This is a genomic window from Pirellulales bacterium, assembly GCA_035939775.1.
Classification (GTDB): domain Bacteria; phylum Planctomycetota; class Planctomycetia; order Pirellulales; family DATAWG01; genus DASZFO01.
Genome location: DASZFO010000292.1, coordinates 1 through 43,800 on the forward strand (window position 1 = coordinate 1; position 43,800 = coordinate 43,800).

At 61.4% G+C, this 43,800-nt stretch carries 47 protein-coding genes and 2 tRNA genes; 31 read left to right on the forward strand and 18 right to left on the reverse strand.

What is annotated here, in order from left to right:
- From VGY55_17990 to VGY55_18005, 4 genes are all read right to left on the reverse strand, one after another.
- Positions 1-568 (reverse strand): DUF6680 family protein (locus VGY55_17990; GenBank protein HEV2971871.1); only part of this gene is annotated, 568 nt, incomplete at its 3' end.
- Positions 569-858: 290 nt separating this feature from the next.
- Entirely contained in the window at positions 859-1,416 is a 558-nt protein-coding gene (locus VGY55_17995; GenBank protein HEV2971872.1) for a hypothetical protein, read from the reverse strand.
- A 131-nt stretch (positions 1,417-1,547) separates the two neighbouring features.
- Complete coding sequence (locus VGY55_18000; protein HEV2971873.1) at positions 1,548-2,021, reverse strand: flavin reductase family protein; 474 nt, start codon at positions 2,019-2,021, stop codon at positions 1,548-1,550.
- Complete coding sequence (locus VGY55_18005; protein HEV2971874.1) at positions 2,018-2,344, reverse strand: MTH1187 family thiamine-binding protein; 327 nt, start codon at positions 2,342-2,344, stop codon at positions 2,018-2,020. Before VGY55_18005 ends, VGY55_18000 begins: the two co-directional genes overlap by 4 nt.
- Before the next feature lie 108 nt (positions 2,345-2,452).
- Between VGY55_18005 and VGY55_18010 the strand changes: the two genes are divergently transcribed.
- From VGY55_18010 to tsaD, 3 genes are all read left to right on the forward strand, one after another.
- Positions 2,453-3,106: a methyltransferase domain-containing protein gene (locus VGY55_18010; protein HEV2971875.1), complete on the forward strand. Its 654-nt coding sequence runs from the start codon at positions 2,453-2,455 to the stop codon at positions 3,104-3,106.
- A gap of 270 nt (positions 3,107-3,376) precedes the next feature.
- The gene (locus VGY55_18015; protein ID HEV2971876.1) at positions 3,377-4,780 is read left to right on the forward strand and encodes a S41 family peptidase; all 1,404 of its coding nucleotides are present in this window, start codon (positions 3,377-3,379) and stop codon (positions 4,778-4,780) included.
- Positions 4,777-5,799: a tRNA (adenosine(37)-N6)-threonylcarbamoyltransferase complex transferase subunit TsaD gene (gene tsaD / locus VGY55_18020; GenBank protein HEV2971877.1), complete on the forward strand. Its 1,023-nt coding sequence runs from the start codon at positions 4,777-4,779 to the stop codon at positions 5,797-5,799. The genes VGY55_18015 and tsaD overlap by 4 nt, the downstream gene beginning before the upstream one ends.
- A 124-nt stretch (positions 5,800-5,923) precedes the next feature.
- Here the strand turns inward: tsaD and VGY55_18025 are convergent, their stop codons facing one another.
- Positions 5,924-10,324: a hypothetical protein gene (locus VGY55_18025; GenBank protein HEV2971878.1), complete on the reverse strand. Its 4,401-nt coding sequence runs from the start codon at positions 10,322-10,324 to the stop codon at positions 5,924-5,926.
- A 421-nt stretch (positions 10,325-10,745) separates the two neighbouring features.
- On the opposite strand from VGY55_18025, the gene VGY55_18030 reads away from it, so the two are divergent.
- Both VGY55_18030 and VGY55_18035 read left to right on the forward strand, forming a co-directional pair.
- Complete coding sequence (locus VGY55_18030; GenBank protein ID HEV2971879.1) at positions 10,746-11,942, forward strand: trypsin-like peptidase domain-containing protein; 1,197 nt, start codon at positions 10,746-10,748, stop codon at positions 11,940-11,942.
- A gap of 8 nt (positions 11,943-11,950) precedes the next feature.
- Complete coding sequence (locus VGY55_18035) at positions 11,951-13,129, forward strand: acetyl-CoA C-acetyltransferase (GenBank protein HEV2971880.1); 1,179 nt, start codon at positions 11,951-11,953, stop codon at positions 13,127-13,129.
- 55 nt (positions 13,130-13,184) lie between these two features.
- Here VGY55_18035 and VGY55_18040 read toward each other — a convergent pair whose 3' ends face one another.
- From VGY55_18040 to VGY55_18050, 3 genes are read right to left on the reverse strand one after another with little or no spacing between them, the layout of a single operon-like run.
- On the reverse strand, positions 13,185-14,330 hold the full coding sequence (locus tag VGY55_18040; protein ID HEV2971881.1) for a ferrochelatase: 1,146 nt from the start codon (positions 14,328-14,330) through the stop codon (positions 13,185-13,187).
- Positions 14,317-15,474, reverse strand: coding sequence for a sulfotransferase (locus VGY55_18045; protein ID HEV2971882.1), 1,158 nt, complete (start codon positions 15,472-15,474; stop codon positions 14,317-14,319). The genes VGY55_18040 and VGY55_18045 overlap by 14 nt, the downstream gene beginning before the upstream one ends.
- Positions 15,475-15,495: 21 nt before the next feature.
- The gene (locus tag VGY55_18050) at positions 15,496-17,178 is read right to left on the reverse strand and encodes an alkyl sulfatase dimerization domain-containing protein (protein HEV2971883.1); all 1,683 of its coding nucleotides are present in this window, start codon (positions 17,176-17,178) and stop codon (positions 15,496-15,498) included.
- 177 nt (positions 17,179-17,355) lie between these two features.
- Here VGY55_18050 and VGY55_18055 point away from each other — a divergent pair, with 177 nt between their 5' ends.
- Together VGY55_18055 and VGY55_18060 are read left to right on the forward strand one after the other, a co-directional pair.
- Positions 17,356-17,622: a UPF0175 family protein gene (locus tag VGY55_18055; protein HEV2971884.1), complete on the forward strand. Its 267-nt coding sequence runs from the start codon at positions 17,356-17,358 to the stop codon at positions 17,620-17,622.
- Positions 17,619-18,107, forward strand: a complete 489-nt coding sequence (locus VGY55_18060) for a hypothetical protein (GenBank protein ID HEV2971885.1) — start codon at positions 17,619-17,621, stop codon at positions 18,105-18,107. Before VGY55_18055 ends, VGY55_18060 begins: the two co-directional genes overlap by 4 nt.
- Before the next feature lie 574 nt (positions 18,108-18,681).
- On the opposite strand, the gene VGY55_18065 is transcribed toward VGY55_18060, so the two are convergent.
- The gene (locus VGY55_18065; GenBank protein HEV2971886.1) at positions 18,682-19,206 is read right to left on the reverse strand and encodes a hypothetical protein; all 525 of its coding nucleotides are present in this window, start codon (positions 19,204-19,206) and stop codon (positions 18,682-18,684) included.
- 272 nt (positions 19,207-19,478) lie between these two features.
- On the opposite strand from VGY55_18065, the gene VGY55_18070 reads away from it, so the two are divergent.
- The 3 genes from VGY55_18070 (at position 19,479) to VGY55_18080 (ending at position 21,066) form a co-directional block, all read left to right on the forward strand.
- The gene (locus VGY55_18070) at positions 19,479-20,279 is read left to right on the forward strand and encodes a hypothetical protein (protein ID HEV2971887.1); all 801 of its coding nucleotides are present in this window, start codon (positions 19,479-19,481) and stop codon (positions 20,277-20,279) included.
- A 157-nt stretch (positions 20,280-20,436) separates the two neighbouring features.
- The gene (locus tag VGY55_18075; GenBank protein HEV2971888.1) at positions 20,437-20,691 is read left to right on the forward strand and encodes a type II toxin-antitoxin system RelE/ParE family toxin; all 255 of its coding nucleotides are present in this window, start codon (positions 20,437-20,439) and stop codon (positions 20,689-20,691) included.
- Positions 20,692-20,694: 3 nt separating this feature from the next.
- Positions 20,695-21,066, forward strand: coding sequence for a helix-turn-helix transcriptional regulator (locus VGY55_18080; protein ID HEV2971889.1), 372 nt, complete (start codon positions 20,695-20,697; stop codon positions 21,064-21,066).
- A gap of 163 nt (positions 21,067-21,229) precedes the next feature.
- Here VGY55_18080 and VGY55_18085 read toward each other — a convergent pair.
- Positions 21,230-21,302: transfer RNA gene (locus VGY55_18085), tRNA-Glu, on the reverse strand.
- A 439-nt stretch (positions 21,303-21,741) separates the two neighbouring features.
- A complete protein-coding gene (gene csrA / locus VGY55_18090; protein ID HEV2971890.1) occupies positions 21,742-21,987 on the reverse strand; it encodes a carbon storage regulator CsrA in 246 nt (81 codons plus the stop codon).
- A gap of 658 nt (positions 21,988-22,645) precedes the next feature.
- Here csrA and VGY55_18095 point away from each other — a divergent pair.
- From VGY55_18095 to VGY55_18120, 6 genes are all read left to right on the forward strand, one after another.
- On the forward strand, positions 22,646-23,173 hold the full coding sequence (locus VGY55_18095; GenBank protein ID HEV2971891.1) for an NADH-quinone oxidoreductase subunit I: 528 nt from the start codon (positions 22,646-22,648) through the stop codon (positions 23,171-23,173).
- Positions 23,174-23,278: 105 nt separating this feature from the next.
- The gene (locus VGY55_18100) at positions 23,279-23,713 is read left to right on the forward strand and encodes a DUF2203 domain-containing protein (GenBank protein ID HEV2971892.1); all 435 of its coding nucleotides are present in this window, start codon (positions 23,279-23,281) and stop codon (positions 23,711-23,713) included.
- A 159-nt stretch (positions 23,714-23,872) separates the two neighbouring features.
- Entirely contained in the window at positions 23,873-24,199 is a 327-nt protein-coding gene (locus VGY55_18105; GenBank protein ID HEV2971893.1) for a hypothetical protein, read from the forward strand.
- A 127-nt stretch (positions 24,200-24,326) separates the two neighbouring features.
- Positions 24,327-27,029 carry a type VI secretion system ATPase TssH gene (gene tssH / locus VGY55_18110; protein ID HEV2971894.1) on the forward strand — a complete coding sequence of 901 codons (2,703 nt, stop codon included), beginning with the start codon at positions 24,327-24,329 and terminating at the stop codon, positions 27,027-27,029.
- A 132-nt stretch (positions 27,030-27,161) separates the two neighbouring features.
- Complete coding sequence (locus tag VGY55_18115) at positions 27,162-27,641, forward strand: type VI secretion system tube protein Hcp (protein HEV2971895.1); 480 nt, start codon at positions 27,162-27,164, stop codon at positions 27,639-27,641.
- Between the two features lie 4 nt (positions 27,642-27,645).
- The gene (locus VGY55_18120; protein ID HEV2971896.1) at positions 27,646-28,137 is read left to right on the forward strand and encodes a hypothetical protein; all 492 of its coding nucleotides are present in this window, start codon (positions 27,646-27,648) and stop codon (positions 28,135-28,137) included.
- Between the two features lie 145 nt (positions 28,138-28,282).
- Here VGY55_18120 and bioD read toward each other — a convergent pair whose 3' ends face one another.
- Positions 28,283-28,969: a dethiobiotin synthase gene (gene bioD / locus VGY55_18125; protein ID HEV2971897.1), complete on the reverse strand. Its 687-nt coding sequence runs from the start codon at positions 28,967-28,969 to the stop codon at positions 28,283-28,285.
- A 221-nt stretch (positions 28,970-29,190) separates the two neighbouring features.
- On the opposite strand from bioD, the gene VGY55_18130 reads away from it, so the two are divergent.
- Positions 29,191-29,562 (forward strand): VOC family protein, encoded by a 372-nt coding sequence (locus tag VGY55_18130; protein HEV2971898.1) that lies wholly within the window; start codon positions 29,191-29,193, stop codon positions 29,560-29,562.
- 12 nt (positions 29,563-29,574) lie between these two features.
- Here VGY55_18130 and VGY55_18135 read toward each other — a convergent pair whose 3' ends face one another.
- A complete protein-coding gene (locus VGY55_18135; protein HEV2971899.1) occupies positions 29,575-29,823 on the reverse strand; it encodes a hypothetical protein in 249 nt (82 codons plus the stop codon).
- A 160-nt stretch (positions 29,824-29,983) separates the two neighbouring features.
- On the opposite strand from VGY55_18135, the gene VGY55_18140 reads away from it, so the two are divergent.
- Both VGY55_18140 and VGY55_18145 read left to right on the forward strand, forming a co-directional pair.
- Entirely contained in the window at positions 29,984-31,315 is a 1,332-nt protein-coding gene (locus VGY55_18140) for an MFS transporter (protein ID HEV2971900.1), read from the forward strand.
- A 15-nt stretch (positions 31,316-31,330) separates the two neighbouring features.
- Positions 31,331-31,564: a hypothetical protein gene (locus tag VGY55_18145; protein HEV2971901.1), complete on the forward strand. Its 234-nt coding sequence runs from the start codon at positions 31,331-31,333 to the stop codon at positions 31,562-31,564.
- A gap of 298 nt (positions 31,565-31,862) precedes the next feature.
- Here VGY55_18145 and VGY55_18150 read toward each other — a convergent pair whose 3' ends face one another.
- Complete coding sequence (locus VGY55_18150; protein ID HEV2971902.1) at positions 31,863-32,291, reverse strand: restriction endonuclease; 429 nt, start codon at positions 32,289-32,291, stop codon at positions 31,863-31,865.
- Positions 32,292-33,002: 711 nt separating this feature from the next.
- Here VGY55_18150 and VGY55_18155 point away from each other — a divergent pair.
- The 3 genes from VGY55_18155 to VGY55_18165 are packed head-to-tail and all read left to right on the forward strand — an operon-like array spanning position 33,003 to position 34,419.
- Positions 33,003-33,389: a helix-turn-helix transcriptional regulator gene (locus VGY55_18155; GenBank protein ID HEV2971903.1), complete on the forward strand. Its 387-nt coding sequence runs from the start codon at positions 33,003-33,005 to the stop codon at positions 33,387-33,389.
- 18 nt (positions 33,390-33,407) lie between these two features.
- Positions 33,408-34,007 carry a helix-turn-helix domain-containing protein gene (locus tag VGY55_18160; GenBank protein HEV2971904.1) on the forward strand — a complete coding sequence of 200 codons (600 nt, stop codon included), beginning with the start codon at positions 33,408-33,410 and terminating at the stop codon, positions 34,005-34,007.
- Positions 33,982-34,419, forward strand: coding sequence for a hypothetical protein (locus tag VGY55_18165; protein HEV2971905.1), 438 nt, complete (start codon positions 33,982-33,984; stop codon positions 34,417-34,419). Before VGY55_18160 ends, VGY55_18165 begins: the two co-directional genes overlap by 26 nt.
- 38 nt (positions 34,420-34,457) lie before the next feature.
- Here VGY55_18165 and VGY55_18170 read toward each other — a convergent pair.
- Positions 34,458-34,531: transfer RNA gene (locus VGY55_18170), tRNA-Met, on the reverse strand.
- 423 nt (positions 34,532-34,954) lie between these two features.
- Here VGY55_18170 and VGY55_18175 point away from each other — a divergent pair.
- The 5 genes from VGY55_18175 to VGY55_18195 all read left to right on the forward strand — a co-directional run bounded on the left by VGY55_18175 (position 34,955) and on the right by VGY55_18195 (position 38,647).
- Positions 34,955-36,028 (forward strand): YCF48-related protein, encoded by a 1,074-nt coding sequence (locus tag VGY55_18175; protein HEV2971906.1) that lies wholly within the window; start codon positions 34,955-34,957, stop codon positions 36,026-36,028.
- 8 nt (positions 36,029-36,036) lie between these two features.
- Positions 36,037-36,855, forward strand: coding sequence for a CPBP family intramembrane glutamic endopeptidase (locus VGY55_18180; GenBank protein ID HEV2971907.1), 819 nt, complete (start codon positions 36,037-36,039; stop codon positions 36,853-36,855).
- Between the two features lie 235 nt (positions 36,856-37,090).
- Positions 37,091-37,906: a pyrroline-5-carboxylate reductase gene (gene proC / locus VGY55_18185; GenBank protein ID HEV2971908.1), complete on the forward strand. Its 816-nt coding sequence runs from the start codon at positions 37,091-37,093 to the stop codon at positions 37,904-37,906.
- Positions 37,907-37,915: 9 nt separating this feature from the next.
- A complete protein-coding gene (locus VGY55_18190) occupies positions 37,916-38,155 on the forward strand; it encodes a hypothetical protein (GenBank protein ID HEV2971909.1) in 240 nt (79 codons plus the stop codon).
- Positions 38,156-38,158: 3 nt separating this feature from the next.
- Entirely contained in the window at positions 38,159-38,647 is a 489-nt protein-coding gene (locus tag VGY55_18195; protein ID HEV2971910.1) for a hypothetical protein, read from the forward strand.
- Between the two features lie 31 nt (positions 38,648-38,678).
- Here VGY55_18195 and VGY55_18200 read toward each other — a convergent pair whose 3' ends face one another.
- Complete coding sequence (locus tag VGY55_18200) at positions 38,679-38,897, reverse strand: hypothetical protein (protein ID HEV2971911.1); 219 nt, start codon at positions 38,895-38,897, stop codon at positions 38,679-38,681.
- A gap of 114 nt (positions 38,898-39,011) precedes the next feature.
- Positions 39,012-39,272, reverse strand: coding sequence for a hypothetical protein (locus VGY55_18205; protein ID HEV2971912.1), 261 nt, complete (start codon positions 39,270-39,272; stop codon positions 39,012-39,014).
- 260 nt (positions 39,273-39,532) lie between these two features.
- Between VGY55_18205 and VGY55_18210 the strand changes: the two genes are divergently transcribed.
- From VGY55_18210 to VGY55_18225, 4 genes are all read left to right on the forward strand, one after another.
- The gene (locus VGY55_18210; GenBank protein ID HEV2971913.1) at positions 39,533-40,378 is read left to right on the forward strand and encodes an ATP-binding protein; all 846 of its coding nucleotides are present in this window, start codon (positions 39,533-39,535) and stop codon (positions 40,376-40,378) included.
- A gap of 140 nt (positions 40,379-40,518) precedes the next feature.
- Positions 40,519-41,016 (forward strand): DinB family protein, encoded by a 498-nt coding sequence (locus VGY55_18215; GenBank protein HEV2971914.1) that lies wholly within the window; start codon positions 40,519-40,521, stop codon positions 41,014-41,016.
- 215 nt (positions 41,017-41,231) lie between these two features.
- The gene (locus tag VGY55_18220) at positions 41,232-42,644 is read left to right on the forward strand and encodes a magnesium chelatase (protein ID HEV2971915.1); all 1,413 of its coding nucleotides are present in this window, start codon (positions 41,232-41,234) and stop codon (positions 42,642-42,644) included.
- 172 nt (positions 42,645-42,816) lie between these two features.
- Positions 42,817-43,152 carry a hypothetical protein gene (locus VGY55_18225; protein ID HEV2971916.1) on the forward strand — a complete coding sequence of 112 codons (336 nt, stop codon included), beginning with the start codon at positions 42,817-42,819 and terminating at the stop codon, positions 43,150-43,152.
- On the opposite strand, the gene VGY55_18230 is transcribed toward VGY55_18225, so the two are convergent.
- The coding region (locus tag VGY55_18230) for an NAD(P)H-hydrate dehydratase (protein ID HEV2971917.1) at positions 43,143-43,800 on the reverse strand (658 nt) is incomplete at its 5' end. The genes VGY55_18225 and VGY55_18230 overlap by 10 nt on opposite strands.

Here is a 43,800-nt window from a genome sequence, read left to right on the forward strand (position 1 = left end):
ACGAACCGTCGTCGCTGATTCCGGGCATGGCCGCCGGGTTGGTAAGTCGCGACGATTCTTGAGGTTTGTTCGCCGCTTCCGGTTTCGGGGCGACCAAAATATGACCCGTGTTTTGCAGCACGCGCAGCAATTCTATTTGAATTTGGGCTTGAAAGTTTGTGATATTGCCGAGCAGCTTTGGCGAATAAAAGCGGTCAAGGTCGCCCGGTTTTATCTTCGAGTAGCTAAGATGCTGCGCCATTTCGTGAAGTAGGTCCAGCATCTTGGTATAGGGATTTGTTGCAAGTAAATGTTCATCGGAAGTGACGCAAAGTGCGTCGTGGTATGTTCGCCACGCTTGAACGACCGGCGGAACGTCATAGAAAACCACGTCAATCTGATTGAGGGCGGAAAGCCAATCCGGTGCCGGCGGCCAGGATTTCCTATAGGCCATCAACGTGAAAAACAGCCATCGCTTGGCGGCGAGCTTCTGTTTTCGGTTTTCATGCCATAGCGTCACGCTGACCGCCAGAATCGGGCCGACGATGATTGCCGCGACAGTGATTACGGGCATCAACCAATCTGGCATTTGAAGGCCCCATGTTTGGCCATCGGACTAATTCGTCAAGAACCGAAGCGACTGATCCTCGGTGAATGGCTCAATGATAATCGGCTGGCGTGGTCGAATCTAGCCTCATCGCATCGGCCGCTAAGCACGAGCCGGTTAATTAAGTCGCTGCAATAGTAACCAGCGACAAGAGGAGAATGAACGTGGAAAGATGGTCAGAACGATTTACCGAATTGCGCTGACCCATCTTGTCTCGCCCCTTGAATGCTTTCACGTGTCGGGAATTTCTGGACAACACCAACGCCGCTTGATTAAAGTCGAATATCGCGGCAGCATCTCATTTCCAACGCGGAGGTCCGGATCATGGAAAACGAAAGCGCTTCAACGGCGCCGGCGGGAAAGCCGGGCCAGGGATTTGGCGCGGGCGCACAATGGGGTTTGGCGTCGCTGATGATTGGGAGCGTCGTATTCGTCGCATCTCCCATCGTGTTGGTCTTCAATACGATGTTCATGAACGAGGGTCGGTTCAGAATACCGATGGGATTGGCCTGGATCACCTCGCTGATTGGTGTTGTCACGGTGCTGGCGATCGGCGTGGCCGGGATCGTATTCGGAAGTCGCGGCTGGCTCATCGCGGGCCGCCAGCGGCGATGCCCCGCCTTGCCTGTCGCGGGAACCTTCTTGAGCATCGCCGCCGTGATCTGTTGGTTGATCGTCTCGATTGATTTGATCGTGATCTTGGCAACGATGTAGCCGAGCTTCCAAGCTGTTTTGACATATTGGGTGCCATGCCCACGCTGGCACCGGCGCCAGCAAGTCGGCGTGGGCATGAGCCGCAACATGGCATGGCCACTCAGGGAAGTGGCCATGGCACCCGGCGCCCCACATCCCGCAATCCTGTTTGGGGCCCTCACAAAACGTGGCACTGCTTGACGGCTGCTGCCATCCGGTGCGGAACTCCCGTCAAGTCATGGCAGCCGTCAAGCAGTGGCACCCAGCCTCAGTATTTCAGCCCGTTCTTGCGGATGTGTACCATCGGCCGATGGCCGTCGGCGAGATGGCCCGATGTGACTCGGGCGAGGAAGATGCGGTGGTCGGCCGAGTCGATGTGGCCGGACGGTTCGCATTCGAGATAGCCGATCGTACCGGTGAGCACCGGCGCGCCGGCCGACGTGCGACCCAGCTCCATTCCCTCGAAGGCCGGCTCGCCTTCCTCTAAACCGCGGCTGAAGTGGGCCACGACCGGCCGCTGGTCGTCGGAAAGCAGATTGACCGTGAACGGCGTCCCGGCGGTGAGCCATTTGGCCAGCGGGCGATCCTTGTGCAAGGCGACCGTGATCATCGGCGGATCGAAGCCGGCTTGCATGATCCAGCTTGCGAGCATTCCGGTCTCCTCGACGCCGCGGCGGGCCGTGAGGACGAACAGGCCGCTGGGCAGGCGGCCGAGGACGGCGGCGAGATGCGAAGGAGTCACTCGCGACTGCCTCCGGCGCGGCGCAGCGGATGGCCCAGCCGGCGCTCGACGCTGGCCACTTTGCCGAGGATCGCCCCGCGATGGTCGCGGCGCAGGTCGAGCTTGGCCGAGCAGGTGACGCGGTGGCAATCGGCGGCGACCGCTTCGATGCACTGCCGCATCACGTCGAGGACGGCGGCGAGTTCTCCTTCCACCAGCGTGCCCATCGCATGGACTTCGTAATCCAACCCGCTCGACTCGACGATTTCGACACACCGGGCGACATAATCGCCGACGCTTTCTCCCATACCCAGTGGCGAGACGCTGAATTCCAGAAGAACCATGACTGCATTGTAAAGCAAGAAGGAAGAACTAAGCTAGGTTCCCCTTTCTTCTCTCGACGGTTTGCCGTACTTTGTGAGCGGTTGCCATCTGAGGATTTGGAGACGGTCATGGCGGGCGTCTGGTCGAACTATCGGGTCTTCATCAAACAGTTTTTCCGGCGCTATCATACGACCGGGGCGATCCTGCCCAGCGGCCGGCCGCTGGCCTCCGCGCTGTGCCGATACGTCCGCGACGGCGACGGCGCGTCGCGCGAAATCCTCGAAGTGGGACCGGGCACCGGGGCGGTCACCGCGCGGCTCGTGCAATTGCTGCGGTCGGACGATCGGCTGACGCTGGTGGAACTCAACGACGATTTTATCCGGCATCTCGGCGAGCGGTTCGCCAGCGAGGCCGATTTCAAGGCGGTCGGCGATCGCTGCCATTTGGTTCACAGCCGCTTGGAAGACCTCGACGGGGCGGGGCGCTACGATCGCATCGTCTCCGGTTTGCCGCTCAACAATTTCGCGTCCGCGGAGGTACGGCAGATTCTGGAAACCTTCGCCCGACTCGCCAAGCCCGGCGGCATTCTCTCGTTCTTCGAATATGTGGCTGTGCGCAAGGCGAAGCGGTTGGTGAGCGGGCGAAGCGAACGGCAGCGGCTCCGCGAGATTGGCGATCTGCTCGGCCAGCTATCGAAGCAGCACGGAATCCACCGCGACTGCGTGCTGCTAAACGTGACGCCGGCGTGGGTGCATCACGTGCGGTTCGGGAATGGCACGTGATGTCGGCGATCAGATTCCGGAACGGCACAGCGCGGCGAAGCCGCATCCAAAGTTGGAATTCACGCTTTAGCGTGCTCGCGGCACGCTGAAGCGTGAACTCCAACAGAATCGTCGAGCCTAGCAAAGATCTCGAACGTTTCTGTCACGGAGGCCGTTCCCTACAAGCATCGGCCACGCGGGGTTCGGCGCTCAACTTGTCGCAACCGAACTGCCGCCCTATACTTGCAACGGCGATCGCGACGACGGAACATTCTTCGAGAGAGGCCGGCTATGATCTCGCGGCATGGGTTGGTGTGGCTTGTTTTATTCGGCTTGATTGCGGCGCCAGTCCGAATCATCCGAGCGGACGAACCGGCTGCGGAGCCGCCCAAATCTTCCGCGGCCGATCCGGCGAAAGAAAAGGCGGATAAACAAGCGGCCGACAAGCAGGCGGCCAAGGACGAGGAGGAGTTTTACGATCTCTACAAATCTCTGGCCGACACGGTCGATCAGGTCGATCGGAATTACGTCAAGAAGGTCGATCGGCGCGAGCTGATGGAGGCCGCGATCAAGGGGGTCTTGAGCAAGCTCGATCCGTATTCGAGCTACATCGGGCCTAGCGAGGCGGGGCACTTCAAAGATACCGTCGAGAACCAGTTCGGCGGCATCGGCATTCAGATCACGATGGACGAGAGTCAGCTCAAGATTCTCAGCCCCCTGGTGGGCACGCCCGGATACAAGGCCGGCCTGTTGGCGGGGGACAAGATCGTGAAGATCGGCGACGAATCCACCGCCAACCTTTCGTTGGATGAAGCGGTGGGCAAGCTTAAGGGAGATGCCGGCACCAGCATCACGCTCTCGGTGATCCATCCCGGCACGGCCAAGCCCGAGGCGATCACCGTCACCCGCGAAGTGATTCACATCGACACAGTGCTGGGAGACAAGCGGAGAGGGGACGATAGTTGGGATTTCATGTTCGACGGTGAGAAGCGGATCGGCTACATCCGCATCACCACCTTCAGCCGCGACACGGCGCAAGACCTCAAGAAGGCGATGGACGAGCTGAAGGCTCACAAGCTTCGCGGTTTGGTGATCGATCTGCGGTTCAACCCCGGCGGGCTGCTGACCTCGGCAATCGACACTTGTGACATGTTTCTGACCGAAGGGAGGATCGTCAGCACCGAGGGGCGCAGCACGCCGAAAAAAGTCTGGGACGCGACGAAGAAGGCCGATGCCTACACCGGATTTCCGCTGGCGATCCTCGTGAATCGATATAGCGCCAGCGCCAGCGAAATCGTCTCGGCCTGCCTGCAAGACCACAATCGGGCCGTCATCATCGGCGAACGGACGTGGGGCAAGGGAAGCGTGCAAAACGTGATCGAGCTGGAAGACGGCAAGAGCCTGCTCAAGCTGACCACGGCCAGCTACCAGCGCCCGAACGGACACAACATCCATCGCTTTCCCGATTCGAAGGACACTGACGAATGGGGCGTCTCGCCCAGTCCCGGCTACGAAATCAAGCTGAGCGACGCGGAGATGGCGGAGTTTCTCGCCGACCGCCGCGACCGCGACATCGTCGCCGGCAAGAAATCGGGAAAGACCGCGGACGCCAAGGCCGCTGCCAAGCACGGCGCCGATCGGCAGCTTCAGAAGGCGATCGATTATTTGACGACCGAGCTGGCCAAGGCGCCGTGAACCTTCTCACTCTCGAGACGACCTGCGATGAAACCGCTGCGGCGGTAGTGACCGAACGGCTCGAAGTGCTCGGCTCGGCGATCGCCTCGCAAGACGAACTGCACCGGCAGTTCGGCGGCGTGGTGCCGGAAATCGCCTCGCGGGCGCACGTCGAATCGATCTTGCCGGTAATCGACCAAGTGCTCGCTCAATCCGGCCTGCGGCTCGACCAGCTCGACGCGGTGGCCGTGGCCAATACGCCGGGGCTGGCCGGATCGCTCCTGGTGGGATTGGCGGCCGCGAAGTCGCTCGCCGTGGCGCTGGGGATTCCTCTGGTGGCGGTGAACCATCTTCAAGCGCACATTTATGCCTGTCGAATCGCGGCGGGCGCAGAGATTTTCCCCTGCGTCGGACTGATCGTCAGCGGGGGACATTCGAGCCTTTATCGCTGCGAAGGTCCGCTCGATTTCACCTTGCTGGGCGGGACGATCGACGACGCGGCCGGCGAGGCCTTCGACAAAGTGGCCGCCATGCTCGGCCTACCTTATCCCGGCGGCCCGGCAGTCGAAGCCGCGGCCCGCGCGGGAAATCCGCGAGCCTACGCGCTTCCGCGACCGTTCCTGCGCGACAACGACCGGCTCGATTTCAGCTTCAGCGGCCTGAAGACGGCGGTGCGCTATTTGATCGCTCCGCCGGGAACATCGCTGCCAGCCGCGTCGCTCTCCGCCGAAAAACTCTCCGACCTGGCAGCCAGCTTTCAAGCGGCGGTGATCGATTGCCTCTCGGCAAAGGCGCTCGTGGCGCTCGAGCGAACTCGAACCCAACGGCTCTGTGTCGGGGGTGGAGTTGCCGCGAATTCGGCGCTTCGCGAGCGGTTGGCCGGCGAGTGCAAACGGCGCGGCGTGGAACTGCATTTCCCCCCGCCTAGGCTCTGCACCGACAACGCCGTGATGGGAGCCATCGCCATCGAGCGGCTCAAGGCGGGCTTGACCGAGCCGCTCGATCTCGATGCGTTTCCCGCTGCAGCCGGAGCGATGTGACCGCGCTTCTCGCGCTTCAGCGGATGCACTGCGGAATCGTAGACGAATTCGCCAGAATTCGGACTTACGGAGCGTGGGCAGCCCGGAATTCTTGCGAATTCCGCGACGGCGCGCGGCGCTGCTGCTAGAACGTACCGCCGCCGCCGCCACCACCGCCGCCGATGCCGCTACCGCCGCCGCCAGTGTTGTTGCCCGTCATGATGCTCGAAGCGCCCGTGGCGAAGTTGAATGTCTCGACGTCGCCGATCGTCGAGAAGAACGGCACGGCGCTGATTCGCACATAACGCCGATCCGCCGAAACCACCGCCGTCGCAACCAAATTGGCGCCTTCGGGCAACGTCGTGATCACGGGTTGGTATCCGGCCGCTCCCTGGAGCACGAACGGCAAGAGACCGCCCCCCCCGTTGCCGCCGCCTCCGGCGACCGGCGCGGGAATCGTGTCGGAGCGCGAGGCCGCAAACGCTTGCAGCGCGCTGGTGTCGTCGATCAATTTCAATTGCAAATTCAGAGCGGGCACTCTCGGCGCGCCCGCCGCGGCCGCTTGCTGATTAGGGCCGCCAGCGGCGCCCTGGCCGCCGACCATCTTGGCCAGCAAGGCTTGGTTCATGCCGGCGGCGTTTTCGAGCGCGTTGGCTATTTGAGCTTGGGCCAGCGACTCTTGCCGCCGGCCTTCCTTGAGTTCGAACACCACGACGGCGTCCTTCTCGCCGAGCGGAATCTGCTTGTGAATGCGCTCGGCCTGCTTGGTTCCGAGATGACTGTAGATATCGACCGTGACCTTGTTGGCGCTGACCTTGCCCCACACGCGGCGCACCAGCATCCGATACGTGCCCGAGAAGCCGCGACTCACGACGTAGTCTTCCGAGGTGCTCTCGCCCGCCAAAACGCCGGTCCGATCGGCCGAGCTGCTGAGCATCACTCCGCCGGAAGTCGTGCGGGGATTGCGGAACGAGCAGACCGTTCCCGCCGGCTCTTGGACGGTCAGATCGACTTCTGCGTCTCCGGTCCAGCTCACGTGAACGACGCAATCGCGGATCAGGGCCTGATCGAGGGCCGCTTGAAAACGCTCGGCCTCGGCGGTCTTCTTTTCGCCCTTGAGCCGTTCCAGAGTCGCCGTTGCGGCGCGGCGAGCGGTTTGCACCACGTTGAGCTTGTCGTCGGGCCAGGCTTGTCCCATGACTCCGATGCAAGCCCACTGAATTCCCTCGGTGTCGCCGAGCCGCAGCGCCACGGCGAGGCCCTGCATATACGGCTCGCAACGGGTCGGATCAAGCTGTGCAGCCTGGCGGTAGACCTTCAACGCCCGCGCATCGAATCCCATCCGCGTCATATAGACGGCGATGTACGTCAGGTCGTTGGTGGTATGAGCGAATTGCACGGCCGACATCAGCGCCCGCTCGATCTCCTCGCGCGATTGGCTGGCGGCCTGCATCGTCAGCCCGAGCGCTTCGTACATCCAGGGCTGGCCGTATCCATTTCGCAGGGCGCCGCGGATCAGGGCCGCCACGTCGGCGTACTTCTGCTCACTGGTCAATTGCCGGACCGTTTCCCGAACCGATTCGTTCCGCTCGCGCATGGCCGACGAAGCGCGGTCTTTGTCGGGGATTGGCAAGCTGGCGAAGTAGTGATCCCAGGCCGCATCCAATTGGCCCTTCGAGTCGGCCTTGACGGCGATTCGCGCGGCCTTCGCGCCGGCAGGGCGGGCGCCGTGCTGGGTGTCAGGCTGTTCTGCGGCGGCCTTCGCGGTCAGTTTCAGTTCGTTGTTGACGGACGACGATGCCGCATCCGACCGACTTGGCCTGGCATCCACGGAATCGGCAACATCGAAGGCGCCGCCACCGCCAAAGCCGCCGCCGCCCATCCCGCCGCCAAAGCCGCCGCCACCACCCCCGCCGCCAAATCCGCCGCCCGAGAGTCCGCCGCTCATACCGCTGTTAAAGCCGGCGGAGCCGCCGGCGCCTCCCCCGGATTGAAACGGGTTAATGCCCTGAATGGCGATCGGCAGCACCAGGTCGGCGACCGGATATACCTTAGTCACCACGTGTTCCTTGGCCTTCGCGTCGGTGGTGATGAGCAATACTTCGTGGTCGATGATGAAGTTCAATTCGTGCTCCTGAAGCATCAGCCGCAACGCCGATTTGAGCGAAATGCCCTTCAAAGTGCGGGTGATCGGAGTGTCGGCGTTGACGCCGGCATCGGTGAGGGCCTTGGCGTCAAGTTGGATTTCGATGTTGTGGCGAATCTTGAGCGCCTCGACCACGTCCTTGAGCGGAGTTTCGACGAAGTCCATTTCGGTCGGCTGGTCGAGTTCGTGAAGGATCTTGGCCTCGGCACTTCCAGGTTCCTTGAGATCGACCGACTTATATTTCTCGCGGTCCTTGGTCAGCTTGCGCCAGACCTCGGGCGATGGGTAAACGATCGGCGGTTCGTCGGGAAACGGAATGCTCGACACATCGACCAAGTGCGCCGTGGCCAGGAATTCTTTGTTCGTCTGGTCGCGAATCGTGTTGCCCAGCGCGATGTTGTGCGTGAAGCCGGCGTTGACCACGGCGGCAACTGCCACGGGCAAGGCGTCGGCGTCGGCTGGAGCCTCGGCGGATTGGACTGCCCTAAAAACGTTCAATGCCTCGACCGCCGCGTCGTTCTCGGCTTCCGCATAGCGGCCTTCCAGCATCAGCGAGTTCATCCGTTCGATAAGTTGCCGGACCTTCTGCTGATCGCGGACGAGATTGTCTTGAATATGCTTGCTCTCTTCGATCTGCGCGGCTCTGATCTGCGCCTCGACCACCTCGTAGTCGCGTTCGCGGGCCCGCGTGCTGGCCTGGACGATCGCGGCGTCGATCCGTTCGCGAAGCTGGGCTCGCGTTTCGGCCGGCAGCTCCGGCGCACGAGTGACCGATTCCCGAAGGAGCTGGAGGTCTTGCTTCACGCCGGCAGGATTGATGGACATTTGGTCGCGCGCGCGTTGCAATTGCTGGTTCACATCGGCGATGATTTGGCCGATCCGGACTTGTCGCAATCGGTCGGCTTCTTCGAGGAATTGACCGGTTTGCCCCGCTAGACCCGATTGATTGTCCGGACCCGCTTGCCCGCCTGCCGGCGCCGGCGGGGGCGGAATTGGCGCGTCAGCGGGTGATTTCGCCAAATGGATGGCATTCGGATCGGCGGAATCGGCCGGAGGCGCCGATCCAGTTTGTGCATCGGCCGGAGAACCAGATCCAGCTTGTGCAGGGGGAGGAGGCACCGCGTCGGCTTGTGCGGCCACGGGACGAACTTTGCCGTCGAGCTGAGCTTTAACCAATTGGGCGCGGGTGTTCGTCGGATCGCGCTCTAGCGCGGCGTCGGCCAACTGGCGGGCTTGCTCGCGGTTGCCGCCGCCGGCCACCTCCGATGCGACTCTCGCGATGCTCTGAGCCCCGAGATTCACCATCCGCCGAGCTTCCCACAGTCCCTCGCTCCCCACGGTCGGCAAATGATAGCCCCCGTCCGACCGTCCGGAATCGACCAACTGGGTCAGGTAAGCATTTTCGGGATTCGATTTCCGCGGTTCAGCGTTCCAGGAATACGAGACCGGCGATGCAGCGACCTCGCCGGCAATCTTCACTTCGACCGGTCCGGCCTCGCCGAGCTTGCCCACGAGAATCGTATCGCGATCGGCACGCAGTGGCGGCGTCTTCTTGGGATAGATTTCTGCCAGCGATTTCGAGACGTTAAACGATGTCGGCCAAACCACCGGCCCAGTCGCCATCTGCGCCAAATGCCGGCCGATTTCCTTCCCGAGCATCCCCGGCCGATCGTCACTGGCGCGGTCCGCATCGACCAGCAACATGCCCCCGGTCTGATTGGCCAGCGCGGCCAGAATCGAAGCATCCACCTTTTGGCCCAGGACGAAACTGCTGACCGAGATTCGACCACCCACGAGTTGATCGACCAGGCCGTTGAATTCATCCGCCATTGAATTGGCCTTGCTAGCGCCGTCGCCAATGTAGACGATCGACTTGTCCGCGGCTTTGGCGCCGGTAAACCCTTCGATGGCCTTGGCCAGCGCGACGCCCATGTCGGTCGCCCCCAATGGCACTCGCTGCCGCAGCTTGCTCATCGCGGCATCGATGGCAGCGCCGCGCGGGGCGACGAATCCTTCGGTCAACGGAATCGCGTTGAGATCGATGGCCACGAGCTGCACGCGGTCTTTCGCGCCTAGAGCGCTCAAGAATCCGCCGAGCGCTTCGAGCGCCTTGTCGCGGTAGACGCCGGTCTGGCTGGCGGACGTGTCGAACAGAACGATCATGTCGTGGGTGTCGCTCGCGGGGGCCTTCACCGGCGGCAAGCTAAGAGCGAAATAGGTTGCGCCGTCGGATGCGGTGAATGTGTCGAGCCGCGCCGCCTCGGGACCGGCGTTGCTCGGCGCCGCATTGTCGCTAGAGGCCTTGTCGGCCGCCGCCACTCCCATAGCGGCCATCGTGATCGCGGCCAGCGCGACGCTCACGGTCGCCATCATTCGGCAACTGCTGCTGAACTTGGACATGACTCTGTGCTCCTTGTAGACGCAACACGACATCCCGAGGCGGCGTGTTCCGGTAGCGCCGAATCCGAACGTCGAAAAGAAATGCCATGCAAACGACGCGAGCCCACCGTCCGACAATCATTCGTCCGGCTGCACCTATTTTATTCTCCCCACAGGCATTACGCTACCAAAAAAGGACAAAAAACCGAGGCTCGAGGCCGGAGGCCAGGGGGCCGAGAAAGCGGCGAATCTCGGCTGACCAGTCGCGAGTTGCGACCTTCTATCGTCTTATCAAAAGGCTCCTGGTCTCGCCAATCTGGCAAAAAATGTATACTTATTCCTTTGGATCAGGCAGCGGCAAACGCGATCTCCAGAACATCAAACTCTAAACCGGCTCGTTCGCGGCCGACGCCGCCGGCGTCGGCATAAGTAGGAGGCTGTTATGCGCAAAAACGTCGTTTTGTGTCTGCTGAGCGCGGTTTTGGGGGGCGTCTTGGCCGCGGGCTTGTGGAACCAGCCGAATCCCGCCCATCGGGTGACGGCCGCGGAACCCCCGGCCGTGACAGGTCCGCGGATCGAGCCGGTGGGGACGCCGGGAAACGAGCCATTGCCAGTGGCCGTCCGAGCGCGGGCCGCCGTTGAAGACGACCTGACTCCCGAGGAGCGGGTCAACGTAGCCGTCTACGAAAATGTCAACCGCAGCGTCGTGAACATCGTCACCAAGATCCCCGGCACGGCCGGATTCTTGATGTTCGACAACACCGAGGTCGGGGCCGGCTCCGGCTCGGTCCTCGACAAACGGGGGCACATCCTGACGAACTACCACGTCATTGAAGGTGCGAAGGAAATCGAAGTCACGCTCTTCGACGGCACGCAGCACGACGCCCGTCTCGTGGGACGCGACATTTCCAGTGACGTCGCGGTGATCCAGATCGAGGCCCCGCCCGACGTTTTGTTTCCGGTCTTTTTCGGCGACTCGACGCGGCTCAAAGTTGGCCAAAAAGTTTTCGCCATCGGCAATCCGTTCGGCTTCGATCGCACGCTGACCACGGGCATCATCTCCAGCCTCGATCGCTCGATTCCCGCGCGAAACGATCGAACGATCAAGTCGATCATTCAAATCGATGCGGCCATCAATCCGGGCAATTCCGGCGGGCCGCTGCTCGATAGCCATGGCCGGCTGATCGGAATGAACACGGCCATCGCCAGCCGAACTGGCCAAAACACGGGAATCGGGTTCGCGATTCCGGTGAACAACATCTCGCGCGTCGTTCCGGAGTTGATCGAGAAGGGGCACGTCGTTCGCCCCGAGACCGGGATCACGCGCGTTTATCAAACCGAACAGGGTCTGTACGTCGTGACCATGGCGACCGGCGGACCTGCAGAACAGGCCGGCTTGCGCGGTTTCAAGGTCGTAAAGCAGGTCAAGCGACAAGGGCCGTTCACATACCAAACTGAAACCGTCGATCGCAGCTCCGCCGATCTGATCATCGGAGTGAACGGCGAAAAGACCCTCACGCGCAATGATTTCTTAAACGCGATCGAGGCCCACCATCCGGGCGAGGACGTGATCCTCAACGTCATCCGCGAAGGGCGTCAGATTGCAGTGAGATTGAGGTTGGCCGCGGCGGAGTCGTGAGTCATGCCATGAATCACGCCTATTTACTCGCCTGCTGCCGCACGCCGATCGGCAAGTTCTTGGGGGCGCTTGCGGCATTGCCGGCCCCCGAACTTGGAGCGGCCGCGATTCGGGACGCCGTTCGCCGCGCCGGGGTTCCGGCCGATGCGATCGAGGAAGTGATCATGGGATGTGTGCTCGCGGCGGGAGTCGGGCAGGCGCCGGCGCGGCAAGTTGCGCTCAAGGCCGGTTTGCCGCCGACGGTGGCCGCGCTGACGATCAACAAGGTCTGCGGATCGGGGCTGAAGGCCGTCATGCTGGCCGATCAGGCGATTCGATCGGGCGACTCGCGATTGATTGTGGCCGGCGGCATGGAGAGCATGAGCCGCGCGCCGTTCTTGCTGACCGGTGCTCGCGAAGGCTGGAAATTCGGCCCGCAGAAGGTGCTCGACTCGATGCTTCACGACGGGCTGTGGTGCGCGTTCGAAGACGTGGCGATGGGGGCCGAGGCCGACTATATCGCATCCAGCCGTCAGGTGAGCCGCGGCGATCAAGACGCCTTCGCGGTTGAAAGTCATCGCCGAGCGAACGCAGCCATGGAGCAAGGGCTGTTCGACGCCGAGATTGTGCCGGTGATCATGCCGGGCCGAAAGGGAGAGACTCGCATCTCGCGTGATGAGGGCCCGCGGACCGATTCGACGATCGAGGGCCTCGCCAAGCTCCGCCCCGCGTTTCAGCCGGACGGGACGGTAACTGCGGGAAATGCCTCACAACTGAGCGACGGCGCGGCGGCGGTGGTCGTCGGCGACGAACGGGCGGCGCGAGAGAGCACGTCTCCGCTGATCGCGCGAATCGTCGCCACGGCAACTGCCGGCGTGCCGCCGAAGGAGATCTTCATTGCCCCCGTCGCCGCGATCGAGCGCGTTTTGGAAAAGTCCAAGCTCAGACTTGCGGACATCGATCTGGTCGAACTGAACGAGGCTTTCGCCGCCCAATGTCTCGCGTGCATGCGGCCGCTCGGTTTGGATTCGGCGAAGACCAATGTCAGCGGCGGGGCGATCGCGCTCGGGCATCCGATCGGGGCGAGCGGGGCGCGAGTGCTCGTGACGCTGCTCTACGGCTTACAGCGCCTAGGGCTGAAACGCGGCCTAGCCGCCCTCTGCCTCGGCGGCGGCAATGCCGTGGCGATGATCGTCGAGCGCGAGTGACAAGTGTACTCCTCACGCTCCGCGTGAGCAAATGTCATCACGCGGAGCGTGATGACTACACGGGTCGCGTTGCCGGTCTTCCCGATGGGCAGCAGTCATCCGGGCAAAAATCGTGGCTCGGCCCGAGCGTGCCCAAGGCCGGCCGTTCGACGTTCCCATCAATTCGTTCAACGATCAACTCCCGGATCATCTGGACGAACCGCGGATGGGTGCCGACCGTCGCTGCACGCACCATATTGATCCCCAATTCGTCGCAGATCGCGTGAGCTTCCATATCGAGGTCGTAAATCACTTCCACGTGGTCCGAAATGAAGCCGATCGGCACGATGACCACGTCGCTCGCCCCGGCCATCTTAGAGCCTAGCCGAGAACCGCCGGGGACTGTCCCCTTTTGTGGAGCGGGCACCATCGCCAGATGGTCGGGAACCAAAGGGGACTGTCCCCCTCTCCGCAGGCGGTTCTCGGATTGGCTCTTGGAGGACCGTAGCCAATCGCGGATGTCCGGCTCGAGCCACGGCTGGCTCGGCGGCCCGCTGCGGCTTTGGTAAACCAGTTCCCACTCGCGCCCGACAGTTTCCGCGACGAGCCGGCAAGCCTCACGAAGCTGCGGCTCGTAGCGGCAGCCCTGGGCCATCGCAAGCGGGATGCTATGTGCCGTGAAGGCCAGCCGCACGCCAGCGCTGCGTTCGGTGGGAATCCGCTCGATCGCCTCGCGAGTGCGGTCGATCATTGGCTCGATAAACCCCGGATGATTGAAGAATGTTCGCAGCTTGTCGATCCGCGGCGCGGCAGGCCCGACCTCAGCCCGAGCCTGCTCGATGTTCTCAAGATACTGCCGGCAGCCGGAATACGAGCTATAGGCGGATGTGAAAAACGCCAGTGCCCGGCGAACGCCATCCGCCGCCATCTGCCCCAGCGTATCCGGCAAGAGCGGATGCCAATTGCGATTGCCCCAATAGATCGGCAGCCGCGGTCCATGGGAATCAAGCTCATCGCGAAGCGCGGCGATCAGCGCGCGATTCTGCGCATTGAGCGGACTTACGCCGCCGAACCGCCGATAATGCTCCGCGACCTCGAGCATCCTCTCGCGGGGCACATTCTTCCCGCGTAGGACGTTCTCCAGAAACGGCGCCACGTCCGCCATCCCCTCGGGCCCGCCGAAGGAAACCACCAGCAGCGCGTCATATTTATGAGTGCTCATTCGCCGCGGTCGCTTTTCCAGCCGGTTCCGGCGCCGCGTAGCCGTATCGTTGCAAATAGTCGCCGCAGCGGGCGCGAATCTTGGCGGCCAAGCGCTCTTCCAGCTCGTATTTATTGGTCCGATAGTTCTTCACGCCTTCAAGATACTTCGCCACCGCGGGCCGTGCCGTCTCGAAGTCGCCCAAATTCAGCCGTCGATAGATCTCGTCAAGCCGCGGCAGGGGTTCGGCCACCAGGTCTTCGTAACGCAGCTCAACGAAATTCGCCTCGGGAATCAATCCCCGCTCTTGCTCGAACCGGCCATACATCAGCTCGAACATGTCGAAAACGCGGTCTTCGAGAGATTGCTCGCCGCGGATTTGGAGCGACACTGCATCGGTCATCCGCGCCCAGGTGCGGATCGATGAAGGAATCACCACTCGCGGATCGCGCACGATGTGTACGAAGCGGGCGTCGGGATACAACTCGAGGATCGTCTTCACTCGCGCCGTGTGCGGCGGCGATTTGACGACAATCCGCGCGGAAGTGTCTTTCAAATTGAGCCGCCGCATGAACCAGTCCATTCCGCATAGCCAGCGCTTCCGCTCCTCGGCGGAAATGCCCTGAAGCGTGAGAAACTCCGTGTGAACGCCCCGATTGGGAAATGCCCATTCGAGATACGGCGAACCGACCCCTAGATTCATGAGCGCGAATTCATCTTCCTGAGGCCGCTCGAAGCCGAAGGCCATGTCGTCCATCGGCCGTGTCTTGGGAAGCAGCCAGCCAAGCCAGCGGGTAATGAAGCCCGCGGAAAGGAGGAAGTGCCGCGGGGCCATGCAATCGTAAGTGGTCGGATAAATGAATCGCCTGTCTTGCACGAGCAGCTCGTGCAACAGCGTCGTGCCGGTCCGCCAATGCCCGATCACGAAGAGCGGCGGATTCCCGAGCGGCGTTCGCCGCGCGCGGCCCCCATAGATCGCCTCGCTGATCCAAGCCAGCACGAGATTGATCCACGTGACGAGCGAAATGGCGATCGCCATCGGGATCCGCGTCGGAGAGACGGCGAAGCGATTGGCCGCCAGCAGCCGGAACCACACGCCCGGCGTCATGCCGTGCCAAGGTCGCGGCGTTCGCATCGGCAGCGTCGTTCGCTTTTCTTTCGCCATGTCGCTAGCTCATTGCCCAGTTTAGGGTTGGACGATGCACCGGCGGAGCCGCATTAATGCCCGCAGCATCTTCAGCCGGCTCAACACGCCCCCCTTCGGCGCGACGAGCTGCACCCGCATGCGGAACTCGGCCGACAGTGGCCGCACTTCGCCGGCCACCAGGATCCGCTTGAAATCGGCCTCGGTTGTGCGAATCACGACTTCGGCCTGCTCATCCAAGCCGGGCGCCACCTCGCCAATTCCGCTGCGAACAAAAAACGTGAATCGCTTTCCGGTGTCGGTGAATTCGTAGCCGATCGTGTAGGACAGATTCGCGGAGCGCCGGGGATTGAGCCGAGACGGCATCAGTCGCACGAGCGTCTCGACCGGTATTTCGGCGATCGTGGCGCCGTTGATCCGCGGCTTGTCGGGGAGGTGCTGCCGCTCGCGGAGCAATTCGGCGTCGCTGCGCATCCAGTTCTTCATCAGCGGATTGACGCAGTCGGCCGCCAGTCGTTCGAGCAATTCAGCTTTCTTTCGCCGTAGCTTCTTGCTCGCGGGCTGCCCAACGAGCAATACCTGAGCCAGCCAAAGTGCCCAGCGGACGTTGCCTTGTGATTCGGCCGCCTCGATCTGGCCGATCACTCGCTCGGGGCCGCCGATGAGCGGAACTAGCTGACGGGCGACCTCTTTGAGCGTGAACGGGTCGAGATTGGCCGCATCGCCGTCGAACCAGCCGACATATCCGCAGTAGATTCCGCGAATGGCGCCGCGCAGCGTGCCATAACGCTCCTGCAAATAGGGATGCTCGCGCAGATCGCGCGGCAAGTCGATTTCCTCGACGAGTTCATCCGGCGTTCGTCCGGCATTGATTCCCGCCACGACGGAATCGTGCACCCGCGCGATCGCGTCGCGATAAACGGTGAGCAGTTCGTGGATCTCTCGCGCGCCGCAAATCGTTTCCGTGTGCCCGAGCACCATCACTTCAGGCGCCGGATCGAGGCGGCGCATCGCATCGAGCGAATCGATCCATTGCCGCACGGGTCGTGGCGGCACTCCGCGGATCGCATACAGATTTGGAAACCCCCGGTAGATATTGTCGCCGGCGAATAGCGTCCGCTCATCCGGGAGCCAGACAAACAGATGATCGTGCGTCTCACCGGGCGCCGCATGCAACTCGATCCGCACTTCACCGATCTCGAATGAGGTGCGCGACTCGAGCAACGCAGTCGGGAACCGAATCGGCGGCCGCGGCTCGCCGCTCAATCGAAACGGCGGCCCGATTGTGTCTCGCGCGACCTGGTCGAGCGGCAGCGCCGCCCCGGATTGCTTCGCGCCGCGTGTGAAATGGGCGGCTGGCATGAGCTGCGTGACTTCGAGTTCGCCGGCAAATCCTTGCTGCGCCCAGATCGGGACTCCCGAATCGCAGAACGCATCCGCTCCACCGATATGGTCGGGATGTGAGTGCGTATAAATCACGGCCCGCGGCGGCCCGCCCGCCCGTTTCTCGAACTCCCGCCGGATTTCCCGCCCGGTTTGCAGGGACGATGCCGTATCGATCACGACAAATCCGCCATCGACCGCGATCATCCCGACATTCGCCAAATCGTAATCGAGAGCGCAATGGACGCGCCCATAAGCCTCGACCCGCGGCCCAAACCCATCCTTCGGCACCCCGCATGTCCCAGGGTCGTTCAGCAATCCGGAAGAGGCGAGCTTATTCATGCCGCAGCGGAACCCGATCGATAAAATGAGCCGATGACCCCGACGGGAGTCGAAACCGAATTTATCAAGGGTAACAGCGTAAGCGACCTGCGGCAACCGCCCGTTGCGAGTGCCGCAGAAACCACCTTGGCCGGCTCCCCAACGTGTAGTAGATTAAAAGATACGGAGACTTGATCAATGTCCATCACCATCCAGCTTCCAGAGCACATCGAGCAGCAGCTTCGTCGAGACATCGGCGACCTCGATCAGGTGGCCAAGGAGGCTGCGTTGGTGGAGATGTACCGGCAGGGGAAGCTCACGCACCACCAGCTTGCGACGGCATTGGGTCTCGACCGCTTTGAAACGGAAGCACTGCTCAAGCGACACAACGTCACCGAAGACTTGTTGACGCCTGAGGAATTGGGCGCTCAAATTGCGAACTTGCGCAAACTTGTCAGCGGATGATCGTCGTCTCTGATACAACGCCGCTGAACTACTTGGTGCTTATCAAGGCCGATCATGTATTGCCCGCTCTCTTCGGGCAAGTCATCGCGCCGCCTATCGTGTTGAGCGAGATGCAGCACGCGAAAGCTCCCGCGCAGGTCCAGTCGTGGGCCAAGAACGCGCCGGCGTGGCTGGACATTCGCTCGCCCACAATCGTTCCGCAGCTTGGAGCGTTGGGACCGGGGGAGTCGGCGGCGATCGCCTTGGCCCAGGAACTTAATGCTGACGCGATTCTCATCGACGAGCGCGATGGCACAGCCATTGCGACACGAATGGGCATAAAGGTTACGGGCACACTCGCGATCCTCGGTATGGCCGCCGAGCAGGATTTAATTTCGTTACCCGCGGCGATAGCGGACCTTCGCCGCACGACGTTTCGTGGTCCAAGGGAATTCATCGAGGAACTTCTCCGACTCGATCTGGCGCGACGATCACGAACTCAATAATGACTCCATGGGGAGTCAAGCCGGAGCAATGGTGGACCAATGCGGGACATTCCGGTCTTCTTTGAAAAGTAGAATGTCCCCGTTTCTTCCCCCTACCATCATCCAGATCGTCGGCGACCCGATAGACCGCGCGGCATTGTGCGGTGCATGAATTTGTCCACTGCGACAGCATCCTGAAAGGATGCGAGACATTAGCCGGCGGTCGAGGCCGTTCGGCCGACACCGCCGGTTCCGAGAAGCGCAAACGTTGTTCGACACTGGCAGGGGTCGCAGCGCTCTGGCACCCTTTCAGGGTGCGACGGCGATTTCCCTTGAGGCTGACCGGTGGTATCGGCCGCCTGCGGCCTCGACCACCGGCTAATGGCTTCGAACCCTACCGGGTTCCCCGGAGGCCGCCACTCCCTGTCTGACATTCGCGGAACAGAATCTGGATCAGTCGCATGCGGTCAGCAGGCCGCGATTTGCACAGCCCAGACCGCGCGGGTTGTGGCGAGCTAGGATGCACCAGCTCAAGAAAAAAGTGGATTTTCGAGTCTTCTTGGAAACGTAGAATGTCCCGTTTCTTCTCCGGTCGTCAATAATGCGTCCCTGTCGGCGCTCGCAATACCGCCGGCCGATCAATATTATCATCACCGCGCCAATTCTTAGATCGCAGTTTCTCCCACTGATTAACAAGCTGTTTCGCGCGATAGTTGAAGTCTTTTCGGTCGTCCATTGCGTAATCTACTCGGGTTTTCAACCACTCTTCGCAATCATTGTACAAGAACACTTTTTGGCTCTCATACGGGCCGCCCTCGGCGACTTTATTCAGGTAATCCACTTCCGCGACGCCAGCGAGTGCAAGCTGCTCGACGAACGCCTGTCGGCTATTCAATTCCTCGCGTCCGATCGAGTGCGCCGCCTTGATTTGCACTAACTCGGCATTCAGTTTCAGCAACCCGGCGTTCAGTTCTGCTATCTGATTAAACTGAGTATTGATTACGTCCAATCGGTCGTTCGCGGCACGTTGGGCTTGGTCTGTTTCCTGGCGTTGAACTAGAAATCCGGCAACGTAGCCCAAAACCGCTCCGAGGATTGTCGCTATAACCGAATTCCGCATAAGGCACCCTTCGTCCCAAGAAGTCTACAAACGTCCACTATGAACAACGGCTATTCCGGATCAGTATACCCGCCCGTCCAGCGGGTTGCATCAATAGGCGTCGGCCGACAACGCGTCCTCTTGCTTTGGCAGACGTAACGGCTAGTATCGCAGGTATCGGGACGGTCGCGCGGGTTGCAAACCGGTCGCCCAAGCGAACTCGGCGGTGAGCGCCTTTCTTACCTTGTGGCGATCGCTGCTGGGTTCGGCCCGTTCTTTACGAGGTAAGATCAATGGTTGCGAATCCTTCCGTCCAAGCTGGCGAAGCCAGCGACGAGGCCATGCTCGGGCAGCTTCACTCGACTGCCCGGGGAATTGTCGCGGCACTCGTTAGTTTGCGTGGGCACGTCATAGATATGCGGTGGCATAACCGCCCCAGCGCGCTGCCCGCAGACCGACAGCGAATTATCGGCGAAATCGAGTCCGATTTGGCCAAGTTGCGGCAGCTCACCGGCGATGCGCGAACACAACCGTCCGACGTACATGCGCTGACAACCGCGTTCGACGGGAGCGTGGTCGAAAAGGAACATGCCGGCATTCGCGGGCGCAGTTATCACGACATCGCCTTCAAACTAGGAGAGTCCGCGTGTGAAACGATCAAAGCACAGCTCGGCGTGGACCTCGTAGTTGCGGCGAGCGAATGGATTGACACCATCAGATTTCGCCAGGATAGATTGGGCCAATTGCTGGCCGAAGAATATGCGAGAGCCGTCGAGGCCGTCCGCCGGAGCGGATCAGCGACCATCGACGCGCTGGCCGGTCAGGCGGGAAGCGGCCGCGCAAAACCAATCGGCAGCGCGATTGTTTCCGGCAACGAAGCGCGAGACAAGTGGATTTACGACGAAGCCCGCAAGACGACGGGCTGGAAAACCATCGTTGCTCGCCTAAAGAATAAACCGAAGAAATGGCTGCGGATCAGTTCCGTTAGTGGCATCAAAGCGGCCGCGGTTCGCTATGCGGACCGCCACGAACTGCCTCTCCCGGATCCGCGAAAGGCTGGCCGGAAACCGGTTTCATATCGACGCGCAATGTGAGCGCAATTGCGCTCCATCTCGGTCAATTTTCGCTTGCGGCGCGCTGCAGTACCATTCTCGCAACAGCCCGATGATGGGCGGAAAGCGAGAAGTAAATATGAGTGCGGCGGCAAACGAATCTATTCCCTCTCTGCTGATCATTTGTCATAATCAAATCATGGTCGAAGTGTTCTACGAAGCCGCGGCGCGGGAACAGTTCGAGCGGTTGCCGGGGCGGATCAAGGCCCGCGTGTTCGGCATCGTGGAGCGATTGGCTCGGTGGCCCGAAGTGAGCGGAGCGAAGCCATTGCGGGGCGATTTGTCGGGCCGGTATCGAATTCGCACCGGCGACTATCGCGTGCAGTTTCGCGTGGAAGGCAACGTCCTGTCGATCGAGAAGATCGGCCACCGCGATCGGTTCTACGAAAGGTGAAGTATGTCCACACTGTCACAACGCTTGGTCATCGAAGGAAAGCGGTACATCCTCTTGCGGGAAGCCGAGTACGAATCCTTATGCCGAGAAGCGGGCCGGTTCGAGAATGTGCCCGACGATGACTTGCCCGCGCTACCCAAAGCCGACCGGCGGGGTCGCGTTCCGGCCGTCGAATATAGCCGCGTGTCGCTGGCCCGCGATTTGATTCGCCAGCGCAAGGCGGCCGGACTGTCGCAACAACAGCTAGCCGATGCGGCGCGGGTCCGGCAGGAAACCATCTCGCGGATCGAATCCGGCAAGCATAGCGTGACGATCAAGACTTGGGACAAGATTTTCAAGGCGCTGGAAACGGCGCAGCGCAAGAAAGGCAAGTGACTCCGAGGAATTCGACGCCGCGCGATACTTCTCGAATGAACTAGAAGCAGTTTCAAAACCGCTGTGAGAAGGGGACAGTCCCCATTTTACTCCACGGCCATCGAGGCGTTGGTGCAGGGCGCAAAATGGGGACAGTCCCCGACGGTTTTGAAACTGCTTCTAGTGACCCCGACGGGACTCGAACCCGTGTTACCGGCGTGAAAGGCCGGTGTCCTAGACCGCTAGACGACGGGGCCAAAAAGTTGCGAGCCGAATCGCCGATCACGCGTCTAACCGAGAACCACCTGCGGAAAGGGGGAGACTGCCCTTGTGCTTCGGAGACAACCTCACCCCGGCCCTCTCCCAACAAGGGCGAGGGAAAGGCGGCGGATAGTCCCCGGCGGTTCTCGAAGCGGACAGCGCGCCGACAGACGGCTATCAATTTACAACCGACCCGCACCCAAACAAAGCCCTAATTGGTTGGCGCGATGGAGGTCGAGGCACTCGAGTCTCAGCCATCATCGATCGGAACGCCGCGTCCGACGGAACGCCACGGAGAACGTTCCCTACATCGTCGTCGCAATGGGTGGAGCGTCCAATAGGCCGCGAGCCAGCAGGCAACTCGCGCGGCTCAAGACAGAGATCAAGCGGAAACGCAGGGGAGAGAACCCTTCGAAATCGTGAGGCTCGACGGCGTCAGCCGGCCGAGTCAGCTTCGCTGGCCGAATGGTTTTCCGCGGGCGCAGCACCTTCGGTCGGAGCATGTGTGTCGGCACGGGAGTTGCGATGAATCGCATCGTATACTTCGCGACGATGCACGGGCACTTCCTTCGGCGCTTCCACGCCAAGCCGAACCTTATCCCCACGGATTTCAACGACAACGATCGTGATGTCATTATTAATGACAATACTTTCGTTCTTCTTACGGGAGAGAACCAACATCGTGTTTTCCTTCTTTCGCCACAGCCGCCTTGGCGTTGATGGCACGTCGCCGTCAGTCGACCCGTTCGACTGAACTCCGCCAGTTCCAGGGCCATTTTCGGGGCGAATTCGCTTGCACGGCGCACCGACTTGAGGGCGTTCGCGCAAGCGCTTCCTTCAATTTACTTTACGTGCCAGCGGCGCGGAGTCAAGCAAATCGGCGGCCGGTTTGAGGCCATTTCGCCAAGGAATATCGACTTTGGCATAAAATTAGTCACTGCCCGAATCCGCGCGCTGGCTTGAAGCGATGCAAAAACCAGCGGATTGCGATCAGCGGAGCGCAATTTAAACCCTATGATCGTCTAATGTTACAATCCAGAGTCGTTCTGCTGCCGCGAATGGTTTCAGGTGGACTTTAACCAGCGACGTGAGCGCGAATCAAGTCGAAATCGCCGCTCCGGTTAGTCGGCGCTTTTTTCGCTTTTTCCGTCTTGGGGGGCAGGAAAAGCTCTCGCTTTGGGAAAATTGCGACCGTTTTTCCGCTCGCTTGCGTAGGCCGGCGACATACATATAATTCGAGTGTCGAATTGGATTTGCCACGGCGGGACTTAGCTATCCCGGGTCCGCGGTCTTGGGTCGCACTTTCGCGCATTCGCCATCGGGGATCGGAGTCGCTGGAATGGGACATTGGCTTCGCGATATTTGGGACGCCGTTTCAACGGTCGCGGCCGGTATGTGGGTTACGCTGCGCTATTGGTTCAAGACCTACGAACCGGGCCGGCGGACGTTCACCGAGAAGTTCGAATATCCCGAATTGCCCGTGCCGGTCGCGGCGCGGTATCGCGGCTTTCATCGGTACGATCTGACGACCTGCATCGCCTGCGACCAATGCGCAAAGGCCTGTCCGGTGGATTGCATTTACATCGGGAAGGAGCGGGTGACGAACGGCAAAGGTTTCAAAATCACGGGCTTCACGATCGACTACTCGAAGTGCATGTTTTGCGCTCTGTGCGTCGAGCCGTGCCCGGTGGATTGCATTTTCATGGGGGCAACGCACGATTTGAGTTGCTACAGCCGCGACGGCTGCATCGTCGATTTCGCGCGGCTGCCCGTGGACGTGGCCTGGGGCCGCGCGACGCTCAATCCGACGGCAGTAGCGGATTCCAAAGTGCTCGTCGAGCCGGTGCACGGAGGTCCGAATCAATAGTAGCAATTGGCAAGGCGCAAGTTCGACGTCGCACTTGTGCGGCGATGGCTCGACCGCGGCGAATTATCGCGACGTAGACGCGAATGCTTTGAAAAGGTGCTGGCCATGAACGATGACCTTCCGACCGAGCGAAAGCTGTTCACTGTCGAGCAGGTCAATTCGATGCTGCCGCTGGTTCGGGCGATCGTCAAGGATTTGGCAAATCTTTCTCTCGAGGTGGTCGAGCGCCGCGAACGGCTGGCGCATCTGATGTCGGGGCGAAACCTTGAGCCGGGCGACCCGTATCGCGCCGAATTAGTGCAGATCGAGGAAGAATTGGAGAAAGACGCCCGGCGGCTGCGCGACTACGTTGAAGAGCTGCGTGAGTTGGGCGCCGAGCCGAAGAATGGCATCGAAGGGTTGGTTGACTTCCCGACGATTGTCGACGGCCGCGTCGTCTATCTCTGCTGGAAGCTCGATGAGCCTGAAGTGCTCTTCTGGCACGAATTGGATGCCGGATTTCAGGGCCGCCAGCCATTGCCGACCGCCGCCGCGGTGTGACGTCAGGTCGCCGCCTGGCGACTTGCGTCCGGTGTGCTCGTGAAGATCATCCTTGCCAGCGGTTCAGCGCGCGTGGTAGACTCGCCACGTTGGTCGCGAATGCGGCACGAAGCGAATTCGCTCGCCACAGCAATCGGCGTGCCCGGCACGATGGTCGGTATGTTTAGCGGCAACGTCCGCTTCGCCCGTCGTGAATCGTACGCAATCTATCGTGGAGACCAGAAAATGAAGCGTATCGGATTGTTCATCGTTTTAGTATGCGGATTGACGGCCGCGATTGGCTGTTCGGAGGTCAAACGAAAGGCCGAGGAAGCGGCTCGCGCCACCGAGGAGCGTGCCATGGGCAAAGGTGAAGAGGCCGCTCGTGAGGCCGGCAACAAGGCGGTCGATAGCGCCGCCACGGCTGCTGCTGGCTCGTCCGAAAAAGATGCCGCTGACGCCAAAAACCGCGACAAGCTGAAAGGCAAAGACGACGACGACAAGTGACGCGCGGTTTCGGCGCGGTTCAAGCGCCGGTGCCGCACGAGTGCGGCGGCTAAATGACGATTTGCCGCTTTCCGTTTGTCACTTGTCGTTTCCCTAGTCCCCAGCCCCTAGTCCCGAGTCCCTCCCGATGTCTTCGATCAATCTCAAATCGCTTGTCGGCAAACTCAGTCCTGTTTCGCGCCGGGCGCTGGAATCCGCGGCGGGGATGTGCCTGTCGCGGACCAATTACAACGTCGAGATCGAGCATTGGCTCTTGAAGTTGCTCGAGCCGGCGGATTCCGATTTGGCGCGGGTCGTCAAGCATTACGAGATCGATCCCTCGCGCGTCAATCGCGATTTGACTCGCGCGCTCGACAAGCTCCGCACCGGCAACGCCCGAGCGCCGGAACTCTCGCTCGAGGTGGTCGATGCGATGCGCGAGGGTTGGGTGATTGCATCGCTTAAGTATGGCAGTCCGGTGGTCAGGTCGGGGCACATTTTGGCGGCGCTGCTGACCGATCGAAACCTATCGGGGCGGATTCGCACCAGTTCGGAAGAGCTGGCCAAGATTCCCGCCGAGCAACTTGAAAAAGATCTGCCCGCACTCACGGCCGACACCGCCGAAGCGGCGGAAGCCGCCCGCGCGCAGCCGGCGGCCCAAAGCGATGGTTCGCCGCGCCCTGCATCCCCCGATTCGAAGACTCCGTCGCTCGATCAGTTCACTTCGAATCTGACCGAACAGGCCAGGAAGGGCAAAATTGATCCGGTGCTGGGTCGCGATGCCGAAGTGCGGCAGATCATCGACGTGCTGACGCGCCGCCGCCAGAACAATCCGATCCTCACCGGCGAGGCGGGAGTCGGCAAGACGGCGGTCGTCGAGGGATTTGCCCTCCGAATCGCGGCCGGCGATGTGCCCGATGCGCTCAAGAACGTCGCTCTGCGAACGCTCGACCTAGGCCTGCTGCAAGCTGGCGCGGGTGTCAAAGGAGAATTCGAGAATCGTCTCCGGTCGGTGATTGACGAGGTCAAGGCCTCTCCGACCCCGATCATTCTTTTCATCGACGAGGCCCACACGATGATCGGCGCCGGCGGCCAGGCCGGGCAAGGCGATGCCGCAAACCTGCTCAAGCCGGCACTCGCCCGCGGAGAATTGCGCACCATCGCCGCCACGACCTGGGCGGAATACAAGAAGTATTTTGAGCGCGATGCAGCGCTTGCCCGGCGGTTCCAGGTGGTCAAGGTCGAGGAGCCGAGCGAAGATGCCGCCGTCGAGATGATGCGCGGCCTGATCGAAACGCTCGAAAAGCACCACGGCGTGCGAATCTTGAACGAGGCGGTCGTCGACGCGGTGCGGCTCTCGAACCGCTATATCTCGGGCCGGCAATTGCCCGACAAATCGGTAAGCCTCTTGGATACGGCATGCGCTCGGGTCGCGATTGGGCAGGGAGCGACGCCGCCGGCCGTCGAGGACCGCCGGCGCCGCGTCGAGCAATTGGGCGTGGCGATTGGCGTGCTCGAGCGGGAGAACGTCACCGGCGCCGAGCACGACAAGAAGTTGGGTGAGTTGAAGGTCGAACTGGCGGCCGTAAAGGACGAACTGAAGGCCCTCGAAGAGCGCTGGGCCAAGGAGCGCGAGCTGGTGACGCAAATCCGCCAGCTTCGCGATCAACTCGAAGGCCGCCCGGCCCCCGTGAAGAAAGTGGCTGACGTGGCGAAACCTCCCGAGCCGATCAAACCGGTCGAACTGACGGCGCAAGATCGCGAACGACGCCGCGGCGAATTGGACAAGCGGACCGCCGAGCTGCGCGAATTGCAAGGCGAGACGCCGTTGATGTCGGTCTGCGTCGATTCGCAGGCGATCGCCGACGTGGTCTCCGCCTGGACCGGAATCCCCGTCGGACGGATGGTGTCGAACGAGATTCAGACCGTGCTGAATCTCAAGCAGAAGATGGAAGAGCGGATCATCGGCCAATCGCACGCCTTGGAAGCGATCGCCCAAAGCATCCGCACGTCGCGGGCGCGGCTGACCGATCCGCGGCGGCCGATCGGAGTGTTCATGCTCGTCGGCCCCAGCGGCACCGGCAAGACGGAGACGGCGATCACTTTGGCCGATCTGCTCTACGGCGGCGAGCAGAACATGACCGTGATCAACATGTCGGAATTCAAGGAGGAGCACAAAGTATCGCTCTTGATGGGTTCGCCGCCGGGCTATGTCGGCTACGGGGAAGGGGGCGTGCTCACCGAGGCGGTCCGACGCCGGCCATACAGCGTCTTGCTGCTCGACGAGCTGGAAAAAGCCCATCCCGGCGTGCAGGAGATTTTCTACCAGGTGTTCGACAAGGGGACGCTTCGGGACGGCGAAGGTCGCGACATCGACTTTAAAAACACGGTGATCTTGATGACCTCGAACGCGGCCTCCGACACCGTGATGAAGCTCTGCGCCGATCCCGACACGATGCCCGACGCAGCCGGATTGGCCGAGGCCCTGCGCCCTGAATTGCTCAAGGTCTTCAAACCGGCGTTCTTGGGACGGATCAGCATCGTGCCGTATTTTCCGCTCAGCGACCAGGCCTTGCGGAACATCATCGAGCTGAAACTGCGGCAGGTCCGCCGGCGGGTCGAGGAGAATTACCAGGCGGAATTCAGCTACGATCCGAATCTGGTGACGACGATTGCCTCGCGCTGCAAAGAGGTCGAAAGCGGCGCCCGCAACATCGACCACATCATCTCGCGCACGCTCCTGCCCGAGCTGTCCGCCGAGTTCCTTTCGCGGATGGCCGAAGGAGGTGCGATCGAAAAAGTCCGCCTCGGCGTCGATGCCGCCGGCAACTTCGTCTACGACATACAATAGTTCAATGACGAATTCCTAGTGACGAATGTCTAAAGAATGACGAAGCACGAATGACGAAGACCTGCCGCGGTGGGACGAATCACGTTGCTCTTGCTTCCGCGTCCCATAGCCCCCAGTCCCCAGCCCCTTCCTATGCCTAGCACATTTCTGCAAATCGCCGATCTGCCCGCCGCCGGCGCTGAAGACAAGGGCTGGATCCCGGTCAAGAACGTCAGCCTGGGGATCACGACCGAGGTCGGCAAGTTCGAGCGCGGCAAGGCTCGCCAGGTGAACACCTCGGAACACAATGACATCGAGATCAAGAAGCCGCTCGATCGCGCGTCGCTATTCCTGGACGTCGCTTGCAGCGACGGCCGGGTCCTCAAGAGCGTCGGGCTGGCCTTCAGCCGCGAAGGAGAGAAGGAAATCTATCTCAAGGTCGAGCTGAAAAACGTTTTCGTCAGCGAAATCGGCCTCGATATCGCCGACGGCGAGGAACCCGAGGAGACGGTCAAGCTCAACTACGAATCGATCGTCTGGAAATTTCGCCCCAAGCTCAAGTCGGGCCAGATGGGCAACTGGGTCGCCGCCGGCTGGGACCGCTCGGAGCTTCGCGAAATCACGCCGAGCTAAACCGATGTCGAAATTCGAAGAACTCTGCGCGGCCTATGGCGGCGTCAAGCACGAGTACGACACGTATCGCCACGAGTGCATGGCTTTCGTCGGCACGCTTGTGGCGGGCTTGCGCGATTATCTCGAAGCGCCGGAAGGGTTCGTCAACCTGTTTGCCAAAGGGGGCTCGTTCGCCGGGCGGAAAGTCGATGGCCCCGCCGCCGCGATGCACATGGGGGATGACACTTTCTGGCACTTCGGCATCGCCATCGATTTGTTCGAGGAATCGAACCAGATGCCGATGCACTGCGTGGGATTCGACATGCGGCTCAAGAAAGTGGGCCACAAATTCATCCTCCACGTCGAAGGGGGCCCGCCCTTCGAACTGACCAAAGAGAATCCCGACCGCCTTGCGCCGCTGTACGAATTCATCTTCCAATTCATCAAGGGGCGTTACGAAAACTCATTCAGCGAGTTCGTGATCAAGGGGGACGCGTCGCGACGATTTGGGTTTTAGAACGCCTAACAAAACCGCCGGGGACTGTCCCCATTTTGCGCCCTGCACCATCGCCTCGATGGCCGCGGAGTAAAATGGGGACTGTCCCGGACTTTCCGCTTTGCCCAGGCGGTTCTCGGATAGGCTCTAAGCGAAGACGTTTCCGTCACTGCGCGCTCGCAAGCGCAAACCAATCGACGGCCCGATCGAACTCTTTCGCCTGCCAACCGACTTCAGCCAGCACTGGCGGAACTGCGCGGCGCGACAGTTCGTCGCGATTGCTGTCGATGCTCGGATCGTCGTCGGGGGCGGTCGGGTGGTTCAGCACGATCCCGGCGACCGGCAGGCCTTCGCGAAACGTCGCCGCCACGATCAGCGTCTGCAAGGTTTGGTTGATCGCCCCGAGCGCGTTTCGGGCGACAACCACGAGCGGATAGCCGAACTCCGCAGCCAGATCGGCAACGTACTCATCTTCTCCCACCGGCGACATCAGCCCGCCGATTCCTTCGACAATCACAATCTCTGCCCGCTCCCGCCAATAATCCAAGCCGGTCCTGAGCAGCGCTGCATCGATCCGCTTCCCTGCGGCGCGCGCCGCCAGATGGGGCGCAAGCGGCGCGGCAAACCGCTGCGGGCAAACTCGCTCCAAATCGCCCGGCCGCCCCGCCGCCTCCCAGAGCATGACGGCGTCGTCCGAGAAGAGAGTTCCTCCCGCATCGCGGCAACCACTGGCGATGGGCTTGTAAACGCCGACCGTCCGACGGTGTGCCACGAGCGCCCGCGCGATCAAGCTCGCCGCGTAGGTCTTCCCCACGCCCGTGTCGTTGCCCGTGATGAACAATCCCGGCAGCATTTGAATACCATAACAGGAAATAGCGTCCTGCTTACTCCCTCTCCCTCTGGGAGAGGGCTGGGGTGAGGGAAACTGTCAAAGGATTCAAATCTCAATCCTTCCCGTCCCAACCATCAACCCGCTTGCCGCGAGGAATAAAATCCTACAAACTGTCCGCACCGGCTGCTGTCCACCAATTTCCGACCCATTCGTATTCGTCAACCAACTCCAGGAGCGCCGTTATGCACCGCCCCGTCCATTTCGAATTCCATTGCACCGATTTGGCCCGTGACCGCGAGTTTTACTCGAAAGTGTTTGGCTGGAAATTCACGAAATACGAGGGAGGGAAGGAGGAGTATTGGCTGGCGACGACCGGCGAGCCCGGCGAGACTGGTATCAACGGCGGGATGATGAAATCGCCCGATGGCCAACCCCGCACGATCAACTCGATCAGCGTCGCCTCGGTGGATGCATCGGCCACGAAGATTCTCGCCGCCGGCGGCAAGCAGATCATGCCGAAGATGACCATTCCGGGCGTCGGCTTTGTCGCCTATTTCACCGATCCGGGCGGCCTGTGCTTCGGAATCTTTCAGGAAGACCGATCGGCCAGGTAGCGCGCCGGCAGCCTAGCTCGCGATTGCGTTCGTGATCGACAGCGAGCTGTTGGAAAAACTGGTGCCAGTCGCCGTGCCGACCGACTTGATCGCCCCGAAGCAGACCAGCACGATCAGGGCCATCATCACGGCATATTCCACTGCCGTGGGACCATCGTCGGCCAGCAAGAATTGGAGGAGCTTTTTCATGGCACGCAAAGTAGCAGCAACCGTGCGGTCGCCCGCCGCGTCGTATTGCCGCGCGGCACACGGAACAATCATGGCGGCCGCTTGGGTTCAAGCGGCGTTGCAGCATTCCACTTCAAGGCTACGTCGCCGTTTTAGTGAATGCAAACCGCGGCGACTGGATTCCTTTACCGCTTGACAATTGCGACGGACCAACCGCTAAATCCCGCAGTCCCGTCACCCCACCGACCGGCCAATGACGCGGAACGCCGCCCCAATCCATTCCGCGCTGGCCCCTTTTCAGTGGCCCGATTTCCGCCGCCTCTTCGCGGCCACCGCGTGCGCGACGTTCGCCAGCCGCGCGCTTGCCGTCGTGCTCGGTTATCGCGTCTACGCGCTGACCAATAGCACGCTCGCCCTCGGCGGCTTGGGGCTCGTCGAAGCGATCCCCTCGATCTCGCTGGCCCTCTATGGCGGGCACATCGCCGATCGGCGCGACCGGCGCTCGATCCTCCGCCTCACGCTCGCCGCGCTGGCGGTCTGCGCGATCGGACTTGCCGTGCTCGAGCAGATCGACGCCGGGCGGGTACAGTTATTCTTCCTCTACGCCGTGGTGTTCATCGCTGGCATTGCCCGTGGATTTGCCGAGCCGGCCGCGGGCGCTCTCGAGCCGCAACTCGTGCCACGCGATTTGCTGATCAACTCGTCGACGTTGATGGCGACCTGTTGGCTCATCGGGGCGATCATCGGCCCGTTGGCCGCCGGAGTCGCTTTCGCCACTCTGGGCGCCGCCTGGACGTTCGTCGGCATTGCGCTGCTCTATCTACTGGCTTGGCTCTCGATCCTGCGAATCCGTCCGCGGCCGATCCCCGCGGCGCCGCCCGGCGAATCGGTTTGGGAAAGCGTAGCGACCGGCGTTCGTTATGTGTTTGGCGACCAGGTGCTGTTCGGTTCGATGTCGCTCGATTTGTTCGCGGTGCTGTTCGGCGGCGTGATCGCACTCTTGCCGGTGTTCGCCCACGATATCCTCTTCGTCGGGCCGATCGGCCTGGGCGTACTCAACGCCGCGCCGACGACCGGGGCGCTCCTGACGATGCTCTGGGCCACACGGCATCCGCCGGTAAAGCACGCCGGGCGAAACTTGTTTCTTGCGGTCGCGGCCTTCGGGGTCACGATGATCGTGTTCGCGCTCTCGAAATCGATGGCGCTCTCGGTCGCGATGTTGTTTCTCAGCGGCGTGTTCGACGGCGTCAGCGTCATCATCCGCCGCTCGATCGTGCGGCTGCTGTCGCCGGAGCATCTCCGCGGGCGAATCGCGGCGGTGAACATGATCTTCGTCGGCTCGTCGAACGAATTCGGCGCCCTGGAAAGCGGCGTCGCCGCCACGCTGCTGGGCACGGTCCCCTCAGTCTGGGCCGGCGGCGTGGTCACGCTCCTCATCGTCGCCACCGCCGCCGCGCTCGCTCCCAAACTCCGGCGACTCAGCCTCGATCCGCACAGTGTTATCGAACGCGACGCTCAGGTGGACGATGCCATCGACGAAGACGAAGCGCCAGCGGCAAATACCGCCAGCGAAGGCGCGCCATGAACTGCCAGGTGATCCGTGAACTGCCGCGGTTTACCTCCGCAATTCTCTCCCTCGCCCTCGATGGGAGTGGGCCGGGGTGAGGGTGTCAGGCGAGCCAAAGGAGATTTCGCCTCCGCCGTCAAATGGCACACCCAGGCCCTCGAACGGACTCTGACCGTCGATTCAGACAAGAAGCCCGCCGATCTCCACGCCCGCTTGGAACTGTTTCAAGCCGCCAAGCCATACCGCGATTCGCCGATTGGGAAGTGATGCGGATGAGGTTCCCTTTGAGGCGCGTGAAGAGGAAGCAGTTCGCAGGGTCGGGATGCCGTCGTCCGATTCTCCCGTGCGCAACCGCGGCCGTTCCCGACATTCAATTCGATCGTCCAACTCTGAACTATTCTCGATGCGCATCGAAAGGGTCGGTTTCAAAGTTTCAGCCCCGTCACGGCCCGGCTGGCCAGTTGGGATCTGGGTCTCGGCCTTCTCACAGAGCTCGCTCAGTGGGGCGTTTCCGCGACCTGCTTACGCCGATGTCGTTCCGCGATTTATCTGTATCGGTACTTCGCTAGCCACCACCTTCGAGTTCTTCGTCGAAGTAATCGGAATCAATGCGCTTCAGGGCATATTGACGGGTCGTAGTAACACCAACCCCGAAGTCAATCATCAGCTCTGCCAGCCGCTGCCCGTCGATTAAAACGATGCGTCTCTCGATTCGATCCACATAGTCGCGGGAGTCCTTGCTGAATCTAGAAGTGGTAATCAGCACACCTTTCTTGGCGCGATACGCTTCCATGCTGCCCGCAAAAGCCTGAACGACAGGCCGTCCGACCTGATTGTCTCGCCAGCGCTTTGCGTGGATGCACACGACATCCAATCCGAGGCGGTCCTCGTTGATGATTCCATCAATGCCCTCGTCGCCCGATTTGCCAATCGTTTTTCCAGCGTCGTCAATTGATCCACCGTAGCCCATCGCAACGAGAAGTTCGACGACCAACCGTTAAAAAAACTCGGAGAGCTCGTTTTGACCTGCTCAAGCAAGTCGTCGGCAAGGGCGGTGCGCAGATCGTGATAGGCAGACTCGAGTGCCTCTTCCGGTGTCGCGTCTTGACCAGCACTGTTCGTTTGTTCGCCGACGATCTCGTCTGCCGATTTCGATTTGAATCTCGCGAATTCCACAAATGCCGGAAACTGCATGAGGAATCGAGCAGTGACGGCTTCGGGCGGATGTTCCAAAACTGATCGCCCAGCTTGGCTAACCCGAATGATGCCCCGCCGAACCGATTCAAGTAGTCCAGCCTTCAAAAGATAGGTTCGACCCCACCCGACTCGGATTGCGATAACGGTCTGTTGTCCGCTCGGAAGACGCTTTTGACGTTCTTCATCAGGCAAGCCGAGTTCCCCCGAAATTCCCCGTACCAAGTCTTTCATGCGATGCTCGTGATCATCGGCAACGGCCCGCAGTAACGGCAGCATCAGCCCTTCGTAATCAGGAATTGCCATACTGCCGTAACCTCGCTCAAGATCGTGAAATCGGAGACCCACGGACGCTTGCTTCAAGCCGCCAGTCTAGCCGCTGCGATGGAAGCTGCAAGTCGAGGCGAGGCTCCCCGACATCGCTGATGGAAGCAGTCCGCCCTATAATGCGCGCACTTCGCAGAAGTAAACCATCCACGCCGGATTTGTTAGGCGCTCTATGGGAGGATGCATGATCGGACTGCAACGCATTGAAGTGGCCGGGCAACGGTTTGTGTTGTTGCCGGAAGGGGAATACGACCGGCTCTGTTCGCGGGCTGGGGAAGCCGTGCCGTTTACCGACGACGATTTGCCCCCGCTGCCAAGGCCCAACAAAGACGGGAGTTTTCCGGCCGTGGAGTACGCGCGGATTTCTTTGGCCCGCGACATCATTCGCGACCGCCGCGCCGCCGGGCTGACGCAGCAGCAGTTGGCCGATTTGGTCGGCGCGCGCCAGGAAACTATTTCACGGATCGAAACCGGCAAGCACACGGCGTCAGTCACGCTGGTCGACAAAATCGACCGCGCGCTGCGCAAGGCGCTGGCCAAGCGCCAGCAACTTGACAAGTTTCGCAAATAACGTAAATAATTACGTAATATGCGAAATATCCGAGCGCTCGATGCTCTGCTTCCGAAAACGCGCCAGGGAATCTTGGCGGCGATACTCGTGCGGCCGGAGAAGGCGTGGTACGTCTCCGAATTGGCGCGCCGCATGGGCGTGCCTTCGTCGAGCCTGCAACGAGAACTGCAACAGCTCAGCGAGGCAGGTATCCTCAAAGTGCAACGGCAAGGACGGATGGCCTATTACCGGGCCAATACAGGCTCGCCTCTATTTCCCGAACTCCGCGGCTTGCTGCTGAAGACGGCCGGGTTGGTGGATGTGTTGGCCGACGCTTTGAAGCCGCTCGCCGCAAAGCTGCGGATCGTTTTTGTGTATGGCTCGATCGCCAGCGGCAAGGAGCAAAGCGACAGCGATATCGACCTGATGGTCGTTGGCACCGTGCCGCCCGCGGAGTTGGCAGTGCCGTTGCGTCGCGCGCGCGAGTCGCTGGGCCGGGAGATCAATTCCACCGTTTACTCGCCCGCGGAATTCGCCAAGAAACGGGCGACGAAAGATCATTTCCTGACGCGGGTGTTGGACAAGCCCAAGCTGTTTGTGTTAGGCAATAGGGATGAGCTGGGCGAAGCTGCTGTCTGACAACCGCGTGACCCGCATCCCGCCGAGCAAGGCGGAACTGGATAATCTGCGCTCGATCGTAACGCGGAGCCTTAAAGACGTGACGGCGGCAGGCCTTTCGGCCGATGCACGATTCATCATGGCTTACGACGCCGCACGAACGCTCTCCTTGATGATCGTGCGGGCCGCAGGCTATCGTCCCAGGTCGGTCGGCGGGCATTACAACACCTTCCTAGCGCTGGAAGCGGCTGACCCAGCTTTCGCGGCGCTATCGGCCTATTTCGACGGCTGCCGGATGAAACGCAACGATTGCGAGTATGACTTCGCCGGAGGCATCAGCGACACCGAGGCGGCTGGCCTACTCAAGACGGTTCAACAGTTCGCGATTGACGCCGAAGCGTGGGTGAAGGCCCACCACCCGAAAATGACCTGACTGGCAAGCGCACATTTGAGCGTCAGGGAGAAAACGAGTAGCGGCGACTGGACTCGAACCAGTGACACACGGCTTATGAAGCCGTTGCTCTAACCAACTGAGCTACGCCGCCAAGCAAGAAAAACGACTTGAAAATCAAGCGTATCAAAACCGCCACCGCCGACAAGCCCTGGAGACGCAACCGAGCGGCAGGGTTGGCTCGCGCCGCATGCCGAATCGGCGAAGACACTTTAGCCGGTGCCGCGCGGAGATGGGCCGGGCTACCCCGCGGAGCCTTTCCAAAGCGGATGACCGGTCCCTGAACGGATTCCGCAATTTGTTGACACCCCTGAAATTGAGGGTACAATCTCGCCAAGATTGGCGTTGCGCGGTGGCCTTAGGGCCACGGCAAAGGGGCAATCCCCAGTTTTGTTCCGCCGGCCATCGCGGCGATGGTGCCAGCGCAAAATGTGGGCACTCCCCGCCACGGCGGATGTTCCACCCAGCGGATTTGTGAGAGGTTCTTAAGTCAGCGCCCGATTCAAAGGAAGTTATCATGAAGCGTCTTCCGCGCGCCTTGTCATCGCACTGGCGGATAGCGATCGCACTCGCGCCAGTTATGTTGGCGCTTTCGGCGGCGCCGTTGCCGGCCGGCTTCATCGGTTGGACGTATTCCGTGGCCAGCGACGGGCTTTCCAGCCAAATTTCCCGCACGACTAACGGCGGGACGAATTGGTCGGTTCAAGAGAACGCCAGCGGTCATCTCCAGTCCCTTGCCTTTTCCGATACGCTGCACGGCTGGGCAGGGATTAACGGTTCTTCGAGCCTCCTGCACACGACCGACGGAGGCGTTTCGTGGACGTCGGTGAGCACGGGCGTGGGGACTGTCGGCTTCCTGGGGATTTCCGCGCTCGATGCACAGAATGTCTGGGCCATCGGCTTCGGATCGGCGCTCGCGCACACGTCGAACGGTGGCGCGACCTGGTCCGCTCAGTCGCCGCAGCCCAACGGCAATGGAAACTTTTACAGCGTGCAATTCCTCAATTCCCTGGATGGTTGGCTCGTGGGAGACAAGGCGATCCAGCATTCGACCGACGGGGGCCAAACCTGGAACGTTCAACTGAGCAGCACGTCGTTTCACGGCTTGTTTTTCGACGATCTGTCCAACGGCTGGGCGATCGGCGCAAATAATGCGCTTTTTCACACGAGCAACGGTGGCGCGGCTTGGGCCTTTCAATCCACCGGCTTGACCGCGACCGCGAACCTCGAGGGCATCTTTTTCACTAGCCCGAATATCGGCTGGCTCGTGACCGCGGGCGGTCAGATCTTGCATACGACGAACGGCGGCGCCAATTGGGCGACTCAATTCACCGGCGCCAATGCGCTGCTCGGCGTGAGCTTCGTCGACTCTCTGAATGGGTGGGCGGTCGGCCTGAACAGCACCGTCCTGCACACCGCCGATGGCGGCGCCAGTTGGAACCCGCAAAGCCCTGGGACGGTCGATCCGTTCATCGACGCAGTTGTCTTTCCGGCGTCGGCGGTGCCCGAGCCTACGTCGCTGTTACTGATGGGCCTGGGGATTGTCATCGGCGGTCTGACATACGTGGGTCGGGCGCATCGGCGAAGTTGAGGGGGATCGTGGACGATCGACCGAAGCGCGCCTCGCGCGGGCTGCCGTTGTCGCTTCGCTGGGGAGCGTTTCTATTCACGGCGGCGTTTCCAAGCATATTCACCTGGGTCTACTTCGTGGTGTTGGACGGAAGCGCGCCCTGGGTGCAGCAAGCAGCTTGGTTGACCGGGAAGTTGATTCAATTTGGATTTCCGCTGACGTGGGTACTATTCGAGAACATTCGAAAACCGCCTGCGGAGAGGGGGACAGTCCCCGTTTTCTCCGCGGACTCCGAAAAGGGGGACAGTCCCCGGCGGTTTTTGCAGCGGTTGCGTCTGCCGGCGGCGACTCGCCGCGGAATGATGCTCGGTTTGGGAATGGGCGCGGCGGTGGCGGGAATCATGTTGGCCGCGTATTTTGGAGGGCTTGCTCATTCCGATTTTTTCGCTCATGCGGCGGAGGTACTGCGGAATAAGCTGCCGGCGTTTGGAATCGATAGCCCGAGCAGAATGATTGCGCTGGGAGTCTTCTATTCGGCGATCCATTCCTTGCTGGAGGAATACTACTGGCGGTGGTTCGTGTTCGGGCAATTGCGGCGGCTCGTTCCGCTGCCGGCGGCGGTCGTTGTGTCGAGCCTCGCGTTCATGGGGCATCATGTCATCGTGCTCTCGATCTACTTATCGTGGCCGGGGACGGCGGCGGCTTCGGGCTGCGTGGCGGTCGGCGGAGCGTTGTGGGCCTGGCTCTATCAGCGAAGCGGATCGCTTTATGCTCCGTGGGTTAGCCATCTACTCATCGACGCGGCCATCTTCGCCATCGGATATGAGATGGTCTTCGCGCCGCGATGAGCCGCGCAGTGAATCGTGCGACGCGGGCCGCCACAGTTGTCTATTCCTCCGCTTTGGCGTAGCATGGGACCGGTTGGTAAGAGCGCCTAACAGACCCGGCTGGGAGAAGGGGACAGTCCCCGTTTTGCTCCGCCGACCATCGCGGCGATGGTGCCCGCGCAAAAGGGGGACGGTCCCCGCCGGATTTGTTAGACGTTCTGAGGACGATACTCCGCGCGAACGGCCGGATTTGCAGATGCTGCCGCAGACATTTGGATTCATCGGGGCGGGTCAAATGGCGCAGGCGCTCGCCCGCGGTTTTGTCGCGGCCGGGCTGATCGAAGGTCGCCAGATCGTGACGGCCGATCCGGTGGCCGGGGCCGTCGAGGCGCTGTGCCAGGCGGTGCCCGGCGCTCAGCGAATGGCCGACAACCGCCGCGTCGTCGAGCGGGCGGAGGTCGTCTTCCTGGCTGTCAAGCCGCAGGTCGTGCCTTCGGTGCTGACGCAACTGAAAGGGCATGTCGGCGATGATAAACTGTTGATCTCGATTGCGGCTGGAGTGCGGTTGCGAGCGCTCGCCGATGGCCTCGGGACGACGCGCCTGGTGCGCGTCATGCCGAATACGCCATGTCTCGTCGGCCTGAGTGCGAGCGCCTATAGCCTCGGGGCGGGCGCCACGCCGGCCGACGGCGAGTTGGTGGCGAAGCTGCTGGGGGCGGTCGGTCGCGCGTTCGCGGTTGATGAGAAACTGCTCGACGCGGTCACCGGTCTCTCTGGCTCCGGGCCGGCGTATGTTTATGTGATGATCGAGGCGCTGACCGACGGCGGCGTGCGAATGGGCCTGCCGCGCGAAGTCGCCGCAGCGCTCGCCGCGCAAACAGTCAAGGGCGCGGCTGAGATGGTGCTGACCACTGGCGAACATCCGGCCGCGCTAAAGGACCGCGTGGCCAGCCCCGGCGGAACGACAATCGCCGGGCTCCAGGCCCTCGAGGTCGGCGGAGTCCGCGCCGCACTCATGGCCGCCGTTGAAGCCGCGACAAAGCGCGCCATCGAACTCGGCGCTGGAAGATAGAATTGAACCATGTCCATCTTTTGCCGAATTGACGACAAGAACGTCCCGCTGTATCGCGTGATGTGGATCGCGGCGACGCCCCACTTCTGCGGACACGAGGATTGCCAGCGCGAAGGGCAATACGAGGTCCGCCTCGAGCAAGGGGAATCCGTCTGGGCCACCAAGGAAGAGTACGACGGCATCCTCCGGGCCATCGAGGATTGGCAAGGGGGCGTCGGGCTCGATGACGATGATGAAATCCAAGAGTGAACCATGTCGACCTTCGAAAACAGTGACTACAAATGGCGCGAGACGTATTTCGTGCTGTTCGACGCGGCCAAGCGCCCGAGCCTTGAAAGAATCGCCAAGGCCCTGCGGCGCGTGAATCCGCGGTTCGAGCTATCGAACCTGGCGGGGAACGAAGAAGGGATGTTCGAATCGCTTACCCTCCACTCGCCGCAAGACTACGCGGCCGTCGATATCAGCTATGCCGACGACGAAGAGGTGCAGGAGCAAGGCGTCAATCTCGCCGAGGAACTCCGCTCATCGGCCACCGATGCCGACGAGCGGGCGAAGCTGGCGCGGCTCCCGAAATGCAATGCCCGGCTCGACATTCTGCATTTCGAGCAAGTCGTCGGCGCCGAGAGCGAGGAGGAAGGCGAAGAACTGCTCGATCCCAGCGCGCTCTTGATCATCCTCGACACGCTGGTGGACATGACCGGCGGGGTGGGCGTCGATCCGCAGTCGGGGACGGTGTTTTAGGAGCGGTGAAACTGACGCGTCGTGCGCGAGTTCATATCTGGTCGGGATCCAACTCCTGCGTGAGGCCGGCGCGATTCTCGGCCAGGGCCTGTTTGGCGAGTTGCGCGAGTTTTTCGCCCGAGTTCGCGAGCGCGCGGTCAAAGTCGTCTTCGGCCGTCAATTCCGCGAGCAGCCGTGAGGCGAGCAGATCCTGCTCATCGGCAGGCAGCTTCGCCGCTTCGTTGAACGCTTGTTCCAGCAGGGTGGTCATGCGTTCTCCTCTAATCCGATTATAGCTTGGCCGCGGAATGGAACCAAACAGAGGCCAAGAAGATTGCCGCAGAGTAGTGAAGCGAGACGCACAAGTCTCCCCGACGCAGTTCGCTCAAGCCGCCTTGCCCATCTCCAACACTCGGCGCAGCGTTGCCGTGAGCATAATCTCGGCGGTTTGCGGGTCCGCGCGCAGGGCGTCGAGCACTTGCTCAAGCCGGTCGCGCGTCGAGAGATTCAGGTCGAGAAAGAGGAACTTTCGACCACGGACGGTGCAAGCCCCGCCGCCGTTGCCGCCGAACCATTCTTCCCGGATTTGAAATCCGATCCGGCGCGCTGCGTCGAGAGCTTCTTCCAACAGTTCGACGCTGTGCATCCTGTCTTCTCCAACCCGCGAAGCCTATCGCGCGCCGCGGTTTGACGCCCGGCGGTGGCGGATTATAGCCGCTTCCGTTTTAGTTCGCCACAGCAGACGACGATACCGGAAATGACACTAAATTATGGACGCGTAATGAGTTAAGACGCAACCTTGCGGCAAGACAGTGAGGAAGCCACGACGGCGGCAAAGCAAGCGGAGTTGGCGGCCTCGGTCGCCCTTCACGATTCCGGAAGCTGGAAACAATTCGGGAGCCACTGATGACGCACGATGGTCAGCAATCATTGCCCAACTTGGAGCAACAGGTCGCGATACTCAAGCAACAGCTTGCGCAGGCCCAAAAGCTGACCGCCATCGGCGAACTGGTCAGCACGACCACCCACGAATTCAACAACGTGCTCACCACGATCATCAACTACGCCAAGCTCGGCATGCGCCACTCCGACGCGCCGACCCGCGACAAGGCGTTCGAAAAGATCCTCGCGGCCGGCAATCGGGCGGCCAAGATCACTAACGGAGTGCTCGGCTTTGCCCGCAATCGCTCGACCTCATTCGAGCCGACCGATCTGGCGCGGGTCGTCGAAGACTCGCTAATGCTGCTGGAACGGGAGATGAGCAAGTATCGGATTCGGGTCGAAAAGCTGGTCGAGCCTGCGCCGCCGGCCTGGGCGAACGGCAATCAGATTCAGCAGGTGTTGTTGAATCTGCTGATCAACGCCCGGCAGGCGATGGCCAACGGCGGGCTGATTGTCGTCCGGCTCAGCTACGACGAAGCGGCCGACATGATCGATCTCATGGTCCGCGACTCGGGGACCGGCATTCCGCCGGAAGCACTGCGAAAGATCTTCGATCCGTTCTTCACGACTAAGTCCGGCCCCGACGCCAGCGGCAAGGGAGGCACGGGGCTGGGGCTGGCGATGTGCCGCGACATCATCGACGCTCACCACGGCAGGATTCGGGTCGATAGCACGCCGGGCCGCGGAACCGCGTTCACGCTCAGGCTCCCGGCAAAACGCCCGGTGGCGGCCCGGCCGGCGTCGAGCCCAATTCCGGTTATCGCTCCGGCCGGCAGTAAGCCGGCCATTCTCGATGGCGCCAATCGCTAGCGTCGCGGGCGGTTTCTGCTAGAATATGGTGGCGATCGATCGCGGTCGAATGCAACATGTCGGCGTCCGACCTCCGACTTCTGACTTGTCACAACGGCCATCCCGTCGCGCGCGACGGGGCTAACGAACGTTTTCCGGCTATGTCTAACGCACAATTGCATCTGAAGCGTTACGAATTCAATCGCAATCGAACGCTCGATTTGCTTTCGACGATCGAGAAGTTGCCCAATGCACAAGACGTCTTGTCGTGGCGGCCAGGACCAGGGCGGGCGCACATTGGCTGGCAATTGATGCACGTGGCGATCACGGAGGAGATTTTCGCCACGGAACGGCTCAAGCCCGAGAAGGCGGCGGCCTTTGCCGAACTTTGGCCGCGCTTCCGAGGCGGCAGCACGCCGGACGACGACGTGCCATCGGCGGAAGTGATCCGGCGGATTCTGGGCGAGACGCGCGAGCATCTGGTCAGCACTTTGGCCGAATATGGTGACGATCGCTTGGAGGAGATTCCGCCGTCGTTGGCGGCCAGGAAAATCACGGTCCGCACCGCGCTCGACATCATCGGCTGGCACGAGCCGCATCATCAGGGCCAAGCCCACATCACGCTCAACCTCTACCGCGCGGCGCACCCGCAGCCGTAGGGCCGACCTGACCGTGCGGCCGTAGCGGAATTCGCCAGAATTCCGGGAGCTTGAACTTGCCTTCGGAATTCTTGCGGATTCCGCTGCGACCTCCTCCGCTGCTTCCCTGGTTGGCACCGCGACCATCCGCGCTATAATCTCTTGCAGATGCTCATCGATTCTGTACTTCGTACTTTGCATTTCGTACTTGGCATTTCTCCCTTCGATCAACAAGTATGGCAACATTGAAACCGACGAATCTCCGCGACTTGCGCGCCAGCGAATGGATGTCTCGAACCGTCAAACAAGAAATCCAACACAACTTTCTCCGAATGCTCCGCGAGGGAGACGAGCTGTTTCCCGGGATCGTCGGCTTCGACGACACGGTTGTTCCCGAGATCAACATCGCCTTGATCGCCGGGCACGACATGCTGTTCCTCGGCGAAAAGGGGCAGGCCAAGAGCCGGCTGATGCGGCTGTTACCTCGATTTCTCGACGCCGAGATACCGTATATCGAGCTGCCCGAGGCGCCGCTGCACGACGATCCGTATCGCCCGATCAGCAGCGTTTGTAGGCGATTCGTCGCGACGCATCCGGAAAGCGAAGTGCCGATCGGCTGGTGGCGGCGCGAAGATCGCTATGCCGAGCGGCTCTCGCCGGGCACCAAATTCGCCGACATCATTGGCGAGATTGACCCCGCCAAGCTGGCCGGGGGGACGAGCATGTCGGCCGAGGAGGCATTGCACTTCGGGCTGATTCCACGGATGCACCGCGGCATCTTCGCGATGAACGAATTGCCCGAACTCGACGAGCTGGTGCAGGTAGGCTTGTTCAACATCCTCGAAGAGCGCGACGTGCAGATTCGCGGCTATCCGATCAAATTCGACATCGACGTGCTGATGCTCTTTTCGGCGAATCCGGCCACTTACAACCGCAGCGGCAAGGTGATTCCGCAGTTGAAAGACCGTATCGGCGCCGTGATCCATACCCATTATCCGCGCGAGCGCGATCTAGGGATCCAAATCATGGAGCAAGAGGCGGCGGTCAACCTGGATGGCGAATTTCCGGTGGTGATCCCGTACTTCATGCGGGAGATCATCGAGCAAGTGACCATCCTGGCGCGCAAAAGCAAGTATGTCGATCATCAATCGGGCGTTAGCGCCCGGTTCAGCATTGCCAACTATCGCACGATGGTCGCCAGCGCGCGGCATCGCGCGGTGCGGCTTGGCGAACGGCCGGCAGCACCGCGAATCAGCGATTTGGGGCATCTCTATTCATCGTCGCTCGGCAAAATCGAGTTGGATATGATGGGGAGCCATCAAATGAGCGAGCGGCAGGTGCTCGATGCCGTGCTGGCCGAGGCGATCCGCACCGTGTTCGCCGAGTACGTCGATCGACACGGCCTCGACCAGATTTCACACATCTTTTCCGACGGAGTGAAGATCGAAGTGGGCGACATGCTCCCCTCGTCGCAATATGCCGAGCGGCTGAAACGCGTGCCGCCGGTGTGGGACAAAGCGTTTGAAGTGAATGCTTCGTCCGACCCGGCTGTGCGGGCCGCCTGCGTCGAATTCGTGCTGGCAGGGCTATACGCGATGGACAAGATCTCCCGGTCGCAGCACCACGGGCGAATAGTGTATGAGGTGTAGCAAATCCCCCCGTTTGCGGCGATTCATCGCGGCCAATTGACGCGCATATAATGTGTCATGAGAATTGTGGCGCAGCGAGCATCGCCGGCACTGCGGCAGGCGGCGACGCTAGCATGGCGCGATCTATGGTTACCGAGCCTGCCGCGCGGAAAAGCCAAAGGAGGGTATTGAAATGTTGGGCAAGTGTCGTCTGCTTGCGACCACCGTGGCCTTGGTGCTCGGCGGATTGGCGGTATTTTCCGATCTGCCGACGGCGCAGGCGCAAGCGCCGGTTCGAAGGTCGGTCTATGCGGCGGGACGCGTCGCCGCGGCGCCGTGGCGCGGCTACGGCTGGGGTTATCGGCCATATTGGTATGGCCCGCGATACTACGGCTATTACCGGCCGTACTACCGACCATATGTTTATCAGCCTTGGTATCCGCGCTACTACTACGGCTACTTTCCATACCCGGGAAGTGTCTATCTTTCCTATTCATATCCGGTATATGGCGGCGCGTATTATTGGTGAGTTCGCTGGAACGCCTCGGGTAGGTAACGGATCAGGTCACTGGCTATGATCGAGACCTGCCCGAGCGCGTCGGCGGCCAGATCCCCGGCGAGCCCGTGAAGATAGGCGCCGAGTTGGGCGGCATCAAAGGGTTCGAGGCTCTGGGCTAAGAGCCCTGCGATGACGCCCGTGAGAACATCGCCTGTTCCCCCGGTAGCCATTCCTGGGTTGCCGGTGGTGTTGATAGCGTGATGCGAGCCATCGGCGACCACGGTGCCATGCCCTTTGAGGACTACGACGGCCGATGCGTGTGCGGCTAGTTCAGTTGCTGCGACGACACGGTCTTCTGAAGTTTCGGGCGGACGTTGTGTCCCAACCAGCCGCGCGAATTCGCCAGGATGGGGCGTTACCACGCGCGGTCCCACGTGGTCGGGCAGGACGTCGCGGCGGCCGGAGAGCGCATTCAAGCCATCGGCATCGATAACCATGGGTTGGGAGACTTCTCGATATAGCGCGATCACCATTTCAGCGACCGCGGGCGATTGACCTAAACCCGGACCGAGCGCGACCGTCGTTGCCTGTTGGATCAGCGCCCGCAATTGCGGCAGGGCCGAGGCGTCAAGGAGCCCGTTCGAGTCCGAGGGAACGGGCGCCGTCATATATGACGGC

Bases quoted from the DNA above. Each gene is read 5' to 3' on its own strand.
- VGY55_17995 (HEV2971872.1), bottom strand. From the start codon at position 1,416: ATGGCCACTTCCCTGAGTGGCCATGCCATGTTGCGGCTCATGCCCACG.
- VGY55_18005 (HEV2971874.1), bottom strand. From the start codon at position 2,344: ATGGTTCTTCTGGAATTCAGCGTCTCGCCACTGGGTATGGGAGAAAGC.
- VGY55_18010 (HEV2971875.1), top strand. From the start codon at position 2,453: ATGGCGGGCGTCTGGTCGAACTATCGGGTCTTCATCAAACAGTTTTTC.
- VGY55_18015 (HEV2971876.1), top strand. From the start codon at position 3,377: ATGATCTCGCGGCATGGGTTGGTGTGGCTTGTTTTATTCGGCTTGATT.
- VGY55_18025 (HEV2971878.1), bottom strand. From the start codon at position 10,324: ATGTCCAAGTTCAGCAGCAGTTGCCGAATGATGGCGACCGTGAGCGTC.
- VGY55_18030 (HEV2971879.1), top strand. From the start codon at position 10,746: ATGCGCAAAAACGTCGTTTTGTGTCTGCTGAGCGCGGTTTTGGGGGGC.
- VGY55_18035 (HEV2971880.1), top strand. From the start codon at position 11,951: ATGAATCACGCCTATTTACTCGCCTGCTGCCGCACGCCGATCGGCAAG.
- VGY55_18040 (HEV2971881.1), bottom strand. From the start codon at position 14,330: ATGAGCACTCATAAATATGACGCGCTGCTGGTGGTTTCCTTCGGCGGG.
- VGY55_18045 (HEV2971882.1), bottom strand. From the start codon at position 15,474: ATGGCGAAAGAAAAGCGAACGACGCTGCCGATGCGAACGCCGCGACCT.
- VGY55_18050 (HEV2971883.1), bottom strand. From the start codon at position 17,178: ATGAATAAGCTCGCCTCTTCCGGATTGCTGAACGACCCTGGGACATGC.
- VGY55_18055 (HEV2971884.1), top strand. From the start codon at position 17,356: ATGTCCATCACCATCCAGCTTCCAGAGCACATCGAGCAGCAGCTTCGT.
- VGY55_18060 (HEV2971885.1), top strand. From the start codon at position 17,619: ATGATCGTCGTCTCTGATACAACGCCGCTGAACTACTTGGTGCTTATC.
- VGY55_18065 (HEV2971886.1), bottom strand. From the start codon at position 19,206: ATGCGGAATTCGGTTATAGCGACAATCCTCGGAGCGGTTTTGGGCTAC.
- VGY55_18070 (HEV2971887.1), top strand. From the start codon at position 19,479: ATGGTTGCGAATCCTTCCGTCCAAGCTGGCGAAGCCAGCGACGAGGCC.
- VGY55_18075 (HEV2971888.1), top strand. From the start codon at position 20,437: ATGGTCGAAGTGTTCTACGAAGCCGCGGCGCGGGAACAGTTCGAGCGG.
- VGY55_18080 (HEV2971889.1), top strand. From the start codon at position 20,695: ATGTCCACACTGTCACAACGCTTGGTCATCGAAGGAAAGCGGTACATC.
- csrA (HEV2971890.1), bottom strand. From the start codon at position 21,987: ATGTTGGTTCTCTCCCGTAAGAAGAACGAAAGTATTGTCATTAATAAT.
- VGY55_18095 (HEV2971891.1), top strand. From the start codon at position 22,646: ATGGGACATTGGCTTCGCGATATTTGGGACGCCGTTTCAACGGTCGCG.
- VGY55_18100 (HEV2971892.1), top strand. From the start codon at position 23,279: ATGAACGATGACCTTCCGACCGAGCGAAAGCTGTTCACTGTCGAGCAG.
- VGY55_18105 (HEV2971893.1), top strand. From the start codon at position 23,873: ATGTTTAGCGGCAACGTCCGCTTCGCCCGTCGTGAATCGTACGCAATC.
- tssH (HEV2971894.1), top strand. From the start codon at position 24,327: ATGTCTTCGATCAATCTCAAATCGCTTGTCGGCAAACTCAGTCCTGTT.
- VGY55_18115 (HEV2971895.1), top strand. From the start codon at position 27,162: ATGCCTAGCACATTTCTGCAAATCGCCGATCTGCCCGCCGCCGGCGCT.
- VGY55_18120 (HEV2971896.1), top strand. From the start codon at position 27,646: ATGTCGAAATTCGAAGAACTCTGCGCGGCCTATGGCGGCGTCAAGCAC.
- bioD (HEV2971897.1), bottom strand. From the start codon at position 28,969: ATGCTGCCGGGATTGTTCATCACGGGCAACGACACGGGCGTGGGGAAG.
- VGY55_18130 (HEV2971898.1), top strand. From the start codon at position 29,191: ATGCACCGCCCCGTCCATTTCGAATTCCATTGCACCGATTTGGCCCGT.
- VGY55_18135 (HEV2971899.1), bottom strand. From the start codon at position 29,823: ATGATTGTTCCGTGTGCCGCGCGGCAATACGACGCGGCGGGCGACCGC.
- VGY55_18140 (HEV2971900.1), top strand. From the start codon at position 29,984: ATGACGCGGAACGCCGCCCCAATCCATTCCGCGCTGGCCCCTTTTCAG.
- VGY55_18155 (HEV2971903.1), top strand. From the start codon at position 33,003: ATGATCGGACTGCAACGCATTGAAGTGGCCGGGCAACGGTTTGTGTTG.
- VGY55_18160 (HEV2971904.1), top strand. From the start codon at position 33,408: ATGCGAAATATCCGAGCGCTCGATGCTCTGCTTCCGAAAACGCGCCAG.
- VGY55_18165 (HEV2971905.1), top strand. From the start codon at position 33,982: ATGAGCTGGGCGAAGCTGCTGTCTGACAACCGCGTGACCCGCATCCCG.
- VGY55_18175 (HEV2971906.1), top strand. From the start codon at position 34,955: ATGAAGCGTCTTCCGCGCGCCTTGTCATCGCACTGGCGGATAGCGATC.
- proC (HEV2971908.1), top strand. From the start codon at position 37,091: ATGCTGCCGCAGACATTTGGATTCATCGGGGCGGGTCAAATGGCGCAG.
- VGY55_18190 (HEV2971909.1), top strand. From the start codon at position 37,916: ATGTCCATCTTTTGCCGAATTGACGACAAGAACGTCCCGCTGTATCGC.
- VGY55_18195 (HEV2971910.1), top strand. From the start codon at position 38,159: ATGTCGACCTTCGAAAACAGTGACTACAAATGGCGCGAGACGTATTTC.
- VGY55_18200 (HEV2971911.1), bottom strand. From the start codon at position 38,897: ATGACCACCCTGCTGGAACAAGCGTTCAACGAAGCGGCGAAGCTGCCT.
- VGY55_18205 (HEV2971912.1), bottom strand. From the start codon at position 39,272: ATGCACAGCGTCGAACTGTTGGAAGAAGCTCTCGACGCAGCGCGCCGG.
- VGY55_18210 (HEV2971913.1), top strand. From the start codon at position 39,533: ATGACGCACGATGGTCAGCAATCATTGCCCAACTTGGAGCAACAGGTC.
- VGY55_18215 (HEV2971914.1), top strand. From the start codon at position 40,519: ATGTCTAACGCACAATTGCATCTGAAGCGTTACGAATTCAATCGCAAT.
- VGY55_18220 (HEV2971915.1), top strand. From the start codon at position 41,232: ATGGCAACATTGAAACCGACGAATCTCCGCGACTTGCGCGCCAGCGAA.
- VGY55_18225 (HEV2971916.1), top strand. From the start codon at position 42,817: ATGTTGGGCAAGTGTCGTCTGCTTGCGACCACCGTGGCCTTGGTGCTC.